Here is a 53,472-nt window from a genome sequence, read left to right on the forward strand (position 1 = left end):
CTTTGGTCGTGGGGTTTTGTGGGGGCATCCCCCTTACCCCCATCCGCATGCACGAAGCACGCGCTCACACGCGCCTCGCACCCGCCACCGACACTCCGTACGCCGAAGAGCACCCCCGCCCGACACATTGACCGACCGATTCCGTCGCGTAATCAAAAGGCAACAACGGAATCCCTTGTTGGTCGACCCCTCCTCTGTCAGGATCAGCCTTCAATCGAAGCTGGAACTACGCTGGCCTCCGCCGCAGGGGGCGGGCCGGCGGAGGAGAGCGACATGAGCAATCCCTTCCCGGCAGAGGACCTCTTCGCAGTCGGGGCCCAGTACATCGAGGGGCAGTTGCGCCCCGGCACATCGGGGCGCAGGCACGCGGTCGTCGACCCCGCCACGGGCGAGCGGGTCTACGAGTACGAGCTGGCCGGGACCGCCGACGTCGACGCCGCCGTCGGGGCGGCCGCGCGGGCCTTCCCGGAGTGGGCGGGTGCGACACCCGGTGAGCGCTCCGGCGCCCTGCACCGCTTCGCCGCCGTGCTCGCCGAGCGCGCCGAGGACCTCGCCCGTGCCGAGTCGCTCCAGTGCGGCAAGCCCATCAAGCTCACGACCGAGTTCGACGTGCCCGGCTCGGTCGACAACACGGCCTTCTTCGCGGGCGCCGCCCGCCACCTCGAGGGCAGGTCGGCGGGGGAGTACAGCGGCGACCACACCTCGTACATCCGCCGCGAGCCCATCGGCGTCGTCGGTTCCATCGCCCCCTGGAACTACCCGCTCCAGATGGCTGCCTGGAAGGTTCTCCCGGCCATCGCCGCGGGCAACACCATCGTCCTCAAGCCCGCCGAACTCACCCCGCTGACCTCCCTGATGTTCGCCCAGGCCGCCACCGAGGCGGGCATCCCCGACGGGGTCGTCAACATCGTCAGCGGCGCGGGCAAGGACGCGGGCGAGCACCTCGTCGGACACGGCGCGGTCGCCATGACCTCCTTCACCGGCTCCACCGCGGTCGGCAAGCGCGTCGCCGAGATCGCCACCGGCACCGTCAAGCGCCTCCACCTCGAGCTCGGCGGCAAGGCGCCCTTCGTCGTCTTCGACGACGCCGACCTCGAGGCCGCCGTGCACGGCGCGGTCGCCGGCGCCCTGATCAACACCGGCCAGGACTGCACCGCCGCCACGCGCGCGTACGTCCAGCGGCCCCTCTACGACGCCTTCGTCTCCGGGGTCGCCGACCTGATGGCCACCGTCCGGCTCGGCGACCCCGCCGACCCGGCGACCGACCTCGGACCGCTCATCTCGCACGTCCAGCGCGATCGCGTCGCGGGCTTCGTCGACCGGGCCCGCTCCTACGCCACCGTCGTCACCGGCGGCGAGGCACCGCAGGGCGAGCTCGCCCAGGGCGCGTACTACCGCCCGACCCTGGTCACCGGCGCGGCCCAGGACAGCGAGATCGTCCAGTCCGAGATCTTCGGCCCGGTCCTGGTCGTGCTGCCCTTCGACAGCGACGACGAAGGTCTGGCGCTCGCCAACGACACCCCGTACGGGCTCGCCGCCTCGGCCTGGAGCCGCGACGTGTACCGCACCGGGCGGGCGACCCGAGAGATCAAGGCCGGCTGCGTGTGGGTCAACGACCACATCCCGATCATCAGCGAGATGCCGCACGGCGGATACCAGGCCTCCGGCTTCGGCAAGGACATGTCGGCGTACTCCTTCGACGAGTACACGCAGGTCAAGCATGTGATGTACGACAACACGGCGGTGGTCAGGAAGGACTGGCACCGCACCGTCTTCGGCGACCGCTGACCGGCGCCCCTCCGCCGGCCCACCGGCGCTCCCGCCACCCGACCGGCACCCTCACCGCTGACCGACACCCTTGAAAGGGCACAGCGCAATGGAGCAGTACGAGCCAGAGACCCTGTCCGCGCCGCAGCTCGCCGCCATCCGGCGCAGCATGACCAGCGGTCGCGGCGCCCTCAGCCGCCGGTCGCTGCTGCACGCCGCCGGCGGCGGGGCGCTGGCCCTCGGCGGGGCCGCGGCGCTCAGCGCCTGCGGCATTCCGCCCGCGACCCGGGCAGGGGGGACCGGGAAGTCCGATGACTACTCCGACAAGGAGAAGAAGCTCAACTTCTCCAACTGGACGGAGTACATCGACGTCAGCGACGACAACAAGCGCCGGCCGTCTCTGGAGGAGTTCGAGCGCCGCACCGGCATCACCGTCAAGTACACCGAGGACATCAACGACAACGTCGAGTTCTTCGGCAAGATCAAGCCACAGCTCGCCGCGGGCCAGGACACCGGGCGCGACCTGATCTGCGTGACCGACTGGCTCGCGGGCCGCATGATCCGGCTCGGCTGGGTGCAGAAGCTCGACCAGTCCAACGTGCCCCACGCCTACGCCAACCTCGCCGAGGGATTCCGCAGCCCCGACTGGGACCCGGTCCGTGCCCACTCCTACGCCTGGACCGGCATCCCCGCGGTCGTCGCGTACAACGAGAAGGCGACCGAGGGCCGCAAGGTCACCTCCGTCACCCAGCTCCTCGAGGACCCCCGGCTGGCGGGCAGGGTCGGCCTGCTGACCGAGATGCGCGACACCATCGGCCTGACGCTCCTCGACATGGACAAGGAGCCCGAGGACTTCCAGGACGACGACTTCGACGCCGCCATCGCCCGCATCCAGAAGGCCGTCGATCGCAAGCAGATCCGCCGCTTCACCGGCAACGATTACGTCGACGACCTCGACAAGGGCGACATCGCGGCCTGTATCGCCTGGGCGGGCGACCTGGTGCAGCTTCAGGCCGACAACCCGGCGATCAAATTCGCCCTCCCGGACGCCGGTTTCATGATGTCCACGGACAACCTGCTGATCCCCAACAAGGCACGGCACAAGAAGAACGCCGAGCGGTTCATCGACTACGTCTACGAGCCCAAGGTCGCCGCGCAGATAGCCGCCTACATCAACTACGTGTGCCCGGTCGACGGCGTCCGCGAGGAGCTGGCGAAGATCGACAAGGATCTCGCCGCCGACCCCCTGATCCTCCCGGACGAGAAGTTCACGGAGAAGGCCCACACCTTCCGCCTCCTCTCCTCGAAGGAAGAGACGGCGTACGAGGAGAAGTTCGCCAAGCTCATCGGCGCCTGACGGCCACCGGTCCCCGCCCGCCCCCGAACCACTGGACTGCCCCCATGACAGAGACCGCCTCGAACAGCAGCAGCGGCGGAGACGTCCGCCTCGCCGGGATCAGCAAGACGTACGGGTCCTTCACCGCCGTCCACCCGCTCGACCTCGCCATACCCGCGGGCTCCTTCTTCGCCCTCCTCGGCGCCTCCGGCTGCGGCAAGACCACGACCCTGCGCATGATCGCGGGCCTGGAGGAGCCCACCACCGGCAGCGTCGAGCTGGCGGGCAAGGACGTCACCGCCCTGCCCGCGTACAAGCGCCCGGTCAACACCGTCTTCCAGAACTACGCGCTCTTCCCGCACCTCGACATCTACGAGAACGTCGCCTTCGGGCTGCGCCGCCGCGGCGTCAAGTCCGTGAAGAAGCAGGTCGAGGAGATGCTGGAGCTGGTCGAGCTCGGGCCCATGGCCCGCCGGAAGCCGCACCAGCTCTCCGGCGGCCAGCAGCAGCGCGTCGCCGTCGCCCGCGCGCTCATCAACCACCCCCAGGTGCTGCTGCTCGACGAGCCGCTGGGCGCCCTCGACCTCAAGCTGCGCCGCCAGATGCAACTCGAGCTGAAGCGGATCCAGACCGAGGTCGGGACCACGTTCGTTCATGTCACCCACGACCAGGAGGAGGCCATGACCATGGCCGACACGGTCGCGGTGATGAAGGCGGGGCGGGTCGAGCAACTCGGCGCCCCCGCCGACCTCTACGAGAATCCGAGCACCACCTTCGTCGCCAACTTCCTCGGCACCTCCAACCTCATCGAGGCCGAGGTCGCCGAGGCGGGCGGCGACGACCTGCTGCTCAGGGCCGGCGACGGCAAGCTCCGGCTGCCCGCCGCCCGGTGTTCCACCCAGACCTGCACCGGCGGGAAGATCCTCGCCGGCGTCCGCCCCGAGAAGGTGTCCCTGGTCCACGCCGACGAGGCCGGGTCCATCGCCGACGGGCGGAACCGGCTCACCGGCCGCATCACGGACGCGAGCTTCATCGGCGTGTCCACGCAGTACGTGGTCCAGAGCCCGGCTGCCGGAGAACTGGCCGTCTACGAGCAGAACATCGAGCGGGACGGACGGCTGGTGCCCGGCGCCGAAGTCGTCCTGCACTGGAACCCCGCCCACACCTTCGGCCTCGACGCTGCCCAGGATGCCGATGCGGGCACCGAGCTGGTCGAGGAGCGCGCATGACAGCCACCCAGGCGGCCGAAGCGCCCCCCGCACCCTCCTCCCCGTCCCCCGGGGAACGGCAGCCCGCCGCCCGCAAGCGCCTGGTCCCCTACTGGCTGCTGCTGCCCGGCATCGTCTGGCTGCTGGTCTTCTTCGTCGCGCCGATGGTCTACCAGGCCTCGACCTCCGTGCAGACCGGCAGCCTGGAGACCGGCTACCAGGTCACCTGGCACTTCGCGACCTACTGGGACGCGCTCACCGAGTACTACCCGCAGTTCTTGAAGTCGGTGCTCTACTCCGGCACCGCTACGCTGCTGTGCCTGCTGGTCGGGTACCCGCTCGCGTACACCATCGCTTTCCGGGCGGGCCGCTGGCGCAACCTGGTGCTGATCCTGGTCATCGCGCCGTTCTTCACCAGCTTCCTGATCCGTACGCTCGCGTGGAAGACGATCCTCGCCGACGGCGGCCCGGTCGTCGGAGCACTCAACACCCTGCACATCCTGGATGTGACCTCCTGGCTCGGCGTCACGGACGGGCACCGGGTGCTGGCCACGCCGCTCGCGGTGATCTGCGGCCTCACCTACAATTTCCTGCCGTTCATGATCCTTCCGCTCTACACCTCGCTGGAGCGAATCGACGGCCGGCTGCACGAGGCCGCCGGTGACCTCTACGCCCGCCCCTTCACGGCATTCCGGAAGGTGACCTTCCCGCTGTCCATGCCGGGCGTCGTCGCGGGCACCCTGCTCACCTTCATCCCGGCGACCGGCGACTACATCAACGCCGAACTGCTGGGCTCCACGGACGAGAAGATGGTCGGCAACGTCATCCAGTCGCAGTTCCTGCGCGTCCTCGACTACCCGACGGCCGCCGCGCTCTCCTTCATCCTCATGGCGGCGATCCTCGCGATGGTCACCGTCTACATCCGCAAGTCCGGGACGGAGGACCTCGTATGAATGCGTCCGCGCGACGGAGTCGCATATTCGGCTGGGGCCGCCGTCACCTCGTGGTGATCGCGGGCGTGCTCACGCTCGCCTCTCTGATCGTGCCGAACGTCATCGTCATGGTCTTCTCCTTCAACAAGCCCAACGGGCGGTTCAACTACGCGTGGCAGCGGTTCTCCACCGACGCCTGGACCGACCCGTGCGGCGTCGCCGACCTCTGCGGCTCGCTCGCGCTGAGCCTGCAGATCGCGTTCTGGGCGACCGTCGGCGCGACCGTGCTCGGCACGATGATCGCCTTCGCGCTCGCCCGCTACCGCTTCCGGGCGCGCGGCGCCGTCAACAGCCTGATCTTCCTGCCGATGGCCATGCCCGAGGTCGTCATGGCGGCTTCGCTGGGCACGCTCTTCCTCAACCTGGGCGCGGAGTTCGGCTTCTGGACGATCCTCATCGCCCACATCATGTTCTGCCTCAGCTTCGTCGTCACGGCGGTCAAGGCCAGGGTGATGAGCATGGACCCGCGGCTCGAACAGGCCGCGCAGGACCTCTACGCGGGCCCCGTGCAGACCTTCCTCCGGGTCACCCTGCCGATCGCCGCGCCCGGCATCGCCGCGGGAGCGCTGCTCGCCTTCGCGCTCTCCTTCGACGACTTCATCATCACCAACTTCAACGCGGGCTCGACGGTCACCTTCCCCATGTTCGTATGGGGTTCGGCGCAGCGCGGCACGCCCGTCCAGATCAATGTCATCGGCACGGCGATGTTCGCGGTCGCCGTCCTGTGCGTACTCGCCGGGCAGCTGCTCGGCGGCCGCCGCAAGAGGAGCTGAGAATCATGGCCACCGGAGCCATGCACCTCTCTTCCGGGGGCAACACCCCCGGACCCCCTGCCGCATCATCACTGGCCGACGCCCAGCCCGTCCCGTACTGGCTGGACGACCCTGCCAAACCACGCGCCCGGCCCGCCCTCGTCGGCGACGAGCAGTGCGACCTGCTCGTCGTCGGCGGCGGGTACTCGGGACTGTGGACCGCGCTCCTCGCCAAGGAGCGCGACCCCGGCCGGGACGTCGTCCTCATCGAGGCGAAGGAGGCCGGGTGGGCGGCCTCCGGCCGCAACGGCGGCTTCTGCGCGGCCTCCCTCACCCACGGTTTCGCCAACGGCCTGGCCCGCTGGCCCGGGGAACTGCCGAAGCTGGAGGCGCTCGGCCACCGCAACCTGGACGCGATCGAGTCCGCCGTCGCCCGTTACGGCATCGACTGCGCCTACGAGCGCACCGGCGAGATCGACCTCGCCACCGAGCCGTATCAGGTCGCCGAGGTGCGCGAGAGCTCCGAGAAGGCGGCCGGGCTGGGCATCGAGCTCACCTTCCTGGACCGCGACGCCGTCCGGGCCGAGGTCGATTCACCGACCTTCCTGGCCGGCGTCTGGGACCGGACTGGTGTGGCGATGCTCAACCCAGCCCGCCTCGCCTGGGGCCTCAAGCGCGCCTGCCTCGAGCTCGGCGTACGCCTCTACGAGCACACGCCCGCCACCGAACTCGCCCCGCACGGCGCGGGCATGGGCGTCCGCACCCCGTACGGCAGGGTGCGCGCCCGCCAGGTGGCGCTCGGCACCAACGCCTTCCCGTCCCTGGTGCGCCGCGTGCGCCCGTACGTGGTGCCCGTCTACGACTACGCGCTGATGACCGAGCCGCTGGGCGACGAGCAGCTGGCCTCGATCGGCTGGCGGAACCGCCAGGGGCTGAGCGACAGCGCCAACCACTTCCACTACTTCCGGCTGACGGCCGACAACCGCATCCTGTGGGGCGGCTACGACGTCATCTACCACTACGGCGGCCGGATCGCCGAGGACTACAACCAGCGCCCCGAGACGTATCTCAAGCTCGCCGGCCATTTCTTCCGCTGCTTCCCGCAGCTGGAGGGCGTGCGCTTCACGCACACCTGGGGCGGGGTCATCGACACCTGCTCCCGCTTCTCACCGTTCTTCGGCACGGCCCACCGCGGCCGCGTCGCGTACGCCGTCGGCTATACGGGCCTGGGCGTTGGCGCCACCCGCTTCGGCGCGGACGTGATGCTCGATCTGCTGAGCGGCGAGCGCACCGAGCGCACGGAGACGGACATGGTCCGTACGAAGCCGCTGCCCTTCCCGCCCGAGCCGGTGCGCTGGGCGGGCATCGGCATCACCCAGTGGTCGCTGGCCCGCGCGGATGCGGGGGGCGGGCGGCGCAACCTCTGGCTCAGAGCGATGGACCGGATCGGCCTCGGCTTCGACGCGTAGGCGGCCGGGGGGCCGGCCCGCGAACCGGGCTGCCGACCGGGCCGGCCAGGGCGCAGAGCAGTGCACCGAAGAGGAGCCAGCTGGCCACGACGTCCAGGGGCCAGTGATAGGCGCGGAGCACCAGGCCGGTGCCCACCGCGAGATTGAGCAGGACGGTCGCGGCCGCGAGCAGGCGCCGGGCGAGGGCCCGGCGCAGCGCGGGCGTCAGCAGCAGCGCCGCCGTGCCGTACGCGACGGCGGCCGTCGCCGCGTGGCCCGAGGGGTACCAGCCGTAGTCCTCCGCGGGACCGAGCGGACCGGGACGGCCGATCCAGATCTTGAGCGGGACGACGATCGCCGGGACGGCCGCCATGGCGAGCGTGGCGAGCAGGGACGGCAGCCACCAGCGCCGTACGCCGTCGCGGCCACCGCGCACGCCCCGCCACAGTGAGAAGCAGACAGCTGCCCCCAGCACCGGCAGTGCGACCTGCGTGTTGCCCAGGTCGGCGGCGCGCTCGGCGGCGAGGACCCAGTCGCCGGGGCGGAAGACGCTCCGGCCCGCCCGCTCGTCCAGCGCGCGCAGCGGACCCCCCGTCACCACCTGCCAGGTGAGGAGTCCGAAGAGCGCCGCGCACAGCGCGGAAACGACGACGCGGACAAGCGGCACCGGGAAACGCGACCGCCCCGGAACAGGGGGGAGAGTTCCAGGGCGGTCATCACGACCGGTGTGCCGCGCGCCCCGGGGGGTATGGGGCGGGCGGCCGTCCGACCGGTGAGGAGTTCCGGAGCCGGAAGCCCCGGTGGTGTGCGCGAGGGCACGGCCGGGCCGGGGCTGGGGATGCGCCGACTCGACATCGCCCGCAGTCCCCTGCGAGCGGGGTGTTTCTCTCATCTGCAGGAACGGTACGCCAGGCGGGGCGGGCCCGACAGACGGATCGCCCGTCCGCCATCGGCCCCCCACACATTCTTCACGCCGCCTCACAGACGGCCCAGTGGATCACTCCGGGCCCGCGCCGGATCACAGCCCGGCGAGTGCGCCCTCGAGGATGTCCAGGCCCTCGTTCAGCAGGTCCTCGCCGATGACCAGCGGCGGCAGGAAGCGCAGCACGTTCCCGTACGTACCGCAGGTGAGGACCAGCAGGCCCTCCTGGTGGCAGGCCTTCGCCAGCGCCGCCGTCGCCTCCGGGTTCGGGTCCTTCGAGCCGGACTTCACCAGCTCGATCGCGATCATCGCGCCACGCCCGCGGACGTCACCGATGCTGAATCGATCGTTGTGGGCGTACTTCTCCTGCATCGCGGACAGGCGGCCCTTCATGACCTCCTCGATGCGCTTGGCCTTCGCGTTGAGGTCCAGCTCGCGCATCGTCTCGATGGCGCCGAGCGCGGCGGCGCAGGCCACCGGGTTGCCGCCGTAGGTGCCGCCGAGGCCGCCCACGTGCGCCGCGTCCATGATCTCGGCGCGGCCGGTGACGGCGGCGAGCGGCAGGCCGCCCGCGATGCCCTTGGCGGTGGTGATCAGGTCCGGGACGACCCCCTCGTCCTCGCAGGCGAACCACTGGCCGGTGCGGCAGAAGCCGGACTGGATCTCGTCCGCGACGAAGACGATGCCGTTGTCGCTCGCGAACTTCGCGAGCGCCGGGAGGAAGCCCTTCGCGGGCTCGATGAAGCCGCCCTCGCCGAGCACCGGCTCGATCACGATCGCCGCGACGTTCTCGGCGCCGATCTGCTTGGAGATCATGTCGATGGCCTGGGCCGAGGCCTCCTGGGCGCAGTTCTCCGGGCCGGTCAGCCAGCGGTACGGGTACGCCAGCGGCACGCGGTAGACCTCGGGCGCGAACGGGCCGAAGGAGTGCTTGTACGGCATGTTCTTGGCGGTCAGCGCCATCGTGAGGTTCGTCCGGCCGTGGTAGCCGTGGTCGAACACGACGACCGCCTGGCGCCTGGTGTACGCGCGGGCGATCTTCACCGCGTTCTCCACCGCCTCCGCGCCGGAGTTGAACAGCGCGGACTTCTTCGCGTGGTCGCCCGGCGTGAGCCTGGCCAGCTCCTCGCAGACCTCCACGTAGCCCTCGTACGGGGCCACCATGAAACAGGTGTGGGTGAAGTCGGCGAGCTGGGCGGACGCGCGGCGTACGACGGCCTCGGCGGAGTTGCCGACCGAGGTCACGGCGATGCCGGAGCCGAAGTCGATGAGGGAGTTGCCGTCCACGTCCTCGAGGACGCCGCCGCCCGCGCGCGCGGCGAAGACCGGCAGCACGGACCCGACACCGCCGGCGACCGCGGCGCTCCTGCGAGCCTGCAGCTCCTGGGACTTCGGCCCGGGGATCGCGGTGACGACGCGGCGCTCCTGCGGGAGCGAGGGGCCTCCGGCGGTTGCGGTCATGAGGATCTCCTGTGGTCCGTGCGGATGAATGGGGCGTTACGTGGCCCGATGTGGTCCTACCCACGCAGGCTAGGCCCGCGGCAGGCCCATGGGCATGCTCCGATAGGTAGCGCTGGGCGTGTCACGTTGTCCGCGGCGGACATAGGCAGGGCGCGGTGGGGGATGGCGGCCGGGGCGGGCGGACCGGTGAACTCCCCTGACGGGGGCACTAGATTGAGCGGGGCATTGGCGAGGACCGGGCGGCCAGGGGGCAGCGGAGCAGATGGACACCGAGGGCACGTACGACCCGCGCGGCACGCGCTCCGACCCGCATGTGCCGCGGCCCGCCGGGCCGCCGCGCGCCGAAGGTGTCCCGCCGCGCCCCGACGCGCCGCCGACGGTTCCGGCCGGGCAGCAGGGCCGGGACTTCCTCGCGTGGCTGCGCACCCCGCGGGCCGAGGCCGCGCCCGGCATCTGGGCGTACGGGCACCGGCCCAGGCCGCCCGAGGAGCCGGACCGCATCCCCGGGCGCCAGCTGATCAGCGGCGCGCTGATCGCGTTCCTCTGCGGCTGGCTGGTGTGGTCGCTGCTCTGGAACAGATACCTCGAGGGATGGTGGATCTTCGTCGACGACTGGTGGCTGCTGCCGCTCCTGCTGGTCGTGCCCGACACCTGGCGGAACACCGGGAGCGACTACTACGAGCTGTTCGTCGCGGCGACCTACCTCTACGACGCGCTCGTCCTGAGCCTGATCGCCGTGGGCTTCGGGCGAGTCGGCAACTGGCGGGCGGTCTGGCGGCGGTTCGGCATCCCGCTGTGGCCGCTGTTCGTGCTGCTCCCCGGCGTATGGCGTGAGATGCCGCGCAGCACGTGGTGGCTGGAGTGGGCCTCGAACCTCTACTACGTCCTCCTCGTGGCCGCTGTCGTCACGGTCGTCGGGCGGGCCGGCACCTGGCCGGGGCTCTGGCGACGGCGGACAGGACCGGCGCAGGCTCCGGCGCCGGGCGCCGACCCCGCCGAGTGGCCCGAGCTGCGGGCCGCGGGCGCCTCCGCAGTGGCGGACAAGCTCGCGGACGAGGCCAGGGCCGGCCGGATGAACGACGTCGATCATGCCCGTATCGGCCGCGCCTGGCAGTCCGTGCGGGCCCAGCCTTCGCGCCTCGCCGCCTTCACCGACACCGTGCAGCGCCATGGCGCCGCCGCCTGCGCGCACCCCTCCGGCGCGCGCGACCTGGCCGTCCGCATCGGCCGCCACGACCTGCGGGTGCGCCAGGTGCGCATCGGCGACGCGGCCGACGACCAGCGCAATCCGTACCAGCACCGGGGCGCGGGATGCGCGCTCGACCCCGGGCTGCTGGGCACCTCGCTCCTCGCGGTCGGGCCGCCCGGCTCGGGGAAAACCGCTCACCTCGTCCGGCCCGTCCTGGAGTCGCTGTGCCTGCAGGCCCTGGCAGGGCAGGCCGCGGTCGTCGCCGTCGGGGCTGCGGGGGCCGGGCTCGCGCCCGACGACGCGTTCGACGTCGTGATCCGGCTCGGCAGGCCGGACTCTGCCTACGACCTGGACCTCTACGGCGGCACCACGGACCCCGACGCGGCCGCAGGCATGCTCGCGGAAGCCCTGATCGGCGACCTGGCCGCCACGCTGCCCGGCGGGGACAGCCGCAGGGCCGCCACCGCGCTCGGCCAGCTCCTCGGTCCGTACCGGGCCGTCCACGGACGCTTCCCGTCCGTACCGGAGCTGCGCGAGCTGCTGGACGGCTCGTCCGCCGCGCTCGGTGCGCTCCGGGCCGCGCTCGAGGAGTCGGGCGACGCTACGCAGCTGCGCGAACTCGACGCGCGCGAACGGCAGTCGGGGCGCGCGGGCGACGTCGGGGCGCTGCTCGCCGACAGGATCGCGCTCCTCGACCGGCCCGCCTTCGCGGACTTCTTCGACCCCACGGCTGGCACGGACGCCGCGGGTGCCACAGGTGCGAGCCGCCCCTTCTCGCTGCGCGCCCTCGAACACCCGCTGCGGGTCCGTATCGACCTGCCCGAGCGCGGTCACGCGGAGGCCTCGCGGCTGCTGGCGCGCCTCGTGCTCGCCCAGTTCACCGAGTGCGCCACGGCCCGTACGGACCGCTCGCTCTTCGCCTGCCTCCTGCTCGACGACGCCACGCACACCGTCACCGCGGAAGCGCTGCGCGGTATCCAGCGGCTGCGCTCCGCCAACGCGGGGGCGGTGCTGACGCTCCGGACGCTCGAGGACGTTCCGGAGGCTCTGCGTACGCCGCTGCTCGGTGCCGTCGGCTGCCGTATGGCCTTCGCGGGCGTGACGACGTGGGACGGCGCCCGGTTCGCGGAGGTGTGGGGCAAGGACTGGGTGGAGACCCGGGATGTCACCAACCGGCAGATCATCGCGGACGAGCCGCTCACACGCGTGGTGCACGCCGTGCGCAGGCTCGTCACGGGCCGCGCCGTAACAGCCGAGTCGGTGACCGTACGGACCGTGGAGCGGGAGCGCTGGACCGCTTCCGAGCTGGCCCACTCCGTCCCCGCCGGGCACGCGGTGATCTCGCTGACCACGGTCCGCGGCGAGCACGCCCCTCCGGTGCTGGTGGATCTGCGCTCCTGACCAGCACGGATGCCCGGGATTCGTCCGCTGAGGCAGAATTGGGCCATGCCGTTCATACGGGACGGCGAAGTCCTCGCTTGAAGGTGCCATGCCCCCTACCCTCGCGTCCCTCGTCCAGCACTCCGCGCTCAAGCTCGGCGTCCGCGCGGGCGAGGACCGGCTGGACACCGCCGTCCGCTGGGCGCACCCCAGCGAACTCGACGACCCCGTCCCGTACATGGAGGGCGGCGAACTGCTGCTCACCACCGCCATGAAGCTCGACGCCGAGGACGCGGACGCGATGCGCCGGTACGTACGGCGGCTGGCGGACGCGGGCGTCGTCGGGCTCGGCTTCGCCGTCGGCGTCAACTACGAGGACATCCCGCAGGCGCTGGTCGACGCGGCGGCGGAGGCGGGCTTCCCGCTGCTCGAGGTCCCGCGAAGGACCCCCTTCATCGCGATCAGCAAGGCCGTCTCGGCGGCCATAGCCGCCGACCAGTACCGGGCCGTCACGGCGGGCTTCGACGCCCAGCGGGAGCTGACCCGCGCCGCGCTGAGCGCCGAGGGCCCCACCGCGCTCCTGGACCGGCTGGCCGCGCACGTCGACGGGTGGGCGGCGCTCTACGACGCGTCCGGAGCGGTGGTCGCGGCGGCGCCCGAGTGGGCGGCCCGCCGCGCGGCCCGGCTCGCCGCCGACGTGGCCCGGCTGCGCGAACGGCCCGCCCCGGCGAGCGCGGTCGCGGGCGCGGCCGACGACCGCGAGGACCGGGTCGAGCTGCAGTCCCTGGGCACCGGCCGCCGGGCCCGTGGCGTCCTCGCCGTCGGCACCGGCGCCCCGCTGGGCACCGCCGAGCGCTACGCCGTGCACTCCGCGATCGCCCTGCTCACGCTGACCACGGAACGCTCGCGCTCGCTGCACGAGGCGGAACAGCGGCTCGGCGCGGCGGTGCTGCGGATGCTGCTGGCGGGCGAGCCGGACCACGCGCGGGCGGTGGCGGGCGGGCTGTACGGCGGGCTGCTGGACGCACCCTTCCGCGTACTCGTCGCCGAGACGGCGCCGGGCGCCGCTGCGGACGAGGCCGCGGCGGGGGGCGGGGCGGCCGACCCGCTCGGCGCCCTCGCCGACGCCCTGGAAGCGGCCGCGGCCCGCGGCGGCGAGTCGGTCCTGGCCGTACCCGACGGCGACCGCCTGATCGTCCTGGCCCCCGACGGCGGGGCAGCGGTCGCCGCCTGCACGGAGTACGCGGAGGCGCTGGAGGAGCGGCGCGGTGCGGCGGCCGGGCGGCACGAGCCGGCAGCGGGCGCGGACGGGGGCGCGGAGCCGCTCGTCGGCCTCTCCGCCCCGGCGGGCCCGGCCGCCGCCGCGAGCGCCTACCGCCAGGCGCGACAGGCCCTCTCCGTCGCCCGCCGCCGCGGCCGCGCCCTCGTCGAGCACGAGCAGGTCGCCGCCGGATCCGTTCTCCCGCTCCTCGCCGACGACGCCGTACGGGCCTTCGCGGACGGCATGCTCCGCGCGCTGTACGAGCACGACGCGACGGGCCGCGGCGACCTGGTCGCCTCCCTGCGCGCCTGGCTCTCCCGTCACGGCCAGTGGGACGCGGCCGCCGCGGACCTCGGCGTCCACCGCCACACGCTGCGCTACCGCATGCGCCGCGTCGAGGAGATCCTCGGCCGCTCCCTGGACGACCCGGACGTCCGCATGGAACTCTGGCTGGCCCTCAAAGCCACGGACTAGACCGGACTGGACCCCCGTTGTGGGCATTCGTTCCGCTGGGGCGATGGGGGTGCCCCCATGCCGTCCAGGCTATGGGGGAGGGTGGGCACAACGGCCCGCACCCGGCAGAACCCCGCTGCAACGGCTGCCGCCCGGTTGCGCCGGGTTCTGCACGCCGGGCTCCGCCGCGGTGGTTTGCCGCCGTTGCGGCGGAAGATTTTCGCTGCTGCGGAAGGATTGCCGGTGCGGTTGGCGGAGACGCCGCACTCTTCGGCGCCGGCTTCTGCACGGCCGACCCGGCCGCCGTGGTCGCTCGCCGCCGCAGCGGGAGGTTTTCTGCTGCGGCAGGAGGAATTTCCGCCGCGGCGGAAAGATTGCCACCGCGGCCAGTGGAGATGCCGCACCACTCCACCCCGGACAAACGAAATCCCCCGCCCCCGCCCCTACCGTGGTGGCAGAGACGAACCCCACCACTTCGGAAGGGCCGGGATCCGCTGTGACCACACATCACGCCTTCTGGCTCGCCGGCCGCGAGGCGACCGGCGACGACACGTTCGACGTCACCTCCCCCTGGGACGGCAGCCTCGTCGGCACCGTCAGCGTTCCCACCGAGGCCCAGGTCGAGGAGGCCGTGGCCGCCGCGGACGCCGTCCGCGACGAGTTCGCCGCGACGCCCGCCCACGTACGGGCCGCCGCCCTCGACCACGTCTCGCGCCGCCTCGTCGAGCGCACCGAGGAGATCGCCCGGCTCATCTCGGCCGAGAACGGCAAGCCCCTCAAGTGGGCGCGCGGCGAACTCGGCCGCGCCGTCTCCGTCTTCCGCTTCGCGGCCGAGGAGGCCCGCCGCTTCAACGGCGGTGACGCGCAGCGCCTGGACACCGACGCCGGCGGCGTCGGGCGGCTCGCCTTCACCCGCCGCTTCCCGCGCGGCACCGTGCTCGGCATCGCGCCGTTCAACTTCCCGCTCAACCTCTGTGCCCACAAGCTCGCCCCGGCGATCGCGGTCGGCGCGCCGATCATCCTCAAGCCCGCCCCCGCAACCCCGCTGTCCGGCCTGATCCTCGGCGAGCTGCTCGACGAGACCGACCTGCCGGCCGGTGCCTGGAGCATCCTTCCGGTTCCCAACGACCGTATGCCCGCCCTCGTCCAGGACGAGCGGCTGCCGGTCATCTCCTTCACCGGCTCCGACAAGGTCGGCTACGCGATCATGGAGTCGGTGCCGCGCAAGCACTGCACGCTGGAGCTCGGCGGCAACGGCGCGGCGGTCGTCCTGCCCGACTTCTCCTCCGAGGCCGACCTCGACTGGGCCGCGACCCGCATCGCGACCTTCTCCAACTACCAGGGCGGCCAGTCCTGCATCTCCGTGCAGCGGGTCGTCGCGGACGCCTCGGTCTACGACCGTCTCGTCCCCAAGGTGGTCGCAGCCGTCGAGGCGCAGGTCACCGGCGACCCGTCGGACGGCGCGACCGACGTCGGCCCGCTGGTCAGCGAGGACGCGGCCAGGCGCGTCGAGTCCTGGGTCGACGAGGCCGTGCAGGCGGGCGCGCAGCTGCTCACCGGCGGCAAGCGGGACGGCGCCTCGTACGCCCCGACCGTGCTCGCCGACGTCCCGGCCGATGTCACGATCGCCTGTGAGGAGGTTTTCGGCCCGGTTCTGACACTGCAGAAGGTGGACGGCGAGGCCGCGGCCTTCGCGGCGGTCAACGACTCCAAATACGGCCTCCAGGCTGGCGTTTTCACGCACGACCTGCAGACCGCCTTCCGCGCCCACCGCGCGCTCGAGGTCGGCGGCGTCATCATCGGGGACGTCCCGTCCTACCGCGCGGACCAGATGCCGTACGGCGGCGTCAAGCAGTCCGGTGTGGGCCGCGAGGGCGTGCGGTTCGCGATGGACGACTACACATACGAGCGGGTCATGGTGCTGACGGGCATCGACCTCTGAGACTCCGCCGGGTCTCGGCTGAGTCTTCAGGGCCTCTCAGGAGAACCCGGCTCCCGGCGGCCGGAAAGCGGCGACACGCGACCCGTATCGCGTTACTCCGTTCGTATCCGTCCTGCGAGAGGGCTGGTACACCGTCCGCGGATTGGGTACATACGGTCGAGTAGTACCTACAGGTAGCAAGTCGACCGGTAGAGGTAGAGTCCCCGACTCCGCGGCGAGGTGAGCACCGCCATGACCGCAATATCCACCAGGCCCACGGTCTCCGAGCGTGAAGCGCGGCAGGTCGCCGAGGCGGCCCGCGAGCAGGACTGGCGCAAGCCGAGCTTCGCCAAGGAACTGTTCCTGGGCCGGTTCCGGCTCGATCTGATCCATCCGCACCCCATGCCCGACGCCGAGGGCGTACGGCGCGGCGAGGAGTTCCTCGACAAGCTGCGCGACTTCTGCGAGACGAGGATCGACAGCGCCCGGATCGAGCGCGAGGCCCAGATCCCGGACGAGGTCATCAACGGCCTCAAGGAGCTCGGCGCCCTGGGCATGAAGATCGACACGAAGTACGGCGGCCTCGGCCTCACGCAGGTGTACTACAACCGGGCCCTGGCCCTGGTCGGCTCCGCCAGCCCCGCCATCGGCGCCCTGCTCTCCGCCCACCAGTCCATCGGCGTGCCCCAGCCCCTGAAGCTCTTCGGGACCCAGGAGCAGAAGGAGACCTTCCTGCCGCGGTGCGCCCGTACGGACATCACGGCCTTCCTGCTCACCGAGCCCGACGTCGGCTCCGACCCGGCCCGGCTCGCCACCACCGCCGTACCCGACGGGGACGACTACATCCTCGACGGCGTCAAGCTCTGGACCACCAACGGCGTGGTCGCCGACCTCCTCGTCGTCATGGCCCGCGTACCGAAGTCGGACGGGCACAAGGGCGGGATCACCGCCTTCGTCGTCGAGGCGGCCTCCGAGGGCATCACCGTCGAGAACCGCAACGCCTTCATGGGCCTGCGCGGCATCGAGAACGGCGTCACGCGCTTCCACCGGGTCCGGGTGCCGGCCGCCAACCGCATCGGCCCCGAGGGCGCGGGCCTCAAGATCGCCCTCACCACGCTCAACACCGGCCGCCTGTCCCTCCCCGCCATGTGCGTCGGCGCCGGCAAGTGGTGCCTGAAGATCGCCCGCGAGTGGTCCGGCGTCCGCGAGCAGTGGGGTAAGCCGGTCGCCAGCCACGAGGCCGTCGGTTCGAAGATCTCCTTCATCGCCGCCACCACCTTCGCCCTGGAGGCCGTGGTGGACCTCTCCAGCCAGATGGCCGACGAGGACCGCAACGACATCCGTATCGAGGCGGCGCTGGCCAAGCTGTACGGCTCCGAGATGGGCTGCGTGATGGCCGACGAGCTGGTGCAGATCCGCGGCGGGCGGGGCTTCGAGACGGCCGCATCCCTCGCCGCTCGCGGCGAGCGCGCGGTGCCCGCCGAGCAGATGCTGCGCGACCTGCGCATCAACCGCATCTTCGAGGGCTCGACCGAGATCATGCACCTGCTGATCGCCCGCGAGGCCGTCGACGCCCACCTCTCGGTCGCGGGCGACCTCATCGATCCCGAGAAGTCCTTCTCCGACAAGGCGAAGGCGGGCGCCAGGGCCGGCGGCTTCTACGCCCGCTGGCTGCCCAAGCTCGTCGCGGGACCCGGACAACTCCCCCGCACATACGGCGAGTTCCACCGCTCCGGGCACCCGGACCTGTCCGCCCACCTGCGCTTCGTCGAGCGCTCCTCGCGCAAGCTCGCCCGCTCCACCTTCTACGCCATGTCCCGCTGGCAGGGCCGGATGGAGACCAAGCAGGGCTTCCTCGGCCGGATCGTCGACATCGGCGCGGAGCTCTTCGCGATGAGCGCGGCGTGCGTACGGGCCGAGCACCTGCGGTCGACCGGCGAGCACGGCCACGAGGCGTACCAGCTGGCCGACGCTTTCTGCCGGCAGTCCCGGGTCCGCGTGGGCGAGCTCTTCGGGCGGCTGTGGAGCAACACCGACGAGCTCGACCGCAAGGTCGTCAAAGGCATCCTCGGCGGCGCGTACACCTGGCTGGAGGACGGCATCGTGGATCCCAGCGGCGACGGCCCCTGGATCGCCGACGCCTCTCCGGGCCCGGCCCAGAAGGACAACGTTCACCGCCCCATCCGCTGACCGCCCGGCCTTCGCACGGCCGTCCGCCAGGGCACTCCCGCCCGCGCCGCGGCGCCCCCGACGGGGGCGCCCGTCCGGCGCAGGCGGGGGTTACGGCCACAATGGGGGGATGACGGACTCTCTCGCCCACCCCCACGACCGCTTCGCCGCGGCCACCGCCGCCACCGGCGGGCCCCGGGACATCGTGATCCTCGGCTCCACAGGCTCGATCGGCACCCAGGCCATCGACGTGGTGCTGCGCAATCCCGGCCGCTTCCGCGTCACCGGCCTCTCCGCCGCAGGCGGCAGGGTGGAGCTCCTGGCCGAGCAGGCCCGGCAGCTGGGGGTCCGTACCGTCGCCGTCTCACGCGAGGACGCGGTACCGGCGCTGCGCGAGGCGCTGGCCGCGCAGTACGGCGGCGAGCCGCTGCCGGAGATCCTGGCGGGCCCGGACGCGGCCACCGAGCTGGCCACGGCCGACTGCCACTCCGTCCTGAACGGCATCACCGGCTCCATCGGCCTCGCGCCCACACTCGCCGCCCTGGAGGCGGGCCGGGTCCTCATCCTGGCCAACAAGGAGTCCCTGATCGTCGGCGGTCCGCTGGTCAGGGCGATCGCCAAGCCCGGCCAGATCGTGCCCGTCGACTCCGAGCACTCCGCCCTCTTCCAGGCCCTCATGGGCGGCAGCAGGGCCGAGGTCCGCAAGCTCGTCGTCACCGCGTCCGGAGGCCCGTTCCGCGGCCGTACGAAGCCGGAGCTCGCGCAGGTCACCCCCGAGCAGGCCCTCGCCCACCCGACCTGGAACATGGGCCCGGTCGTCACGATCAACTCCGCGACCCTGGTCAACAAGGGCCTGGAGGTCATCGAGGCGCACCTGCTCTTCGACGTCCCCTTCGACCGGATCGAGGTCGTCGTCCACCCGCAGTCGTACGTCCACTCCATGGTCGAGTTCACCGATGGGTCCACCCTGCTCCAGGCCGGCCCGCCCGACATGCGGATGCCGATCGCGCTGGGCCTCGGCTGGCCCGGCCGGGTGCCGGACGCGGCGCCCGCCTGCGACTGGACGAAGGCGTCGACCTGGGAGTTCTTCCCGCTGGACACCGACGCCTTCCCGTCCGTGGACCTCGCACGGCACGTCGGCGCCCTCGGAGGCACGGCCCCCGCCGTGTTCAACGCCGCCAACGAGGAGTGCGTCGACGCATTTCTCACAGGAAGCCTGCCGTTCAATGGAATTGTGGATACCGTCGCCGACGTGGTCGCCGAACACGGCACGCCGCGGGGAACTGGCCTGACACTCGCGGACGTCCTCGAAGCGGAGACCTGGGCGCGCGCCCGCGCCCGCGAACTGGCAGCGAAGGCGACAGCGGAGGCTCGCGCATGACGACACTGATGACGGTCCTCGGCATAGTCGTCTTCGTCGTCGGCCTCCTCATCTCGATCGCCTGGCACGAGCTGGGGCACCTGTCCACGGCCAAACTCTTCGGCATCCGCGTGCCGCAGTACATGGTCGGCTTCGGGCCGACCGTCTGGTCCCGGCGCAAGGGCGAGACCGAGTACGGCGTCAAGGCCATCCCGCTGGGCGGCTACATCCGCATGATCGGGATGTTCCCGCCCGGGGACGACGGCAAGATGAAGGCCCGCTCCACCTCCCCGTGGCGCGGCATGATCGAGGATGCCCGCTCCGCGGCCTTCGAGGAGCTCAAGCCCGGGGACGAGAAGCGGCTCTTCTACACGCGCAAGCCGTGGAAGCGCGTCATCGTGATGTTCGCCGGGCCCTTCATGAACCTGATCCTCGCCGTCGTGGTCTTCCTCGGCGTGCTGATGGGCTTCGGCATCAACACCCAGACCACCACCGTCAGCACCGTCTCGGACTGCGTGATCTCGCAGCGCGAGAACCGCGACACCTGCGCCGACGGCGACCCGGCCTCGCCCGCCAAGGCGGCCGGCCTCGAGCCCGGCGACCGTATCGTCGCCTTCAACGGCCGCCAGGTGGAGGACTGGGGCGCGCTCCAGGACCGTATCCGCGACACCATCGGCCCCGCCACGATCACGGTCGAGCGGGACGGGGCGACGAAGACCCTGCGCGCGAACCTGGTCGAGAACCAGGTGTCCAAGAACGACGGAAGCGGCCGCCCGGTCCCGGGTGAGTACGTGAAGGCGGGCTTCCTCGGCTTCAGCCCGGCGACGGGCGTCGTCAAGCAGGACCTCGGCCAGTCCGCGGACCGCATGGGCGACATGATCACGTCCGGGGTCCAGTCGCTGGTCGACCTGCCCTCGAAGGTCCCGGCCCTGTGGGACGCGGCGTTCGGTGACGGTGAGCGCGAGCCGGACTCACCGATGGGCGTGGTCGGCGCGGCCCGGGTCGGCGGCGAGGTCTTCAACCTCGACATACCGCCGGAGCAGCGGATCGCGACCATGCTCTTCCTGGTCGCGGGCTTCAACCTGTCGCTGTTCCTGTTCAACATGCTGCCGCTGCTCCCCCTGGACGGCGGGCACATCGCGGGCGCCCTGTGGGAGTCGGTGCGGCGGCACGCGGCGCGCCTCTTCCGGCGGCCCGACCCCGGCCCGTTCGACGTCGCCCAGCTGATGCCGGTCGCCTACGTGGTCGCCGGGATCTTCATCTGCTTCACGCTGCTGGTGCTGGTCGCCGACCTCGTCAACCCCGTCAGAATTTCCTGATCGGGAACGCTTTGCGACAGTCGGGCGAACCTTTCGCCCGGCTGTCGCCCTTTGCGCGAGTTTGGCGAGCAGATGTGCTGAGGCCGCGGCCGGTGCCGTAATCTCAAGGCTGGAGTCCGCCTCTCGGGGACCGCGTTGATCCACACCTTCTGGGGTTGCTAGCAATCATGACTGCGATTTCGCTCGGAATGCCGTCGGTTCCGGCCAAGCTCGCCGACCGGCGGGTCAGCCGCAAGATCCAGGTCGGGTCGGTCGCGGTCGGCGGGGACGCTCCGGTGTCGGTGCAGTCGATGACGACGACGGTGACGGCGGACATCGGGTCGACCCTCCAGCAGATCGCGGAGCTGACGGCATCGGGCTGCCAGATCGTACGGGTGGCCTGCCCGTCGCAGGACGACGCGGACGCGCTGCCGGTGATCGCGAAGAAGTCGCAGATCCCGGTGATCGCGGACATTCACTTCCAGCCGAAGTACGTCTTCGCGGCCATCGACGCCGGGTGCGCGGCGGTGCGGGTGAACCCCGGGAACATCCGGCAGTTCGACGACAAGGTCAAGGAGATCGCCAAGGCCGCGTCCGACGCCGGGGTTCCCATCCGGATCGGCGTGAACGCGGGCTCGCTGGACAAGCGGCTGCTGCAGAAGTACGGCAAGGCCACCCCGGAGGCGCTGGTCGAATCCGCGCTCTGGGAGTGCTCGCTGTTCGAGGAGCACGGCTTCCGGGACATCAAGATCTCGGTGAAGCACAACGACCCGGTGGTGATGGTCAACGCCTACCGGCAGCTGGCCGCGCAGTGCGACTACCCGCTGCACCTGGGCGTCACGGAGGCGGGCCCGGCGTTCCAGGGCACCATCAAGTCGGCCGTCGCCTTCGGCGCGCTGCTCAGCGAGGGCATCGGGGACACGATCCGGGTCTCGCTCTCCGCCCCGCCGGCGGAGGAGGTCAAGGTCGGCATCCAGATTCTCGAGTCCCTGGGCCTCCGGCAGCGCCGCCTGGAGATCGTCTCCTGCCCGTCCTGCGGCCGCGCCCAGGTCGACGTCTACAAGCTGGCCGACGAGGTGACGGCGGGCCTGGACGGCATGGAGGTGCCGCTCCGCGTGGCGGTCATGGGCTGTGTCGTCAACGGGCCGGGCGAGGCGCGCGAGGCCGACCTCGGCGTCGCCTCCGGCAACGGCAAGGGCCAGATCTTCGTCAAGGGCGAGGTCATCAAGACCGTTCCCGAGTCGAAGATCGTGGAGACCCTGATCGAGGAAGCCATGAAGATCGCCGAGCAGATGGAGAAGGACGGCGCCGTGTCCGGCGAGCCCCAGGTCTCCGTGAGCTGACCCCTGCTGAGGGCGCCGTTCACCAGCACCCAGCGGGTAAAGTGCGGAAACCAGCAGACCGCACGGTGAGGCATTCCGACAGGTGTTGACCACGACCACGACGAGGGTTCTCGAACCCCGAGAGCTCGACGCCGCCCTCGCGGTCCTCGACCGCGACCCGGTCGCGAACGCCTTCGTCGCTGCCCGCGTCCAGGTCGCCGGTCTCGACCCGTGGCGTCTCGGCGGCGAGATGTGGGGCTGGTACGCGGCCGGCAGGCTCGAGGCGCTCTGTTACGCCGGCGCCAACCTCGTCCCCATCTGCGCGGGCCCCGAGGCCGTACGCGGCTTCGCCGACCGGGCCCGCCGCGCCGGCCGCCGCTGCTCCTCCATCGTCGGCCCGGCCGAGCCCGTGGCCCGGCTGTGGTCGCTGCTCGAACCGAGCTGGGGCCCGGCCCGCGAGGTCCGCTCCCACCAGCCGCTCATGGTCACCACCTCCCTCCCCGCCGACATCCCGCCCGACCCGCTCGTCCGCCGCATCCGCAAGGACGAGATAGACACCGTCATGCCGGCCTGCATCGCGATGTTCACCGAGGAGGTCGGCGTCTCGCCGCTCGCGGGCGACGGCGGGCTGCTCTACCAGGCGCGGGTCGCGGAACTCGTCGGCACCGGCCGCTCCTTCGCCCGCATCGAGAACGGCAGGGTGGTCTTCAAGGCGGAGATCGGCGCGGCGACCCCGAAGGCGTGCCAGATCCAGGGCGTCTGGGTCGACCCCGAGTACCGCGGCCGCGGGCTCTCCGAGACCGGAATGGCGGCCGTTCTGCGGTACGCGCTGAGCGAGGTCGCCCCCGTCGCCAGCCTCTACGTCAACGACTACAACACCCCTGCCCGCGCCGCGTACCGCCGCGTCGGCTTCCACGAGGTCGGCGCCTTCATGAGCGTCCTGTTCTGAACTCCTCGGCGGTCCACGTGCGGTCCCCCCACGGGTAGGGTCGCGACATGGATGACGTCGTGGTCGGGCCGCTCGACCTTGCCGCACGGGTGGACGAGGCACTGGCCGTTCAGGCGCTCGCGTTCGGGCTCAGCCACGACGAGATCGGCGTACGGCGTCACATCGTGCTGCGGCACCTCACCAGTCCCGGCGCCCGCGCGCTCGGCGCCACCGCACCCGACGGCCGCCTCGTCGGCTTCGTCTACGGGATGCCCAACGACCGCGGCCACTGGTGGTCGACCGTGGTCGAGCCGTACCTCAGGGCCGCGGGACAGGAAGGCTGGCTCGACGACTCCTTCGTCATCACCGAGCTGCATGTCCATCCCGCGTTCCAGAAGCGGGGGATCGGGCGCGCGCTGATCACCACGATCACGGACAGCGCCGCGGAGCCCCGCAGCATCCTGTCCGCGATCGACACCGAGAGCCCGGCCCGTATGCTCTACCGCGCCCTGGGCTACCACGACCTCGCCCGCCGGGTCGTCTTCCCCAGCGCCCCCAGCCCGTACGCGGTGATGGGCGCGTATCTGCCGCTGCGCAGAGGGCTCGCCGCAGCCCGCCGCCGCTCGGTTGGATAGCCTCCTGGCATCGCTTTCGCAACGCAAGACGCAGGAGACAACGTCATGGTCCAGCGCATGTCCCGGATGATGCTCAAGACACTGCGCGACGCCCCGGCCGATGCCGAGACCGCCAGCCACAAGCTGCTGGTCCGCGCCGGGTACGTCCGCCGTTCTTCCGCGGGGATCTGGACCTGGCTGCCGCTCGGCAAGAAGGTCCTGGAGAACGTCGCCCGCGTGGTCCGCGAAGAGATGGACGCCATCGGCGGCCAGGAGGTGCTGCTGCCCGCGCTGCTGCCGAAGGAGCCGTACGAGGCCTCCGGACGCTGGGAGGAGTACGGCGACCTGCTGTTCCGGCTCAAGGACCGCAAGGGCGCCGACTACCTCCTCGGACCCACCCACGAGGAGATCTTCACCCTGGTCGTCAAGGACCAGTGCACGTCCTACAAGGACCTGCCGGTGATCCTCTACCAGATCCAGACCAAGTACCGGGACGAGGCACGGCCCCGCTCCGGCGTGCTGCGCGGCCGCGAGTTCCTGATGAAGGACTCGTACTCCTTCGACACCGACGACGAGGGCCTCGACGCCTCCTACCAGCTGCACCGGGAGGCGTACACGAAGATCTTCCAGCGGATCGGCCTGGACTACCGCATCGTCTCGGCCGTCTCCGGGGCCATGGGCGGCTCGGCGTCCGAGGAGTTCCTCGCCCCTGCCGCCGCCGGCGAGGACACCTTCGTCGACTGTCCGGCCTGCGACTACGCGGCCAACACGGAGGCGGTCACCGTCCCCGTCCCGGAGGTCGGGCAGGTCGAGCACGCGCCGGTCGAGGAGCTTGACACCCCGGACACCCCGACCATCGAGACCCTCGCCGAGCACCTGGGCGTCGAGCGCTCCGCGACCCTCAAGAACCTCCTGGTCAAGGTCGACGGGAAGATCACGGCCGTCGGCGTGCCGGGGGACCGCGAGGTCGATCTCGGCAAGCTCGGCGAGCACCTCGCGCCCGCCGTGGTGGAGCTGGTGACGGCGGAGGACTTCGAGGGCCGCCCCGACCTCGTACGCGGCTACGTCGGCCCGCAGGGGCTGGCCGGGACCGCCTTCCGGTACATCGCCGACCCTCGCGTCGCCCCCGGCACCGCGTGGATCACCGGTGCCAACAAGGACGGCAAGCACGCCGGGAACGTGGTGTGCGGGCGGGACTTCGAGGTCGACCAGTACCTGGACGTGGTCGTCGTCGAGCCGGGCGACCCCTGCCCGCGCTGCGGTACGGGGCTGGAGATCGGCCGGGCCATCGAGATCGGCCACATCTTCCAGCTGGGCCGGAAGTACGCGGACGCCTTCGAGCTCGACGTGCTGGGCCGGGAGGGCAAGCCGGTACGGGTGACCATGGGCTCGTACGGCATCGGCGTCTCCCGGGCCGTGGCCGCGCTGGCCGAGCAGACCGCCGACGGGCAGGGGCTGTGCTGGCCGCGCGAGATCGCTCCGGCGGATGTGCACGTGGTCGCGGCCGGCAAGGCGCAGCAGACCGAAATCGCCCTGGAGGTGGCCGAGAAGCTGCACTCCGCGGGCGTACGGGTGCTCGTCGACGACCGGGCGGGCGTCTCGCCCGGTGTGAAGTTCACGGACGCGGAGCTGATCGGCGTCCCGGCGATTCTGGTCGTCGGGCGGCGGGCGGGCGAGGGCGTCGTCGAACTGAAGGACCGTCGCACGGGGGAGCGGGAGGAACTCCCGGTCGACGAGGCCTTGGCGCGCCTGGCGAAGGCGTAGGCGCGCCACCCGGTTGTGGGCAGTCGTTCCGCCCCGCGGAACGAATGCCCACACCACGGCTTCACAGCCAGGCCGCGAACTCCAGGAGAAGTTCGCCGTCTTGGGGGCGGCCCGCGGTCAGCGCGCGTACGCCCGACTCGATCGCGCGGAACACCGTCCAGCCGCGCAGCCGCTCGCGGTCCACGTCCAGGGAGTCCGCCAGCTTCGCGACCCGCCGGCGCGCCGCGGACGCCCCGCCCGGCGAGGCCACCAGGTCCTCCAGGCGGTCGCGGACGAGCCGCGCCAGGTCGTACGCGCGCTCGCCGACCACCGGCTGCGGCCCGACCGCCAGCCAGGGTGCCCGCTCCGCCGCCAGCACCTTGCCCTGCCGGAAGCGGCCGTGCAGGAGCAGGACTTCCGGGGGTGCGGCCGCCAGCGCGTCGCGTACGGCCAGCGCGTCCTCCACCAGCGGCGCGGCGCCCTCCACCGCCGGGTCCTCGAGAGCCGCGCGCAGCGCCTGCGCCACGCGCGCGGTCCTGTCGGCCACCGACTCGAAGGGATGGTGCTCGCCGGGCGGAACCCACAGCTTGCGCACCGTGCCCGCGGCCTCGAGCTGCGCCTTCGCCTCGGGCAGCGAGCTCAGCGAGACCTCGCCGTGCAGCCGCTCGAGCAGCAGGGCCCCCGCCTCCGGATCGGCGTCCAGCAGCCGTACGGCGCCCCGGCCGTCCCAGTGCGCCAGCGCCGCGTGCTCGGGACGGGAGCGTGCACCGGGGGCGAGGAGCTTGAGCGCCGCCGGACTGCCGTCCGCCCGCTGCACGAGGACGACCAGGCTGCTGCGGCCCCCGGGCGCCTGTACGCGCTCGAGGGTCAGGTCCCAGCGGGCCAGGGCCTCCTGGACCAGCTCCGGCAGCTCCTGCAGCCACTCCTTCCCGGCGTCCCCGTACTCCTCGGCCAGCGCGCGTACGAGGCGCTGCGGCGGCTCGAGGGGTGTGCCGGCATCGGGCCGTGCTGCTGAAGCCATCCCTGAGCTGTCCCTTTCCATCGCTGCGTACGGGCACCTGCGGACCACGAGCGGTCCGTGCGCAGTCGGCGCGTTCCGGTGACAGCCGGTCAGAGCGCGTCCGCGGTGCTGCTCGCCGACTCGGAGGGCCCGGCCTCGGCCCGTCGTTCGGCAAGCCCAGGGAAGGCTACGCTGCCGCCTCTCCAGCGCACCGCCCGCACCGCCGCCTCCCGCAGCGCGGCCGCGGCCTCGCGGCGCAGCGAGCCCTCCGAGGCGCGCACCAGGTCGCCGTACACCCCGGCCACCCGGTCCTCGAGCTCGGCGGCGAGCCGGACGGCGGCGGCCTCGTCGGGGACCGGGAAGGGCAGGGCGTAGGCCGCGGCCGAGGCCTCGGGCGTGCCGCCCATGTCGCGGACGGTGCGGCCCAGGGCGTCCCGGCGCGCCCGGTGCGCGTCGTACGCCTCGCGGGCGTCGGCCCGCCTGCTCTCTCCTATCCGGGCGCCGGCCACGCCGTACCCGTACACCGCGGCATGCTCCGCCCCCAGCGCGGCCTGCGCGGCGGCGAGGGCGCCCTCCTGGGAGGCGGGGCGGGCGCTGGGGGTGTGGGTGGTCATCTCGTCTCTCCTGAGCCACGAGCTGGGGTGCGTACGGCCCGAGCGGATCCCGGTCTTCGGCGCGGTCGCATCAGCCGCCCTCCGTGAGGAGGTACACGTGGGCCGCACCGGCCGCAGCGACCGAGGCGAGCAGGCGGGCCAGCTCCGGGGCCGCGTCGAGCAGGGCGGCGGCGCGGGCGTCGGCCGTGCGGCGCTCGGCGTCGGCCAGCGCGGCGAGGGCCTGGCCCTCGTCGTCCGGGATCTGCGGCGGCCGCTCCGGCGGGCGGCTCCGGGAGGCCGAGGGCGAGGCAGAGGGCGACGCGCCGGAGGCCCGGGGCGGGGCGAGCGCGTCCGCGTGCTCGGCGACCTCGGAGCGCAGCGGCGCCAGCAGGCCCGCGAGCGCCGGGTGGGCCTCGGCCGTCGCGTCGTACCGCGCCAGCAGGGCCCGCGAATCGCGCGCGCTCCGCTCGCGCAGCCTGCGGGCCGCGGTGCTCCGCTCGGCCCGCTCGGCCGCCGAACCGTCGTCCGAGCAGCCGGAGAGCACGGCGGCGGCGCCGCAGGAGCCGAGCGCCCCGGCCAGCAGACTCCTCCTGCGCGGTCCGGACACCGGGGCGGGCACCGGCTCGCACACCGGCTCGGACTTCCGCTCTGGCACCGGCGCGGAGTCCGGCCCGGGCGCAGGCCGGGAGACGGGCCCGGACGGGGGCCGTGACGGTGTGGGGAGCGGCACGGTTCACATCCTGTTGTGGAGCGAGGGCGCAAGAGGCCGGTGATCGGGGAGAGGCCGGGCCGGGACGGACGCCCTTGATCGGCTGGAGCCGAGAGTACCCGCGCGTACCGCGAGTACCTGCGACCGGCTCGGCCCGCGCCCCTTCCACGCCCTGCCACGCCCGTGAAACGCGGACAGCACCACCGCCCGTGACCGGATACCCTTTGACCTGACACGCGCCTTCCCACAACAGCACACGCGGCCGAGGAGTCACCCGGATGAGCACCACCCAGAGCGAGAGGCTGCGCGGACTGCTCGAACCGCTCGTCGCCGCGCGAGACCTGGATCTGGAAGAGATCGAGGTGACACCGGCAGGGAAGCGACGCGTGCTGAGGATCGTGGTGGACTCCGACGAAGGTGTCCAGCTGGACGCCTGCGCCGAGTTGAGCCGGGTGGTCTCCGAGAAGCTGGACGAGTCCGACGCCATGGGCGGAGCTCCGTACGTCCTCGAGGTCACCTCCCCGGGCGCCGACCGGCCGCTCACCGAATTGCGCCACTACCGCCGCGCCACCGGCCGGCTCATCAAGGCCCGGCTCGCCGCGGGCGGGGAGCTGGTCGCCCGGATCGCCGCCGTCGACGAGGAGGGCCTCGACCTGGAGGTGCCGGGCGTCAAGGGCCGCAAGCCCACCACCCGCCGGCTCGCCTTCGGCGAGATCGCCAAGGCCCGGGTGGAGATCGAGTTCAACCGCAAGGCCGCCGAGAAGAGTGCCGCGGCCGCTGACGACGAGAGCCAGGAGGAGGCGTAGCCGTGGACATCGACATGAGTGCCCTGCGGGGTTTGGTACGGGAGAAGGAGATCTCCTTCGATCTGCTGGTCGAGGCGATCGAGGCGGCCCTCCTCATCGCGTACCACCGCACCGAGGGAAGCCGTCGCCACGCGCGCGTGGAGCTGGACCGCAACACCGGCCATGTGACCGTGTGGGCGCAGGAGGACCCGGCCGACCTCGAGGAGGGCGAGGAGCCCCGCGAGTTCGACGACACCCCGTCCGGCTTCGGCCGGATCGCCGCGACCACCGCCAAGCAGGTCATCCTGCAGCGGCTGCGGGACGCGGAGGAGGAGATCACCTTCGGCGAGTACGCGGGCCGCGAGGGCGATGTCGTCGCGGGCGTCGTCCAGCAGGGCAAGGACCCCAAGAACGTCCTCGTCGACATCGGCAGGCTCGAGGCGATCCTGCCGGTGCAGGAGCAGGTCCCGGGCGAGGACTACGCGCACGGCACGCGGCTGCGCTCGTACGTGGTGCGCGTGGTCAAGGGCGTCCGCGGCCCCTCCGTCACCCTCTCCCGGACCCACCCCAACCTCGTGAAGAAGCTCTTCGCCATGGAGGTTCCGGAGATCGCGGACGGCTCGGTGGAGATCGCGGCCATCGCGCGCGAGGCCGGCCACCGCACCAAGATCGCCGTACGGTCCACCCGCTCGGGCCTCAACGCCAAGGGCGCCTGTATCGGCCCGATGGGCGGCCGGGTGCGCGCGGTCATGGCCGAACTGGGCGGCGAGAAGATCGACATCGTCGACTGGTCGGACGACCCGGCGGAGCTGGTCGCGCACGCGCTGTCACCCGCCCGGGTGAGCAAGGTCGAGGTCGTCGACCTCGCGGCCCGCTCGGCCCGCGTCACCGTCCCCGACTACCAGCTGTCGCTGGCGATCGGGAAGGAAGGGCAGAACGCCCGGCTGGCCGCACGCCTCACCGGCTGGCGGATCGACATCCGCCCGGACACCGAGCAGCAGCCCGTCGGCCAGGCCGCCGAGTAGCCGCCGTGGGCCCGGCAGGACCCGCGGCGAAGCAGGGGGCTGCCGGAAACGGCGGCCCGAACGGAAATAACGAGTAGCCGTGCGGGCATTACCCCAGCAGGGTGAGGTCGGTACGGGGAGGTAGACTTAGGCGTGTCTGGCCGGACGCATGCCCGCGCATGCCCAGAGCGAACGTGTGTGGGATGCCGGGAGCGAGCGGCCAAGGACGATCTGCTGCGGATTGCGGTGATCGAGGACGCCTGTGTCCCCGATCCTCGCGGTACGCTCCCTGGCCGGGGTGCTTATGTGCACCTCGCCCTGGTCTGTCTTGACATGGCGGTCCGCCGCCGGGCGTTCTCCCGGGCCTTCCGAGGCCGGGGACCGCTCGACACCACGGCCTTGCGCCAGTACGTCGAGCAGGCAACAGAGCAGGCAACACCGTAAGAGCACGGCACGGGAAACCGTGCGGTCAGGTACCTCGCGAGTCGGAAGTAGGTCGAGATTGCGATGAGCACTCGATGAGTACGCGATGAGTACGCCCATGAAGTAGCGACGGTCCGGCGGACACCCCGGACCAGAAGGAGCGAAGTGGCTAAGGTCCGGGTATACGAGCTCGCCAAGGAGTTCGGAGTCGAGAGCAAGGTCGTCATGGCCAAGCTCCAAGAACTTGGCGAATTCGTCCGTTCGGCGTCCTCGACGATCGAGGCGCCGGTTGTACGCAAACTGACTGACGCTTTCCAGCAGGGCAACGGCTCCGGCCGTGCCGCAGGCAAGCCTTCGGCGCCCCGCAAGGCGGCGCCGGCCAAGCCGTCCCCCGCCCCGGGTGCGACGGCTCGTCCCGCTGCCCCCAAGCCCAGCGCGGCCAAGCCCGCCGCCGAGGCAGGGGGCCCCGTAACTCCCGCGGCTCCGGGTCCGCGGCCCACTCCGGGCCCGAAGACCCCGGCGCCGAAGCCCGGTCCGGCCCAGCCGGTGACGCCCGCTCCGGCCTCCCCGGAGTTCACCGCACCGCCGGCGCCCGCAGGGCCCAAGCCCGGCACCCCGGGTCCGCGTCCCGCCCGCCCGGCCGGTCCCGGCCAGGGCCGTGGCGAGGGCACCCGTCCGGGTGCTTCGCGCTCCGGCGGCGAGCGTGCACCGCGTCCCGGTGCCCGCCCGGCCGGTCCGCGTCCGGGCAACAACCCCTTCACGTCCGGCGGCAGCACCGGTATGGCGCGCCCGCAGGCGCCCCGTCCCGGCGGTGCGCCGCGCCCCGGCGGCCAGGGCGGCCCCGGCGGCCCGCGTCCCGGCGGCGAGCGCCAGGGCGGTCCCCGTCCGCAGGGTCAGGGCGGCGCTCGTCCGACCCCGGGCGGCATGCCGCGTCCGCAGGGTGCCTCCGGCGGTCCCCGTCCGGGCGGCGGTCCCGGTGGTAACCGCCCGAACCCGGGCATGATGCCGCAGCGTCCGTCCGCCGGCCCGCGTCCGGGCCCCGGTGGCGGCGGTGGCCGTGGTCCTGCCGGTGCCGGACGTCCCGGCGGTGGCGGCCGTCCGGGCGGTGGCGGCGGCTTCGCCGGCCGTCCCGGCGGTGGCGGCGGCGGTCGTCCCGGCGGTGGCGGCGGCGGTTTCGCCGGCCGTCCCGGTGGTGGTGGCGGCGGCTTCGGCGGTGGCGGCGCAGGCCGTCCCGGCTTCGGTGGCCGTCCCGGCGGTCCCGGCGGCCGTGGTGGCACGCAGGGCGCCTTCGGCCGTCCCGGTGGTCCGGCGCGCCGTGGCCGCAAGTCGAAGCGGCAGAGGCGCCAGGAGTACGAGGCCATGCAGGCCCCGTCCATCGGCGGCGTGATGCTGCCTCGCGGCAACGGGCAGACCGTCCGCCTGTCGCGTGGTGCCTCGCTCACCGACTTCGCGGAGAAGATCAACGCCAACCCGGCGTCGCTGGTCCAGGTGATGTTCAACCTGGGCGAGATGGTCACCGCGACCCAGTCGGTCTCCGACGAGACGCTGCATCTCCTCGGCGAGGAGATGAACTACGTCGTCCAGATCGTCAGCCCGGAGGAGGAGGACCGCGAGCTTCTCGAGTCCTTCGACATCGAGTTCGGCGAGGACGAGGGTGGCGAGGAGGCCCTGGTCTCCCGCCCGCCGGTGGTGACCGTCATGGGTCACGTCGACCACGGTAAGACGCGCCTGCTGGACGCGATCCGCAAGACCAACGTCATCGAGGGCGAGGCCGGCGGCATCACCCAGCACATCGGTGCGTACCAGGTCGCGACCGAGGTCAACGAGGAAGAGCGCAGGATCACCTTCATCGACACCCCGGGTCACGAGGCGTTCACCGCCATGCGTGCCCGCGGTGCCAAGTCGACCGACATCGCGATCCTCGTGGTGGCGGCCAACGACGGTGTGATGCCCCAGACGATCGAGGCGCTGAACCACGCCAAGGCGGCCGAGGTGCCGATCGTGGTCGCGGTCAACAAGATCGACGTCGAGGGCGCGGACCCGACGAAGGTGCGTGGTCAGCTGACCGAGTACGGCCTGGTGGCCGAGGAGTACGGCGGCGACACCATGTTCGTCGACATCTCCGCCAAGCAGGGTCTGCACATCGACCAGCTGCTCGAGGCCGTGGTCCTGACCGCGGACGCCTCGCTCGACCTGCGGGCCAACCCCGTCCAGGACGCGCAGGGCATCGCGATCGAGGCGCACCTCGACCGCGGCCGCGGCGCCGTGGCGACCGTGCTCGTCCAGCGCGGCACCCTGCGGGTCGGCGACACGATGGTGGTCGGCGACGCGTACGGCCGCGTCCGCGCGATGCTCGACGACAAGGGCGAGAACCTCGAGGAAGCGGGTCCCGCGACCCCCGTCCTCGTCCTGGGTCTCACCAACGTCCCGGGCGCCGGCGACAACTTCCTCGTCGTCGACGAGGACCGCACGGCCCGGCAGATCGCCGAGAAGCGGGCGGCCCGTGAGCGCAACGCCGCGTTCGCCAAGCGGACCCGCCGGGTCTCGCTGGAGGACCTGGACAAGGTGCTCAAGGCCGGCGAGGTGCAGCAGCTCAACCTCATCATCAAGGGCGACGCGTCCGGTTCCGTCGAGGCCCTGGAGTCCTCGCTGCTCCAGCTCGACGTCGGCGAAGAGGTCGATCTGCGCATCCTGCACCGCGGTGTGGGTGCGGTCACCGAGACCGACATCGACCTGGCGACCGGCTCCGACGCCATCGTCATCGGCTTCAACGTGCGCGCCGAGGGGCGTGCCACGCAGATGGCCGAGCGCGAGGGCGTGGACGTCCGCTACTACTCGGTCATCTACCAGGTGATCGAGGAGATCGAGGCGGCCCTCAAGGGCATGCTCAAGCCGGAGTACGAAGAGGTCGAGCTCGGCACGGCGGAGATCCGCGAGGTCTTCCGCTCCTCCAAGCTCGGCAACATCGCGGGTGTCCTCATCCGCTCCGGCGAGGTCAGGCGGAACTCCAAGGCCCGCCTCGTCCGCGACGGCAAGGTCGTGGCGGAGAACCTCACCATCGAGGGCCTGCGCCGCTTCAAGGACGACGTCACCGAGATCCGCGAAGGGTTTGAGGGCGGTATCAACCTCGGCAACTTCAACGACATCAAGGTCGACGACGTCATCGCGACGTACGAGCTGCGCGAGAAGCCGCGAGGCTGATGCGCACGCCGTGACCGGGGCCGGTCGGCGGAAAGAATTCCGTCGATCGGCCCCGGCCGTCGCGTGTACGGTTTCGAACGGCATGCACTCCCCCAGCTACTGCTGGGAGGTGCCCCCTCCCAGCTACCGCTGGGAGGTACCCCCGGGGCCCCACGGGTGGCTTGACCCGGACCGCATGTACGTAGGGACGCTGTCCTTCGACCTCCTCCTCGGCGACGTACGGTCGCTGAAGGAGAAGCGCTCCGTCGTCCGCCCGATCGTCGCCGAGCTGCAGCGGAAGTACGCCGTCAGCGTGGCAGAGGTCGGTGAACTGGACCTCTACCGCAGGGCCAGGATCGGCCTGGCGGTCGTGTCCGGAGACGCCGGGCACCTCACGGACGTCATGGACCGGTGCGAGCGCATGGTCGCCGGCCGTCCTGAAGTGGAGCTGCTGTCCGTACGACGGCGCTACCACGGCGACGACGACGAGTGACTGCGTCGTCGGGGGCACATCGCATCAACGTGGAAGAGAAGAAGGAGACGGACCAGTGGCCGACAACGCGCGGGCCCGCAAGCTGGCGGACCGCATCCAGGTCGTGGTCGCGGAGACCCTGGACCGGCGTATCAAGGACCCCCGGCTGGGGTTCGTGACCATCACGGACGCGCGGGTCACCGGTGACCTGCGCGATGCCACGGTCTTTTACACCGTCTACGGCGACGACGAGGAACGGGCGGCGTCGGCCGCGGCGCTGGAGAGCGCCAAGGGGATCCTGCGGTCCGAGGTCGGGCGGCAGACCGGGGTGCGGTTCACCCCGAGCCTGACGTTCGTGCCGGACGCCCTCCCGGAGACCGCCCGCACCATCGACCACCTGCTCGACGAGGCGCGTGCCAAGGACGCGCAGGTACGGGAGGCGTCCACGGGCGCGACGTACGCCGGCGACGCGGACCCGTACCGCAAGCCGGGGGAGGACGAGCCCGAGGACGAGCGCGAGGACGAGCGCGAGGACGAGCGCGAGGACGAACTCTCCGAATGAAGCGCAGGAACACGGGGCCGGACGGGCTGGTCATTGTCGACAAGCCGTCCGGCTTCACTTCGCATGACGTCGTCGCGAAGATGCGCGGCATCGCCCGCACGCGGCGGGTCGGGCACGCGGGGACCCTCGACCCGATGGCGACCGGCGTGCTCGTGCTCGGCGTCGAGAAGGCGACCCGGCTCCTCGGGCACCTGGCGCTGACCGAGAAGGAGTACGAGGCGACGATCCGGCTCGGCCAGACGACGCTCACGGACGACGCCGAGGGCGAGGTCACCGCCTCGGCCGGAGCCCCGGGCCTCTCCCGCGAGGCGATCGACGCCGGGGTCGCCAAGCTGACCGGCGACATCCTGCAGGTGCCGTCGAAGGTCAGCGCCATCAAGATCGACGGCAAGCGCTCGTACAAGCGGGTCCTGGAGGGCGAGGACTTCGAGCTGGCCGCCCGCCCCGTCACCGTCTCGTCGTTCCTGGTGCACGAGGCGCGGGAGGCCGTCGCCGAGGACGGCACGCCCGTACGCGACGTGGACGCCACGGTCCTCTGCTCCTCGGGCACCTACATCCGGGCCCTCGCCCGCGACCTCGGTGCCGACCTGGGCACCGGCGGCCACCTGACCGCCCTGCGCCGCACCCGCGTCGGCCCGTACGGCCTGGACGCGGCGCGCACGCTGGAGCAGCTCCAGGAGTCCCTGACGGTCATCCCGATCGCGGAGGCCGCCGCGGCCGCGTTCCCGCGCTGGGACGTGGACGCGGAGCAGGCGCGGCTGATCTCGAACGGTGTGCGGCTGGACGCCCCCGGCCTGGGCGCGGAGGGTCCCGTCGCGGTCTTCGGGCCCGACGGGCGCTTCCTGGCGCTGGTGGAGGAAGTGAAGGGCAAGGCGAAGAGCCTGGCCGTGTTCGCGTAGCGGCGGGCAGGTCAGGTGCGAGCCCTGCCTCCGGTCCGACGCCGGTGAAAACGGCAGGCATCCGGCATGGCAGTCTTAGACCTGCGCAATCGGATAGGCATCACGTGCATCACGTACACGGTTCGGGCGAGGAGCGGTCACAGTGCAGCGCTGGCGTGGCTTGGAGGACATCCCCGAGGGCTGGGGGCGCAGCGTCGTCACCATCGGCTCCTACGACGGTGTGCACCGCGGCCACCAGCTGATCATCGGCCGCGCCGTCGCACGCGCGCGTGAACTCGGCATCCCCTCGGTCGTCGTCACCTTCGACCCGCACCCCAGCGAGGTCGTACGCCCCGGCAGCCACCCACCGCTGCTCGCCCCGCACCACCGGCGCGCGGAGCTGATGGCGGAGCTGGGCGTGGACGCGCTGCTGATCCTGCCCTTCACCGCCGAGTTCTCGAAGCTCTCGCCCGCCGACTTCGTGGTGAAGGTCCTGGTCGACAAGTTGCACGCGAAGGTGGTCGTCGAGGGCCCCAACTTCCGCTTCGGGCACAAGGCGGCGGGCAATGTCGACTTCCTGGCCGAGCTGGGCAGCACGTACGACTACGAGGTCGAAGTCGTCGACCTGTTCGTGCGCGGCGAGGCGGGCGGCGGCGAGCCCTTCTCCTCGACCCTGACGCGGCGGCTGATCGCGGAGGGGGACGTGGCGGGCGCGAAGGAGATCCTCGGCCGCCCGCACCGCGTCGAGGGCGTCGTCGTGCGGGGCGCGCAGCGCGGCCGCGAACTCGGGTACCCGACAGCCAACGTGGAGACGCTGCCGCACACCGCGATCCCGGCGGACGGGGTGTACGCGGGGTGGCTCGAGGTCGCCGGCGAGTCGATGCCCGCCGCGATCTCGGTGGGCACGAACCCGCAGTTCGACGGGACGGAGCGGACCGTCGAGGCGTACGCGATCGACCGGGTCGGGCTGGATCTGTACGGGCTGCACGTGGCCGTGGACTTCCTGGCCTACTTGCGGGGGCAGGAGAAGTTCGAGTCGATCGAGGCGCTGCTGGAAGGCATCGCGAACGATGTGAAGCGCTCGCGGGAGCTCGTCGAGTCATATGAGGCGGAGCGCGGTGTGCGCCGGGAGGCGCAGGGCTGACGCGGCCACGCCGGTGACATGTGGGACATGGGGAAGGGCCCGGGCGCTTGATGCGCTCGGGCCCTTCGACGTGCCGATCAGCCGGTCGGCTCGCGCTGCCTACTGCTGCGGGGAGGCGGGCGGCTGCGGGAAGCCGTAGCCGGTTCCGGGCTGGGGTGGCTGAGGTCCGTCCCCGTCCCCGGGGTGGGGCGGCTGAGCGGGGTGCTGGCCGGGTTGGCCGTGCTGCTGCCCTGGTTGGCCCGGCTGTCCGGGTTGTGGCTGGGGCCAGCCGTAGCCGGGCTGGGGTGTAGGGGCACCGGGCGGGCCCGGCTGCGGCCCCTGCTGCGCCTGCTGGGGCCAGCCGGGCTGCGCGGGACCCGGCGGTTGGCCGGGCTGTCCCGGCTGTCCGTGTCCAGGCTGAGCGGGCTGTCCCGGCTGCTGTTGCCAGCCCTGCTGAGCACCCGGCTGCTGATGGGGCTGCCCGCCTTGCTGCGGGTGCGGCTGCCCGTACGGCTGCGGCTGTCCCGGCTGCTGCGCCTGCTGGGGCCAGCCCGGCTGCGCGCCGCCCTGGTGCCCCGGCATCGGCGGTGCCACCTGCGGGGGCGGGTTGCCGTCGCCCGTCCAGAGCCCCTGCGCCTGCTGGGCGCGGACGAAGTCCTCGGCGACGAGCGCGGAGAGGTTGAAGTACGCCTCGCGCGTCTTCGGCCGCATCATGTCGAGGTCGACCTCGGCGCCCGCCGACAGGTGCTCGTCGAACGGCACCACCACCACGGCGCGGCAGCGCGTCTGGAAGTGCGACACGATGTCGTCGACCTTGATCATCTTTCCGGTCTCGCGGACCCCGGAGATGACCGTGAGGCTGCGCGCCACCAGATCCTGGTAGCCGTGCGCGGACAGCCAGTCCAGGGTGGTGCTCGCGCTGCTCGCGCCGTCCACGGACGGCGTCGAGATGATGATCAATTGGTCGGCGAGATCGAGCACTCCGCGCATCGCGCTGTAGAGCAGACCCGTACCCGAGTCGGTGAGGATGATCGGGTACTGCTTGCCGAGGACGTCGATCGCCCTGCGGTAGTCCTCGTCGTTGAAGGTCGTGGAGACGGCCGGGTCGACGTCGTTGGCGATGATCTCCAGGCCGGAGGGCGCCTGGGACGTGAACCGGCGGATGTCCATGTAGCTGTTGAGGTACGGGATCGCCTGCACCAGGTCGCGGATGGTCGCGCCCGTTTCGCGCCGCACTCGGCGGCCGAGCGTGCCCGCGTCCGGGTTGGCGTCGATGGCCAGGATCTTGTCCTGGCGCTCGGTCGCGAGCGTCGCCCCGAGCGCCGTCGTCGTGGTCGTCTTGCCGACGCCGCCCTTGAGGCTGATGACGGCGATCCGGTAGCAGGACAGCACGGGCGTACGGATCAGCTCGAGCTTCCGCTGCCGCTCCGCCTCCGCGGCCTTTCCGCCGATCTTGAACCGCGAGCCGCCGCCCTCGGGCTTCTTGCTCTTGGGCTTCTGCTTGCTGTTGCGCAGCAGCCGGTCGGAGGACAGCTCCACGGCCGCGGTGTAGCCGAGAGGCGCGCCTTGCCCGGCGCGCTGGCGCTGCTCGGGGGTGACGGTGGGCCAGCCGCCGGCGCGGGGGTCGGCGGGTGCGGCGGGGGCCTCCGGCTGCTGCTGGGTGGGGGGTTGGGGTTGCCCGGGCTGCTGTCCGGGCTGCTGTCCGGGGTGGGCCTGGGGGAAGCCGTAGCCGGTGCCGGGGTTGAGCTGCTGCTGAGCGGGCTGCGGTTGCCCGGGCTGCTGGCCGGGCTGTACGGGCTGCTGCTGGCTGGGCCGTACGGGCTGCTGCTGGCTGGGCCGTACGGGCTGCTGCTGTCCGGGCTGCCCGGGGTGCCCCGGCTGTACGGGGTGTACGGGCTGACCCGGCTGGGCCTGCTGCGGGTGTGCTGCTGCGGGCGGCTGCGGTGCACCCTGCTGCGACCAGCCGACGCTGGGCTGCGGGAACCCGTAACCACCCTGCGGTACAGGGGAGTTCGGGTTACCGGCGGCGGGCTGAGCGGTCGGGCCGCTCGGATCGGTCGGGGCAGGGGGCGCGGGCCAGGCGGGTGGCGTGCCGTACTCCTCCGGCCGCGGCTGTCCGGGCTGGGGCTGTCCGGGCTGGAGCTCTCCGGGCTGGGGTCGGCCGGTGCCGGACTGGTGCTGCTGGGGCGCATCCGTGCGCTGGTGGGGGAGTTGCGGGAAGCCGTAACCGCCCTGCTGGGCACCCCGCTGCGGGTCTGCTGGCGGGCTGCCCGGGCCCGCTTCCGGCGCGGGTGAGGGGGCGGGGACCGGCGCTTGCGGCGGCTGCCAGGCGGCGCCCGGCTGCGGGTGCGGGTAGCCGTAACCGCCCGCTCCGGCCGGTGTGTTGGACTCCGGCTGCGGCTGCGGCTGCGGCTGCGGCTGCGCGGGCTCGGCCGGGTGGAAGGCCGGGGGCAGCGGCGGCAGCCCGGGTTGGGCTACGGGAGGCGGGGCCCAGGCGACGGGCTTGGCGTCCTGGGGCTCCGCGTCCGTCGGTCCGGCAGCCGGAGCGCCGGCGGTTGGCCCGGGTACGGGAGTACCGGTCGGCCCGGCCTGCGGCACGGGGGGCGGGGTCCATGCGGTGGGTGAGGCGTCCTGGGGCTCGGCGCCCGGTGATCCGGCTGCGGGAGCACCGGCAGGACCGAGGTCCTGGACGTCGTCCGACGCCCCGTCGTCGGCACGGGACTCCGCCTCGCCGGGCACGGCGTCGGACGGCTCGCCGTCGGCATCGCGGCTCGCGTAGGCCGGGGCGGCGTCAGCGGGAACGCCGTCCGCCGGTACGGAGTCGGTGGGAACGCCGTCCGCCGGTACGGAGTCGGTGGGGACGCCGTCCGTTGGGGCTGCGTCGGCAGGAAAGCCGTCCGCCGGAAGGGAGTTGGCCGGAACCGCGTCCGCCGGAACCGCGTCCGCCGGTTCTTCGGCCGCGGGTGCCGGGTCCGTCGGCCCTGTGCCGGCGGGCGTCGGACCTCCCGTCAGCCGCCCGGACGTCTCGCCGCCCAGATCCGCACCGTCGCCATGGACCGCAGCTCCGCTGCTGTCTTCCGCGCCGTCCTTCTTCGCCGCGCGCTCTGCGATCTCGCGCCGCAGGGCGGCAGTGGAGATACGCATGGTGGCACCGCTGCGCAGATCGCCGTCGTCGGGCTCCTCGTCGACGGCCGGAGCGGCGTCGCGGGCCTCTTCCTCCCCCTCCGTTTCATCGGAAGCGCGGGAAGGGGACTCGTCGGGCCCGGCGACGGGAGCGGCCACGGATGGCGTGAGGAAGAGCGGCGACAGGGGAATCGACGTCGGATCGGCCGCATGAGCGGTCGGCCGCTCCGGCCTGCTCTCCGCCTCCGCCTCATCTTCGTCTTCCTGCGCCTCCGAAGAGGGCTCTTGCCGGGAGACAGGCCCCGGCTCGGAGACGGGCCCCGGCTTGGAGACGGGCTCCGGCTTGGAGATGGGCTCCGGTGCGACCGGCGCCGGGGGCACCGGCGGACTCCACGCAGGCTGGAACTCCCCGCCCGGAGGAAGCCCCGGCACGGCGACCGGGCTGCCCGAGGGCGGCGGAGGTGCGAACGAGGCCACCCCGTTGCTGCCCCCGCTCGCGCCCGAACCGCTCCCGCTCGAACCGCTCCCGCTCGAACCGCTTCCGCCCGAACCGCTTCCGCCCGAACCGCTCCCACCGGAACCGGCCGACGAGTTCGTGTACCAGGCAGGCGGCGTGTAGTCGATCGTGAACTCGCCCGTCGTCTCGGGATCCGCGTCGGACCGATCCTCGCCGGGGGTCCCTCCGCCCGCGCGGATCTCGTCCCGATCGCTGCTCACAATGCCTCCTGGTGTGGTCTTTCGCCCGTCTACGCGCAGTGGGGGCCGACCGTCCCCGTTCGCCCGGTCGCTGGGCCTTCCCCCGTATGACGCGGCTGCCCCACCCTCAGGTTCGGCTGCCACGCCTGACCCCAGCCTAATCACCGTAAGCACCCCTTCGGCAGGGCCGTCCCATGGAGGGGTGATGTCCCGTACATCACGCGGTGACCAGATGTCCGTTCGAGGCAGGGGGCCCACCGCAATGGTGGATGAATCCGCCTGATTCCGCGACCTTCGGACCTCTTCGCGGTCGCCAACGGAGGGATGAGGGAGGCCGATTGCGCAGGCATGTTGCGCAGGCATGGCTGCCTCTCCGGTGCACGCGAAGTGGGCGTGAAGCCACCGCCTGCCTGGTCCCCCCTGGTGCGCTCATGCTTCACAGCCAGGCACCAGGAGGAGCGGTGGTAGAAATAACTCCCGCTTGATTGCCGTTGACTGGCGGGATTCGCGCCCGATTCGCTCCGCTCTGCAGCCGATTGCTCCAGAGCAGCGGGGGAGGCCGGTCGGGCGCCGGACCCGCGTAAAGAGGTATGCGTCCGATGTCGCAGCCGCCGCAACCGCCCCAGCCGCCGAACCAGCCCAACCAGCCGCCTCAGGGCGGCTTCGGCGCCCCCCAGGAGCCCGTGCACGGGCATCCACAACCACCCGCGCAGCCGCCCCAGACGCCGCCGGTTCCGCCCGCCGCGCCACCGGCCGTGCCACCAGCCGCGCCGCCCGCGGCTCCACCGTCCCAGCCCCCGGCCGCCGGACCGAATCCGTACGCCCAGCAGCCCTCGTACGGCCGGCAGCCCTCCGCGTACGGCCAGCAGGGTCCGTACGGACAACAGCCCGGACCGTACGGACAGCAGCCCGGACAACAACCCCCGTACGGACAACAACCCCCATACGACCCCCAGTACGGCTCGTACCCGCCCCTCGGAACTCCCCCGACCGGCAGCGGCCTGAACGCCAAGCGCAAGCCGCTCATCATCGGCATCGCGATCGCCGCCGCCCTGCTCGCCATCGGCGGCGGAGTCCGGCTCGCGACGAGCGGCGGTGGCGACGACGACAAGAAGCCCGTCGTATCCGGCTCGAAGGGCGACGAGAACGCCGAGGACGGCGGCGACGAGTCCGGCGGCAGCGGCGACGAGGCGGGCGGTCGCCCCGGCGGTGACGGCCTGACCGGGGCCGGGGGCGAGGGCGGCGAGGCGAAGCTGCTCTGGCAGGAGCCCGCGCCCGAGGCGTCCAAGAACGGCGTCGACGTCCCCGGCTTCTACGCCGTCGGCGATGTCGTCGTGAAGCCCGCCCTCAAGCAGGTCGTCGCGTACGGCGCGACGGACGGCAAGGAGAAGTGGACCGTCCCGCTGAGCAAGGAGGTCTGCGCCGCCCCCCGGCACACCACGGACGACGGCAAGGTCGTCGTGGCGTACGAGGGCACCAAAGAGGACGAGTGCAGCAACCTCGCGATGATCGACATGAAGACCGGCAAGAAGGTCTGGGACAAGCCGATACCCAAGTCGGGCGGATTCGGCGAGGGCTTCATCGGCACGAAGGTGGCGCTCAGCGGCAACGCGGTCGCCGCATCATGGTTCGGCGGCTCGGTCGTCTTCCGGGTCAGCGACGGCAAGCAGCTGCCGCAGCCGGACAAGGCCTCGGGCTGCTCGGTCGACGGCTTCGCGGGCGGCGAGGCCCTGCTGCGCGTGACGACCTGCCTGGACGACAACTCCCGCCTGGAGAAGCTGAACACCACGACCGGCAAGGCCGAGTGGACCATGAAGACCAAGGGCGGCATGCAGGTCAGCAAGGTCTTCTCCTCAGACCCCCTCGTCGTCTCCCTCGCCGACAAGAATCGCAAGTCGGGCGGGATCGTCGCGATCAGCAACGGAAAGGTCCGCTCGACCCTCGACCTCGGCAAGGACACGTACCAGCCGAAGTGCGGCATGAGCGTCCTCGCGAAGGATCTCAGCAGCTGCCAGGGGGTGGCCGCGGACGAGGACACGCTCTACCTGCCCACCGAGGCGAAGCAGGGCGGCGGCGCGGGTACCGGAAGGTCGAACGAGATCCACGCCTTCGACCTGAACACCGGCAAGCGCAAGTGGACCTCGGCCGCCGGTGCCGGGCTGACGATGTCGCCCCTGCAGCTGGAGGGCAGGAACCTCCTCGCGTACCGGGAACCGACGTACGACAAGGCCGGTGCGGTCGTCGGCATCCCGGCGACGGCCGGCGGCAAGCCGAAGCCGGTCCTGCAGAACCCGCAGACGGCGAGCGCGGCCGAGCGCGGCTTCTACTCGTCGTTCATGCTCTACGACGGCGGCCGGTTCTTCATCGCCTCGGAGCGGCTGACGGGCGGGGGCGGCGGGCCCGAGAGGCTGATCCTGGCCTTCGGGAAGTAAAGGCACAGGCTGCGGGCTGGTAGCCTGTGCAACGGCCGTTTGCGTACGCGCCCCCGGTCCCGTGTCACAGCGGGGACTGGAGGCAGCGCCCAGCGAGCCCCGCCTCCCGAGTCACGGAAGCTCCCCTGAGACGCAGACCAGGGGCACTCGGTGGCACAGACGAAGAACCTTAAGGAGTATCGCGTGTCGCTCGACGCCGCTACGAAGAAGCAGATCATGTCCGAGTACGCCACCAAGGAGGGCGACACCGGCTCCCCCGAGGTCCAGGTCGCGCTGCTCACCCGCCGTATCACGGACCTGACCGAGCACCTCAAGACCCACAAGCACGACCACCACTCCCGCCGTGGTCTGCTCCTGCTGGTCGGCCAGCGCCGCCGGCTGCTGCAGTACCTGGCGAAGAAGGACATCACCCGCTTCCGCCAGCTGGTGGAGCGCCTCGGCATCCGCCGCGGTGCCGCGGGCGCCAAGTAAGGCGTGATGGAGGGAGCGGTTCCCGGACGAGGGGGCCGCTCCCTTCGCCGTACGCGTTGCCTTAGCCGCTGCCGTGCGCGCCGGCGTGTGCGTCCCGCGCTTCAGCCGTCGTGAGGACAGCCGAAGCTTTGTAGTCTGGTCGCACAGCGCCATAACGACAACAGCACAGAGACAGCAGCACCAACAGTAGCTGTGGCAACGACAGCAACAGCTGCAACAACTGCACACCGAAAAGAGAAAAGACGAGGAGGAGCGCCCCGCCCGCCGCCGGTCCTCGGTAGTGGCTCCCGGGGGCCAGCCGCGCAGTCGTACACCGGCCGCGGCCATCCCCGGGTGCTTCGATCGAAGACCGGCCCGCACGAGGAGGCGCTCCACCGCCACTGTCCCGCCGCCACACGGGCGAGGGACGCAGACGAGGAGATATTCCTGGTGGAGAACGAGACCCACTACGCCGAAGCCGTCATCGACAACGGTTCCTTCGGCACCCGCACCATTCGCTTCGAGACGGGCCGCCTGGCCCGTCAGGCCGCCGGCTCCGCCGTGGCCTACCTGGACGACGACACCATGGTGCTGTCGGCCACCACCGCATCGAAGAACCCCAAGGACCAGCTCGACTTCTTCCCGCTCACGGTCGACGTCGAGGAGCGGATGTACGCCGCCGGGCGGATCCCCGGCTCGTTCTTCCGCCGGGAGGGCCGCCCCTCCGAGGACGCGGTCCTGACCTGTCGCCTGATCGACCGCCCGCTGCGCCCGTCCTTCAAGAAGGGCCTGCGCAATGAGATCCAGATCGTCGAGACGATCATGGCGCTCAACCCCGACCACCTCTACGACGTGGTCGCGATCAACGCCGCCTCCTGCTCCACGCAGCTCGCCGGCCTGCCCTTCTCCGGTCCGATCGGCGGCACTCGCGTCGCTCTGATCAAGGGCCAGTGGGTGGCGTTCCCGACCCACAGCGAGCTCGAGGACGCCGTCTTCGACATGGTCGTGGCCGGCCGCGTCCTGGAGGACGGCGACGTCGCGATCATGATGGTCGAGGCCGAGGCCACCAACAAGACGGTCCAGCTGGTCAAGGACGGCTCCGGGGCCCCGACCGAGGAGGTCGTCGCCGCCGGTCTCGATGCCGCCAAGCCGTTCATCAAGATCCTCTGTAAGGCCCAGGCCGACCTCGCCGCCAAGGCCGCCAAGCCGACCGGCGAGTTCCCGATCTTCCTGGACTACCAGGACGACGTCCTGGAGGCGCTGACCTCCGCGGTCCGCGACGAGCTCGCCCAGGCGCTGACCATCGCGGGCAAGCAGGAGCGCGAGGCCGAGCTGGACCGCGTCAAGGCCGTAGCCGCCGAGAAGCTGCTCCCGCAGTTCGAGGGCCGCGAGAAGGAGATCTCGGCCGCGTACCGGTCGCTGACCAAGTCCCTGGTGCGCGAGCGCGTGATCAAGGACAAGGTCCGCATCGACGGCCGTGGCGTCACCGACATCCGTACGCTCGCCGCCGAGGTCGAGGCGATCCCGCGGGTGCACGGCTCGGCGCTGTTCGAGCGCGGCGAGACCCAGATCCTGGGTGTCACCACGCTGAACATGCTCCGCATGGAGCAGCAGCTCGACACGCTGTCGCCCGAGACGCGCAAGCGCTACATGCACAACTACAACTTCCCGCCGTACTCCACCGGCGAGACCGGCCGCGTCGGCTCCCCGAAGCGCCGCGAGATCGGCCACGGCGCGCTGGCCGAGCGGGCCCTCCTGCCCGTCCTGCCGTCCCGCGAGGAGTTCCCGTACGCCATCCGCCAGGTCTCCGAGGCGCTCGGCTCCAACGGCTCGACCTCCATGGGTTCGGTCTGCGCCTCCACCATGTCGCTGCTGAACGCCGGTGTGCCGCTGAAGGCCCCGGTCGCCGGTATCGCCATGGGCCTGATCTCGCAGGAGGTCGACGGCGAGACGCACTACGTCACCCTCACCGACATCCTCGGTGCGGAGGACGCCTTCGGTGACATGGACTTCAAGGTCGCCGGCACCAAGGAGTTCGTCACCGCCCTGCAGCTGGACACCAAGCTGGACGGCATCCCGGCCTCCGTGCTCGGCGCGGCCCTCAAGCAGGCCCGCGACGCCCGCCTGCACATCCTCGACGTGATGATGGAGGCCATCGACCGGCCGGACGAGATGTCCCCGAACGCCCCGCGGATCATCACCGTCAAGATCCCGGTGGACAAGATCGGTGAGGTCATCGGCCCCAAGGGCAAGATGATCAACCAGATCCAGGAGGACACCGGCGCCGAGATCACCATCGAGGACGACGGCACCATTTACATCGGTGCCGCCGACGGCCCGGCCGCCGAGGCCGCCCGCGCGACCATCAACGGCATCGCCAACCCGACGATGCCCGAGGTCGGCGAGCGCTACCTGGGCACGGTCGTGAAGACCACCACCTTCGGTGCCTTCGTCTCGCTGATGCCCGGCAAGGACGGCCTGCTGCACATCTCGCAGATCCGCAAGCTCGCCGGCGGCAAGCGCGTGGAGAACGTCGAGGACGTGCTCAAGGTCGGCACGAAGGTCCAGGTCGAGATCGCCGAGATCGACCAGCGCGGCAAGCTCTCCCTCATCCCCGTGATCGAGGGCGAGGAGGACGAGGGCGAGGCCAAGCCCCAGGCCAAGGACGACGCTGCCAAGTGACGTCCCGTAGTCACAGGACGACGGCCCGCACCTCTTCCGAGGCGCGGGCCGTCGCCCGTACCCAAACGCTTCTCAAGGGCGAGAACGGCATCGGTACGGTCCGCAGGACCACCCTTCCCGGCGGCCTGCGGGTGCTCACCGAGACCCTGCCGTCCGTACGGTCCGCCACCTTCGGCATCTGGGCGCACGTCGGCTCCCGCGACGAGACCCCGGCGCTCGGCGGCGCCACGCACTACCTCGAGCACCTGCTCTTCAAGGGCACGAAGCAGCGCACCGCGCTCGACATCTCCTCCGCCATCGACGCGGTCGGCGGCGAGATGAACGCCTTCACGGCGAAGGAGTACACCTGCTACTTCGCGCGCGTGCTCGACACCGACCTGCCGCTCGCCATCGACGTCGTGTGCGACATGCTCACCGGCTCCCTGATCGACGCGGCGGATGTCGACGCCGAGCGCGGCGTCGTCCTCGAAGAGATCGCGATGACCGAGGACGACCCGGGCGACGTCGTGCACGACCTCTTCGCGCACACCATGTTCGGCGACACCCCGCTGGGCCGTCCCGTCCTCGGGACCGCCGACACCGTCAACGGCCTCACCCGCGAGAGCGTCGCCCGCTTCTACAAGAAGCACTACGACCCCACGCACCTGATCGTTGCCGCCGCGGGCAACGTCGACCACGCCAGAGTCGTACGGCAGGTGCGCGCCGCCTTCGAGCGTGCCGGTGCGCTCAGCCGCGAGGACGCGGTCCCGGTCGGTCCCCGTACCGGCAGCCGTACGATCCGCGCCGCCGGCCGCGTCGACGTCCTGGAGCGCAGGACCGAGCAGGCCCACGTCATCATGGGCATGCCCGGCATACCCCGCACCGACGACCGCCGCTGGGCGCTCGGCGTGCTCAACACGGCGCTGGGCGGCGGCATGAGCTCCCGGCTCTTCCAGGAGATCCGGGAGAAGCGCGGCCTCGCGTACTCGGTGTACTCCTACACCTCGGGCTTCGCCGACTGCGGCCTCTTCGGCGTCTACGCGGGCTGCCGCCCGAGCCAGGTCGACGACGTGCTGAAGATCTGCCGCGACGAGCTGGACCGGGTCGCCGAGAACGGCCTGGCGGACGACGAGCTGCACCGGGCGATCGGCCAGCTCTCCGGTTCCACGGTCCTCGGCCTCGAGGACACCGGCGCGCTCATGAACCGCATCGGCAAGAGCGAGCTGTGCTGGGGCGAGCAGCTGTCGGTCGACGAGATGCTGCGCCGGATAGCCTCGGTCACCCCGGACGACGTCCGGCAAGTGGCCCGCGACCTGCTGGGACAGCGCCCCTCGCTGTCCGTGATCGGCCCGCTGACGGACCGGCAGGCGTCCCGCCTGCACGATGCCGTCGCGTGACGTACCTGACGCACCTGACGCACCTCACGATCCGACGCACTGAAGACCAAGGGATTCGAAGCACGATGAGTGACAAGCTGCGCGTGGCCGTCCTCGGAGCCAAGGGCCGCATCGGGTCCGAGGCCGCACGGGCCGTGGAGGCCGCCGAGGACCTGGCGCTGGTGGCCGGGCTGGACCGGGACGACCGGCTGGAGGCGCTGACCGAGACCGGTGCGCAGGTCGTCGTCGACCTGACCCACCCCGACGCGGTCATGGGCAACCTCGACTTCTGCGTCCGCAACGGCATCCACGCCGTCGTCGGCACGACAGGATGGACCGACGACCGCCTGGCCCAGGTGCGTGCATGGCTCGACGCGTCGCCGCAGGTCGGCATGCTCATCGCCCCGAACTTCTCCATCGGCGCGGTGCTCACCATGACCTTCGCCCAGCAGGCGGCCCGCTTCTTCGAGTCCGTCGAGGTCGTCGAACTGCACCACCCCAACAAGGCGGACGCCCCCTCGGGCACCGCAACCCGCACCGCCCAGCTCATCGCCGAGGCCCGCCGCGAGGCCGGCTGCGCCCCGCAGCCCGACGCGACGACCACGGCGCTGGAGGGCGCGCGGGGCGCCGACGTCGACGGGGTGCCCGTGCACGCCGTACGGCTGCGCGGCCTGCTGGCCCACCAGGAGGTCCTGCTCGGCGGCGAGGGCGAGACACTCACCATCCGCCACGACTCCCTGCACCACAGCAGCTTCATGCCGGGCATCCTGCTCGGCGTGCGCCGTGTCGTCTCCACTCCCGGCCTCACCTTCGGCCTGGAGAACTTCCTCGACCTGGGCCGGTAGCGGTGGCGGCAGGAGCGGCAGTGCGCGCTCGGATCACGTATTTCGCCCTCGCGGCGGTCCTGGTCGTCTACTTCGTCCTCGTCGGCAGCCGCGGTGTCCTGCTCATCCGGCAGGGCACCGTGGTGACTGTCGTCTTCGGCGCGTCCGTGCTGGTGCTGCCGGCGATCGGCGCCTGGTTCCTGTGGCAGACGACGCGGTTCGCGCGCAGCGCGAACCGGCTGGCGGCGGAGCTGGAGGCGGAGGGCGGCCTGCCGGTCGACGAACTGGTCCGCACGCCCGGCGGCCGGATCGACCGGGACTCGGCGGACGCGGTGTTCGCCAGACGGCGGGCCGAGGCGGAGGGAACGCCCGACGACTGGCGGGTCTGGTTCCGGCTCGCCGTCGCCTACCACGACGCGCGGGACACGCCGAGGGCCAGGAAGGCCATGCAGCGGGCCATCGCGCTGCACGACGGGAAGCCCGTCCGTACGGCCTGAGGCTGAGGGCCTGAGGCGACGTACGGCCGGGGGCCTGAGGCTCCGTACCGGCCTGAGGCGGCGGGCGCATGGCTGCTGCCTCGTGCCCTACGGCCGTGTCAGTGCCGGTACTCGGCCGCCCACCCCTCGACGGCGTCCGCCGCCATGTCGAAGGCCTCGGGGCGCCCCAGGAAGTCGGCGTTGTGGTCGGTGAGCAGGGGGCGCGGTGGCTCGCCCGAGGCCGGCGTGGCCACCACGGCCTGCCCCTGCACCGTCCGCGGCATGCCGAGCCACTTCACGGGCTGCTGCACCGTCCGCACGGCCGACACCTGCGCCCAGCGAAGGGTCGTGGTCGTGAAGAAGCCGATCCGCCGCAGCCCCTGTTCGCTCACCCAGGCGCCCACCCGGAGCAGCCGCAGCGCGCAGGCGATCACCGCTGCCGCCGCGGCCACGCACACGCCCGCACCGGGCAGCGCTCCCGCGAGGGCCACGATCATCGCGGCGAAGAGCAGGTACGAGGCCAGCAGCAGCAGGATCGCGGCCGCGCCGACCCGCCAGGGGCCCGGGCGGTACGGGCGGCGCCAGCGGTCCCGCGCTTCGTGCGGCAGCGCGGCACCGTCCGGGTGGTGGTCGTCGAGGTCATCGAAGGCGCGGTCGGCCGTCAGGAAGGGCAGGGGCACGGCTGGTCCTCACTCACATGCACGCTCGATGTGGGCTGTGCCCGGTGAGGCTACCGAGGCCTGAGGGACCCGACCACCCCAGGGTCGACCCGACCGCCCCAGGGTCGCCGACCGGTTCAGCGGCCGTCCGCCGCCTCCGGCCGCGCGGCCTTGCCCGTACCCGGCTGCTCGGTCTCGAGCGCGGGCACACCGAAGACCAGCGCGCCCACGAGTCCGGCCACGGCCGTCAGCCCTATCAGCGTCCGCCCGGCTATCCGGGAGGCATCGGCCCGCCCGCGGGGCGGCGGCGTGACATTGCTGCGGAAACGGTCGGCCTCGGCGACGAAGGCGTACGGCACGGGCGATCGGCTGCGGATCATGAAGGGCTCTCCTCTCCCGGAAGCCTCGGCGTCGATGTGGACTGTTACTCATAGAGACGCCGGGAGTGCCCGCTGGGTGCCCGTTTACGGCAACTTCTTCCTCGCAGGTCCGGACTGTCGGCGCCGGGTCGTAAGCTGGGCGCCGCCCGAGCGACGCAACTGGAAGGACCTGCCGGTGACCGACACCCCCGCCGAGAGCGCCAAGCCCAGCTTCCGCAGCGATGTGACCGTCGAGCTGGTCAAGCACAGCGCCGCGGACTCCGACGTGCTGTGGGCAGCCAGGGTCTCGACCGCGGGCGAGCAGTCCCTCGAGGAGCTCGAGAAGGACCCCGAGCGCTCGAAGGGCCTGATCAACTTCCTGATGCGGGACCGGCACGGCAGCCCGTTCGAGCACAACTCGATGACGTTCTTCATCAGCGCCCCGATCTTCGTCTTCCGCGAGTTCATGCGACACCGCGTCGGGTGGTCGTACAACGAGGAGTCCGGCCGTTACCGCGAGCTGCAGCCGGTCTTCTACGTTCCCGGCGAGGCCCGCAAGCTCGTCCAGCAAGGCCGCCCGGGCAAGTACGAGTTCGTCGAGGGCACCCAGGCGCAGCAGGAGCTGACCGGCCGGGTCATGGAGAACGCCTACCGGGACGCTTACGAGGCGTACCAGGAGATGCTGGCCGCGGGCGTCGCCCGCGAGGTGGCCCGCTCGGTCCTCCCCGTCGGCCTGTTCTCCTCGATGTACGCGACCTGCAACGCGCGCTCGCTGATGCACTTCCTCGGCCTGCGCACCCAGCACGAGCAGGCGAAGGTGCCGTCCTTCCCGCAGCGCGAGATCGAGATGGTGGGCGAACAGATGGAAGCGCACTGGGCCCGGCTGATGCCGCTCACCCACGCCGCTTTCAACGCCAACGGGCGGATCGCGCCGTAGAGCACGGATGTCCGCATCGACCGCGTGAAGTGTCCGTATTGCGACGTTTCGTGAAGTTCATCTAGGCTGAATTTACGGACCCGGCACTGCTTGAACCCCCGAGCAGGCAGTGCCGGGATCCGCATCCCGGTCCCCCGAGGGCACACGTCACGGGCAGCTACGAGTAGCGTGGGAGCCATGGCTCCGACCTCCACACCGCAGACCCCCTTCGGACGGGTCCTGACCGCCATGGTCACGCCGTTCACGAACGACGGCGAACTCGACATCGACGGCGCGCAGCGGCTCGCCGCCCACCTCGTGGACGCAGGCAACGACGGCATCGTCGTCAACGGCACCACGGGCGAGTCCCCGACCACCAGCGATGCGGAGAAAGCCCGGCTCGTACGAGCCGTGGTGGAGGCCGTCGGCGACCGGGCCCACGTCGTGGCGGGAGCCGGAACCAACGACACCCGGCACAGCGTGGAGCTGGCCCGCGCCGCCCAGGAGGCGGGCGCGCACGGCCTGCTCGCGGTCACGCCGTACTACAGCAAGCCCCCGCAGGAGGGCTTGTTCCGGCACTTCACCGCCATCGCCGACGCCACCGAGCTGCCGGTCATGCTCTACGACATCCCCGGCCGCAGCGGCGTACCGATCAACACCGAGACGATCGTGCGGCTCGCGGATCACCCCCGGATCGTCGCGAACAAGGACGCCAAGGGCGACCTGGGGCGCGCGAGCTGGGCCATCGCCCGGAGCGGCCTCGCCTGGTACTCCGGGGACGACATGCTGAACCTGCCGCTGCTGTCCGTCGGCGCGATCGGCTTCGTCTCCGTCGTCGGTCACCTCGTCACGCCCGAGCTGCGCGCCCTGCTGGACGCGCACATCACCGGTGACGTCGCCAAGGCGACCGAAATCCACCAGCAGCTCCTGCCGGTCTTCACCGGCATGTTCCGCACTCAGGGCGTCATCACGACCAAGGCGGCGCTGGGCCTCCAGGGGCTGCCAGGCGGCCCCCTGCGGCTGCCCCTCGTGGAGCTCACTCCGGAAGAGACCGAGCAGCTCAAGCGCGATCTCGCGGCGGGCGGGGTACAGCTGTAACCAACAGACTTCACAACTGAATACCGACCACAACTGCAAGTGCACGAAAGTCACGCGCGCCGCTTGCCTCGTTCCGGGGCGGGTGGCGCGCGTGGTGAGGAGAGTCTTTTGAGTCATCCGCACCCCGAGCTCGGCCCCCCGCCGCAGCTCCCCGAGGGCGGCCTGCGGGTCACCCCGCTCGGCGGCCTCGGCGAGATCGGCCGCAACATGACCGTGTTCGAATACGGTGGCCGCCTGCTGATCGTCGACTGCGGAGTGCTCTTCCCCGAGGAGGAGCAGCCCGGAATCGACCTGATCCTTCCGGACTTCACCACCATCCGGGACCGCCTCGACGACATCGACGGCATCGTGCTCACGCACGGCCACGAGGACCACATCGGCGGCGTCCCGTACCTGCTCCGGGAGAAGCAGGACATCCCGCTGATCGGCTCCAAGCTCACCCTCGCCCTGATCGAGGCGAAGCTCCAGGAGCACCGCATCCGCCCGTACACGCTCGAGGTCATCGAGGGGCAGCGCGAGCGCATCGGCCCCTTCGACTGCGAATTCGTCGCGGTCAACCACTCCATTCCGGACGCGCTCGCGGTCGCCATCCGCACCCCGACCGGCATGGCCGTGCACACCGGCGACTTCAAGATGGACCAGCTGCCGCTCGACGGCCGTCTGACCGACCTCCCAGCGTTCGCGAAGCTCGGCGAGGAGGGCATCGACCTGCTGCTCTCCGACTCGACGAACGCCGAGGTCCCCGGCTTCGTACCGCCCGAGCGCGATATCTCGAGCGTCCTGCGCCAGGTCTTCGCGTCGGCTCAGAAGCGGATCATCGTCGCCAGCTTCGCCAGCCACATCCATCGGATCCAGCAGATCCTGGACGCCGCGCACGAGCACGGACGCCGGGTCGCGTTCGTCGGCCGCTCGATGGTCCGCAACATGGGTATCGCCCGCGACTTGGGCTACCTCCGGGTGCCGGCCGGCCTCGTCGTCGACGTCAAGACGCTCGACGACCTCCCGGACAAGGAAATCGTGCTGGTCTGCACGGGCTCGCAGGGCGAGCCGATGGCCGCGTTGTCCCGCATGGCCAACCGCGACCACCAGATCCGTATCGTCCAGGGCGACACCGTGATCCTGGCGTCCTCGCTCATCCCCGGCAACGAAGCGGCGGTCTACCGGGTCATCAACGGCCTGATGCGCTGGGGCGCGAACGTGGTCCACAAGGGCAACGCCAAGGTGCACGTCTCGGGCCACGCCTCCGCGGGCGAGCTCCTGTACTTCTACAACATCTGCAAGCCCCGCAACCTCATGCCGGTGCACGGCGAATGGCGCCACCTGCGGGCGAACGCCGAACTGGGCGCGCTCACCGGTGTCCCGCACGACCAGGTGGTCATCGCCGAGGACGGCGTCGTCGTGGACCTGGTCGACGGCGTCGCCAAGATCGTCGGCAAGGTCCAGGCGGGCTATGTGTACGTGGACGGACTCTCGGTCGGCGACGTCACGGAGACCTCGCTCAAGGACCGCCGCATCCTCGGGGAGGAGGGCATCGTCTCCGTCTTCGTCGTCGTCGACAGCACGACGGGGAAGATCGTGGGCGGACCGCACGTCCACGCACGCGGCTCCGGTATCGAGGACGAGGCATTCGGCGAGGTCATTCCGAAGATCGAGGAATCCCTCACCTCGTCGGCCCAGGACGGCATCGTCGAGCCCCATCAGCTGCAGCAGCTGATTCGTCGGGCCGTGGGCAGGTGGGTGTCGGACAGCTACCGCAGGCGCCCGATGATCCTCCCTGTAGTCGTGGAGGTCTGACGCCACATCAGGACGACGGACGGCCGCGCCGGAGCCGATTTGCTTCCCGGCGCGGCCGTCCAGTACTTTGGCATCTCCCCCGGAACGAGGACCCGGCACCGCTGTGTGCCTGGAGGGCCTTCGGGAGGGCGGAAATCCGGCTCGGAGAAATCTGATAAAGTCGGGGACACCGAATGGGAAGCGCCCGGAGAAGCCGGTACTGCGGTTAATCAAAGTACCGTGGTTTCAAAGGAAGCGTCCGTTCCTTGAGAACTCAACAGCGTGCCAAAAGTCAACGCCAGATATGTTGATACCCCGTCTCCGGGCCGTGATGGTCTGGGGCGAGGTTCCTTTGAAGAAATACACAGCGAGGACG

41 protein-coding genes are annotated in these 53,472 nt (G+C 71.6%); 33 read left to right on the plus strand and 8 right to left on the minus strand.

Annotated features, from left to right (window positions below; genetic code table 11):
• Nucleotides 1-273: 273 nt before the first annotated feature.
• From ACTWQC_RS32550 to ACTWQC_RS32575, 6 genes are all read left to right on the plus strand, one after another.
• Nucleotides 274-1,788, plus strand: coding sequence for a gamma-aminobutyraldehyde dehydrogenase (locus ACTWQC_RS32550; protein ID WP_443319457.1), 1,515 nt, complete (start codon nt 274-276; stop codon nt 1,786-1,788).
• Between the two features lie 88 nt (nt 1,789-1,876).
• The gene (locus ACTWQC_RS32555; RefSeq protein WP_443319458.1) at nt 1,877-3,124 is read left to right on the plus strand and encodes a polyamine ABC transporter substrate-binding protein; all 1,248 of its coding nucleotides are present in this window, start codon (nt 1,877-1,879) and stop codon (nt 3,122-3,124) included.
• A 44-nt stretch (nt 3,125-3,168) separates the two neighbouring features.
• On the plus strand, nt 3,169-4,332 hold the full coding sequence (locus tag ACTWQC_RS32560; protein ID WP_443319459.1) for an ABC transporter ATP-binding protein: 1,164 nt from the start codon (nt 3,169-3,171) through the stop codon (nt 4,330-4,332).
• Entirely contained in the window at nt 4,329-5,264 is a 936-nt protein-coding gene (locus tag ACTWQC_RS32565; RefSeq protein WP_443319460.1) for an ABC transporter permease, read from the plus strand. Before ACTWQC_RS32560 ends, ACTWQC_RS32565 begins: the two co-directional genes overlap by 4 nt.
• Nucleotides 5,261-6,076: an ABC transporter permease gene (locus tag ACTWQC_RS32570; RefSeq protein WP_443319461.1), complete on the plus strand. Its 816-nt coding sequence runs from the start codon at nt 5,261-5,263 to the stop codon at nt 6,074-6,076. The genes ACTWQC_RS32565 and ACTWQC_RS32570 overlap by 4 nt, the downstream gene beginning before the upstream one ends.
• Nucleotides 6,077-6,081: 5 nt before the next feature.
• Complete coding sequence (locus ACTWQC_RS32575) at nt 6,082-7,524, plus strand: NAD(P)/FAD-dependent oxidoreductase (RefSeq protein ID WP_443319462.1); 1,443 nt, start codon at nt 6,082-6,084, stop codon at nt 7,522-7,524.
• Here ACTWQC_RS32575 and ACTWQC_RS32580 read toward each other — a convergent pair.
• On the minus strand, nt 7,484-8,170 hold the full coding sequence (locus ACTWQC_RS32580) for a phosphatase PAP2 family protein (RefSeq protein ID WP_443319463.1): 687 nt from the start codon (nt 8,168-8,170) through the stop codon (nt 7,484-7,486). The genes ACTWQC_RS32575 and ACTWQC_RS32580 overlap by 41 nt on opposite strands.
• Nucleotides 8,171-8,521: 351 nt before the next feature.
• Nucleotides 8,522-9,886 (minus strand): 4-aminobutyrate--2-oxoglutarate transaminase, encoded by a 1,365-nt coding sequence (gabT, locus tag ACTWQC_RS32585; protein ID WP_443319464.1) that lies wholly within the window; start codon nt 9,884-9,886, stop codon nt 8,522-8,524.
• A 262-nt stretch (nt 9,887-10,148) separates the two neighbouring features.
• Between gabT and ACTWQC_RS32590 the strand changes: the two genes are divergently transcribed.
• The 10 genes from ACTWQC_RS32590 (at nt 10,149) to ACTWQC_RS32635 (ending at nt 25,545) form a co-directional block, all read left to right on the plus strand.
• On the plus strand, nt 10,149-12,476 hold the full coding sequence (locus ACTWQC_RS32590) for an ATP/GTP-binding protein (RefSeq protein ID WP_443319465.1): 2,328 nt from the start codon (nt 10,149-10,151) through the stop codon (nt 12,474-12,476).
• Nucleotides 12,477-12,564: 88 nt separating this feature from the next.
• Nucleotides 12,565-14,190 carry a PucR family transcriptional regulator gene (locus tag ACTWQC_RS32595; protein ID WP_443319466.1) on the plus strand — a complete coding sequence of 542 codons (1,626 nt, stop codon included), beginning with the start codon at nt 12,565-12,567 and terminating at the stop codon, nt 14,188-14,190.
• A gap of 475 nt (nt 14,191-14,665) precedes the next feature.
• The gene (locus ACTWQC_RS32600; RefSeq protein WP_443319467.1) at nt 14,666-16,111 is read left to right on the plus strand and encodes an aldehyde dehydrogenase family protein; all 1,446 of its coding nucleotides are present in this window, start codon (nt 14,666-14,668) and stop codon (nt 16,109-16,111) included.
• A gap of 231 nt (nt 16,112-16,342) precedes the next feature.
• On the plus strand, nt 16,343-18,280 hold the full coding sequence (locus tag ACTWQC_RS32605; RefSeq protein ID WP_443319468.1) for an acyl-CoA dehydrogenase family protein: 1,938 nt from the start codon (nt 16,343-16,345) through the stop codon (nt 18,278-18,280).
• 109 nt (nt 18,281-18,389) lie between these two features.
• Nucleotides 18,390-19,640, plus strand: a complete 1,251-nt coding sequence (dxr, locus tag ACTWQC_RS32610; RefSeq protein WP_443319469.1) for a 1-deoxy-D-xylulose-5-phosphate reductoisomerase — start codon at nt 18,390-18,392, stop codon at nt 19,638-19,640.
• Entirely contained in the window at nt 19,637-20,938 is a 1,302-nt protein-coding gene (locus ACTWQC_RS32615) for a M50 family metallopeptidase (protein ID WP_443319470.1), read from the plus strand. The genes dxr and ACTWQC_RS32615 overlap by 4 nt, the downstream gene beginning before the upstream one ends.
• A 167-nt stretch (nt 20,939-21,105) precedes the next feature.
• Nucleotides 21,106-22,260 carry a flavodoxin-dependent (E)-4-hydroxy-3-methylbut-2-enyl-diphosphate synthase gene (gene ispG, locus ACTWQC_RS32620; protein ID WP_443319471.1) on the plus strand — a complete coding sequence of 385 codons (1,155 nt, stop codon included), beginning with the start codon at nt 21,106-21,108 and terminating at the stop codon, nt 22,258-22,260.
• 82 nt (nt 22,261-22,342) lie between these two features.
• A complete protein-coding gene (locus tag ACTWQC_RS32625) occupies nt 22,343-23,188 on the plus strand; it encodes a GNAT family N-acetyltransferase (protein ID WP_443319472.1) in 846 nt (281 codons plus the stop codon).
• A gap of 47 nt (nt 23,189-23,235) precedes the next feature.
• Nucleotides 23,236-23,802: a GNAT family N-acetyltransferase gene (locus ACTWQC_RS32630; RefSeq protein ID WP_443319473.1), complete on the plus strand. Its 567-nt coding sequence runs from the start codon at nt 23,236-23,238 to the stop codon at nt 23,800-23,802.
• 45 nt (nt 23,803-23,847) lie between these two features.
• The gene (locus ACTWQC_RS32635) at nt 23,848-25,545 is read left to right on the plus strand and encodes a proline--tRNA ligase (RefSeq protein WP_443319474.1); all 1,698 of its coding nucleotides are present in this window, start codon (nt 23,848-23,850) and stop codon (nt 25,543-25,545) included.
• A 61-nt stretch (nt 25,546-25,606) separates the two neighbouring features.
• On the opposite strand, the gene ACTWQC_RS32640 is transcribed toward ACTWQC_RS32635, so the two are convergent.
• The 3 genes from ACTWQC_RS32640 to ACTWQC_RS32650 all read right to left on the minus strand — a co-directional run bounded on the left by ACTWQC_RS32640 (nt 25,607) and on the right by ACTWQC_RS32650 (nt 27,772).
• Nucleotides 25,607-26,545: an aminoglycoside phosphotransferase family protein gene (locus tag ACTWQC_RS32640; RefSeq protein ID WP_443319475.1), complete on the minus strand. Its 939-nt coding sequence runs from the start codon at nt 26,543-26,545 to the stop codon at nt 25,607-25,609.
• A gap of 89 nt (nt 26,546-26,634) precedes the next feature.
• Nucleotides 26,635-27,138 (minus strand): ferritin-like domain-containing protein, encoded by a 504-nt coding sequence (locus ACTWQC_RS32645; RefSeq protein ID WP_443319476.1) that lies wholly within the window; start codon nt 27,136-27,138, stop codon nt 26,635-26,637.
• A 70-nt stretch (nt 27,139-27,208) separates the two neighbouring features.
• On the minus strand, nt 27,209-27,772 hold the full coding sequence (locus ACTWQC_RS32650) for a hypothetical protein (RefSeq protein ID WP_443319477.1): 564 nt from the start codon (nt 27,770-27,772) through the stop codon (nt 27,209-27,211).
• Between the two features lie 332 nt (nt 27,773-28,104).
• Here ACTWQC_RS32650 and rimP point away from each other — a divergent pair, with 332 nt between their 5' ends.
• The 8 genes from rimP (at nt 28,105) to ACTWQC_RS32690 (ending at nt 36,274) form a co-directional block, all read left to right on the plus strand.
• On the plus strand, nt 28,105-28,632 hold the full coding sequence (gene rimP / locus ACTWQC_RS32655) for a ribosome maturation factor RimP (protein ID WP_443319478.1): 528 nt from the start codon (nt 28,105-28,107) through the stop codon (nt 28,630-28,632).
• Between the two features lie 2 nt (nt 28,633-28,634).
• Nucleotides 28,635-29,636: a transcription termination factor NusA gene (gene nusA / locus ACTWQC_RS32660; protein WP_443319479.1), complete on the plus strand. Its 1,002-nt coding sequence runs from the start codon at nt 28,635-28,637 to the stop codon at nt 29,634-29,636.
• Nucleotides 29,637-29,768: 132 nt separating this feature from the next.
• Nucleotides 29,769-30,059 (plus strand): YlxR family protein, encoded by a 291-nt coding sequence (locus ACTWQC_RS32665; RefSeq protein WP_443319480.1) that lies wholly within the window; start codon nt 29,769-29,771, stop codon nt 30,057-30,059.
• 144 nt (nt 30,060-30,203) lie between these two features.
• Nucleotides 30,204-33,239, plus strand: a complete 3,036-nt coding sequence (infB, locus tag ACTWQC_RS32670) for a translation initiation factor IF-2 (protein ID WP_443319481.1) — start codon at nt 30,204-30,206, stop codon at nt 33,237-33,239.
• Between the two features lie 175 nt (nt 33,240-33,414).
• Nucleotides 33,415-33,711, plus strand: coding sequence for a DUF503 domain-containing protein (locus tag ACTWQC_RS32675; protein WP_443319482.1), 297 nt, complete (start codon nt 33,415-33,417; stop codon nt 33,709-33,711).
• A 55-nt stretch (nt 33,712-33,766) separates the two neighbouring features.
• The gene (rbfA, locus tag ACTWQC_RS32680) at nt 33,767-34,252 is read left to right on the plus strand and encodes a 30S ribosome-binding factor RbfA (protein ID WP_443319483.1); all 486 of its coding nucleotides are present in this window, start codon (nt 33,767-33,769) and stop codon (nt 34,250-34,252) included.
• Complete coding sequence (gene truB, locus ACTWQC_RS32685) at nt 34,249-35,151, plus strand: tRNA pseudouridine(55) synthase TruB (protein WP_443319484.1); 903 nt, start codon at nt 34,249-34,251, stop codon at nt 35,149-35,151. Before rbfA ends, truB begins: the two co-directional genes overlap by 4 nt.
• Nucleotides 35,152-35,293: 142 nt before the next feature.
• Nucleotides 35,294-36,274 (plus strand): bifunctional riboflavin kinase/FAD synthetase, encoded by a 981-nt coding sequence (locus ACTWQC_RS32690; RefSeq protein ID WP_443319485.1) that lies wholly within the window; start codon nt 35,294-35,296, stop codon nt 36,272-36,274.
• A 99-nt stretch (nt 36,275-36,373) separates the two neighbouring features.
• Here ACTWQC_RS32690 and ACTWQC_RS32695 read toward each other — a convergent pair whose 3' ends face one another.
• Nucleotides 36,374-40,093, minus strand: a complete 3,720-nt coding sequence (locus ACTWQC_RS32695; protein WP_443319486.1) for an SCO5717 family growth-regulating ATPase — start codon at nt 40,091-40,093, stop codon at nt 36,374-36,376.
• Nucleotides 40,094-40,671: 578 nt separating this feature from the next.
• Here ACTWQC_RS32695 and ACTWQC_RS32700 point away from each other — a divergent pair.
• The 6 genes from ACTWQC_RS32700 (at nt 40,672) to ACTWQC_RS32725 (ending at nt 48,312) form a co-directional block, all read left to right on the plus strand.
• Nucleotides 40,672-42,504, plus strand: a complete 1,833-nt coding sequence (locus ACTWQC_RS32700) for an outer membrane protein assembly factor BamB family protein (protein ID WP_443319487.1) — start codon at nt 40,672-40,674, stop codon at nt 42,502-42,504.
• Nucleotides 42,505-42,687: 183 nt separating this feature from the next.
• Nucleotides 42,688-42,975 carry a 30S ribosomal protein S15 gene (gene rpsO / locus ACTWQC_RS32705; protein ID WP_443319488.1) on the plus strand — a complete coding sequence of 96 codons (288 nt, stop codon included), beginning with the start codon at nt 42,688-42,690 and terminating at the stop codon, nt 42,973-42,975.
• 429 nt (nt 42,976-43,404) lie between these two features.
• Nucleotides 43,405-45,636: a polyribonucleotide nucleotidyltransferase gene (locus tag ACTWQC_RS32710; RefSeq protein ID WP_443319489.1), complete on the plus strand. Its 2,232-nt coding sequence runs from the start codon at nt 43,405-43,407 to the stop codon at nt 45,634-45,636.
• Nucleotides 45,633-47,012, plus strand: a complete 1,380-nt coding sequence (locus tag ACTWQC_RS32715) for a M16 family metallopeptidase (RefSeq protein ID WP_443319490.1) — start codon at nt 45,633-45,635, stop codon at nt 47,010-47,012. Before ACTWQC_RS32710 ends, ACTWQC_RS32715 begins: the two co-directional genes overlap by 4 nt.
• A gap of 65 nt (nt 47,013-47,077) precedes the next feature.
• Nucleotides 47,078-47,836: a 4-hydroxy-tetrahydrodipicolinate reductase gene (dapB, locus tag ACTWQC_RS32720; protein WP_443319491.1), complete on the plus strand. Its 759-nt coding sequence runs from the start codon at nt 47,078-47,080 to the stop codon at nt 47,834-47,836.
• Nucleotides 47,837-47,856: 20 nt separating this feature from the next.
• Complete coding sequence (locus tag ACTWQC_RS32725) at nt 47,857-48,312, plus strand: hypothetical protein (protein ID WP_443319492.1); 456 nt, start codon at nt 47,857-47,859, stop codon at nt 48,310-48,312.
• Nucleotides 48,313-48,410: 98 nt separating this feature from the next.
• Here the strand turns inward: ACTWQC_RS32725 and ACTWQC_RS32730 are convergent, their stop codons facing one another.
• Both ACTWQC_RS32730 and ACTWQC_RS32735 read right to left on the minus strand, forming a co-directional pair.
• On the minus strand, nt 48,411-48,971 hold the full coding sequence (locus ACTWQC_RS32730) for a hypothetical protein (RefSeq protein WP_443319493.1): 561 nt from the start codon (nt 48,969-48,971) through the stop codon (nt 48,411-48,413).
• A 116-nt stretch (nt 48,972-49,087) separates the two neighbouring features.
• On the minus strand, nt 49,088-49,330 hold the full coding sequence (locus ACTWQC_RS32735) for a hypothetical protein (RefSeq protein ID WP_443319494.1): 243 nt from the start codon (nt 49,328-49,330) through the stop codon (nt 49,088-49,090).
• A 175-nt stretch (nt 49,331-49,505) separates the two neighbouring features.
• Here ACTWQC_RS32735 and thyX point away from each other — a divergent pair, with 175 nt between their 5' ends.
• From thyX to ACTWQC_RS32750, 3 genes are all read left to right on the plus strand, one after another.
• Nucleotides 49,506-50,246: an FAD-dependent thymidylate synthase gene (thyX, locus tag ACTWQC_RS32740; RefSeq protein ID WP_443319495.1), complete on the plus strand. Its 741-nt coding sequence runs from the start codon at nt 49,506-49,508 to the stop codon at nt 50,244-50,246.
• Nucleotides 50,247-50,423: 177 nt separating this feature from the next.
• Nucleotides 50,424-51,323: a 4-hydroxy-tetrahydrodipicolinate synthase gene (gene dapA / locus ACTWQC_RS32745; protein ID WP_443319496.1), complete on the plus strand. Its 900-nt coding sequence runs from the start codon at nt 50,424-50,426 to the stop codon at nt 51,321-51,323.
• A 108-nt stretch (nt 51,324-51,431) separates the two neighbouring features.
• Complete coding sequence (locus ACTWQC_RS32750; RefSeq protein ID WP_443319497.1) at nt 51,432-53,117, plus strand: ribonuclease J; 1,686 nt, start codon at nt 51,432-51,434, stop codon at nt 53,115-53,117.
• The last annotated feature ends 355 nt before the right edge of the window (nt 53,118-53,472 follow it).

Origin of the sequence: Streptomyces sp. 8N616 (assembly GCF_052246385.1) — a bacterium.
Taxonomy (GTDB): Bacteria; Actinomycetota; Actinomycetes; order Streptomycetales; family Streptomycetaceae; genus Streptomyces.

What these genes read in the sequence shown, in the direction of transcription:
- ACTWQC_RS32575 (WP_443319462.1), top strand. Translation starts at nt 6,082, where the DNA reads ATGGCCACCGGAGCCATGCACCTCTCTTCCGGGGGCAACACCCCCGGA.
- ACTWQC_RS32555 (WP_443319458.1), top strand. Translation starts at nt 1,877, where the DNA reads ATGGAGCAGTACGAGCCAGAGACCCTGTCCGCGCCGCAGCTCGCCGCC.
- ACTWQC_RS32675 (WP_443319482.1), top strand. Translation starts at nt 33,415, where the DNA reads ATGTACGTAGGGACGCTGTCCTTCGACCTCCTCCTCGGCGACGTACGG.
- ACTWQC_RS32570 (WP_443319461.1), top strand. Translation starts at nt 5,261, where the DNA reads ATGAATGCGTCCGCGCGACGGAGTCGCATATTCGGCTGGGGCCGCCGT.
- rimP (WP_443319478.1), top strand. Translation starts at nt 28,105, where the DNA reads ATGAGCACCACCCAGAGCGAGAGGCTGCGCGGACTGCTCGAACCGCTC.
- ACTWQC_RS32630 (WP_443319473.1), top strand. Translation starts at nt 23,236, where the DNA reads ATGGATGACGTCGTGGTCGGGCCGCTCGACCTTGCCGCACGGGTGGAC.
- dapA (WP_443319496.1), top strand. Translation starts at nt 50,424, where the DNA reads ATGGCTCCGACCTCCACACCGCAGACCCCCTTCGGACGGGTCCTGACC.
- dxr (WP_443319469.1), top strand. Translation starts at nt 18,390, where the DNA reads ATGACGGACTCTCTCGCCCACCCCCACGACCGCTTCGCCGCGGCCACC.
- ACTWQC_RS32550 (WP_443319457.1), top strand. Translation starts at nt 274, where the DNA reads ATGAGCAATCCCTTCCCGGCAGAGGACCTCTTCGCAGTCGGGGCCCAG.
- ACTWQC_RS32565 (WP_443319460.1), top strand. Translation starts at nt 4,329, where the DNA reads ATGACAGCCACCCAGGCGGCCGAAGCGCCCCCCGCACCCTCCTCCCCG.
- ACTWQC_RS32615 (WP_443319470.1), top strand. Translation starts at nt 19,637, where the DNA reads ATGACGACACTGATGACGGTCCTCGGCATAGTCGTCTTCGTCGTCGGC.
- dapB (WP_443319491.1), top strand. Translation starts at nt 47,078, where the DNA reads ATGAGTGACAAGCTGCGCGTGGCCGTCCTCGGAGCCAAGGGCCGCATC.
- ACTWQC_RS32735 (WP_443319494.1), bottom strand. Translation starts at nt 49,330, where the DNA reads ATGATCCGCAGCCGATCGCCCGTGCCGTACGCCTTCGTCGCCGAGGCC.
- ACTWQC_RS32605 (WP_443319468.1), top strand. Translation starts at nt 16,343, where the DNA reads ATGACCGCAATATCCACCAGGCCCACGGTCTCCGAGCGTGAAGCGCGG.
- truB (WP_443319484.1), top strand. Translation starts at nt 34,249, where the DNA reads ATGAAGCGCAGGAACACGGGGCCGGACGGGCTGGTCATTGTCGACAAG.
- gabT (WP_443319464.1), bottom strand. Translation starts at nt 9,886, where the DNA reads ATGACCGCAACCGCCGGAGGCCCCTCGCTCCCGCAGGAGCGCCGCGTC.
- ACTWQC_RS32560 (WP_443319459.1), top strand. Translation starts at nt 3,169, where the DNA reads ATGACAGAGACCGCCTCGAACAGCAGCAGCGGCGGAGACGTCCGCCTC.
- ACTWQC_RS32645 (WP_443319476.1), bottom strand. Translation starts at nt 27,138, where the DNA reads ATGACCACCCACACCCCCAGCGCCCGCCCCGCCTCCCAGGAGGGCGCC.
- ACTWQC_RS32635 (WP_443319474.1), top strand. Translation starts at nt 23,848, where the DNA reads ATGGTCCAGCGCATGTCCCGGATGATGCTCAAGACACTGCGCGACGCC.
- ispG (WP_443319471.1), top strand. Translation starts at nt 21,106, where the DNA reads ATGACTGCGATTTCGCTCGGAATGCCGTCGGTTCCGGCCAAGCTCGCC.
- ACTWQC_RS32700 (WP_443319487.1), top strand. Translation starts at nt 40,672, where the DNA reads ATGTCGCAGCCGCCGCAACCGCCCCAGCCGCCGAACCAGCCCAACCAG.
- ACTWQC_RS32590 (WP_443319465.1), top strand. Translation starts at nt 10,149, where the DNA reads ATGGACACCGAGGGCACGTACGACCCGCGCGGCACGCGCTCCGACCCG.
- ACTWQC_RS32595 (WP_443319466.1), top strand. Translation starts at nt 12,565, where the DNA reads ATGCCCCCTACCCTCGCGTCCCTCGTCCAGCACTCCGCGCTCAAGCTC.
- ACTWQC_RS32640 (WP_443319475.1), bottom strand. Translation starts at nt 26,545, where the DNA reads ATGGCTTCAGCAGCACGGCCCGATGCCGGCACACCCCTCGAGCCGCCG.